Below are 55,952 nucleotides of genomic sequence, written 5' to 3' on the forward strand. Positions count from 1 at the left end.
CACATTGATCTGCGCGAGGGATTGCGAATGTTCGAACCTGACAAGGTCCTGGCCTTGAACAACGCCATCGGTCTGTTGGTGGTCGCCGCCATGACCCCCGAGCAGCCGAACATCGAAGCGCTGCTCAGTGATTTCCGACTCTGCCTCAACGATTACGAGGCCTGGGCGGAAAACTTCTGGACCGGTGGCGCGCTGAACGTCGAGCAAGTGTTCAAGGTCGGCAACGAAGTCCGGCTCAGCGCACCGAAGGACTCCACCGCGCCTGTCAGTTCGACACTCGCCGTGTGCCCGGCCAGCGGTCCGTTGACCCTGGTGCATATGTTTGAAGCCGCGCGTTTCGTGCCGATCGGCGATACGCCGGTGATGCTTGAGCCGGTTATCTCCCTGCGCAACGGTGAGCTGACGTTCAGTGAGCCCGTCCACGTAACCATCGGCCCCAGCGGCATTCTCGAAATCCCCGAATGCTGGCGCGGCCATCGCTATCGCATCACCTTCTTTCCCGATGTCACCACTGAACACGTCAAAGCGCTCTACGCCTCCTATCAGGGCGTGATCGGCGAGCTGGAAGGCTGGTTGCGCAACGAATGGAGGAGCGAATTCGAGCCTTTATGGGCAGATTTTTCCAAAGCAGGTTTCACCCAACGCTACGGCCTGCTGCAACAGGCTGACTGGCACAGTTTCGAGCGCTCGCTGCACGGTTTGTGGGATGACGTGAAGCAGGTCTACGCCCTGGTGGCGGACCTGCAAGGCAGCAGCGAAAAACTCCTTGAGTACCTGACACAAGGCGAGCTTGAGACGCTGCTGAACGCTTCGGCTGAAACCATTGCCAATGTGTTGCTGATGCTGAGCGATGAGCCGTTGATGTTCATCCATCTCGCAGCCTTCACCAGTTGGCTGAGGATGTTGCCGCCGCAGTACATCGCCGAAGTCGTGGCACAAGTTCGTACGGAAATATTGATCAGTTTCCTGCTGATGTGCCTCACCGGCCCTACGGGGCTGAATCTCGGCATGAGCGCCAGGGTCCTGGACAAAATCAAGTCCCCGCGGGCTCGACAATGGCTGGCGGCGGCCAGTTTGCGACTGGCCGAACTGACGGCCAAATCCGATCTGACGGCCCACGCTGGCGTCCTCAAACCGCTTGTGGTCAGCGCGCGCAATGCACCGCTGAGACCTGCGCCGACGGTTCCACTGCAGATCAGCGCCGGCAACTCACCGGTTGTGCACGTGAACAATCCGATCGCCATTGCCCGCGACAAGTCTGCCGCCAAAACCCGGCTGGGTCGTCACGAACCCCACGACGATGCACCGAATCAAGCGAAAAACCCCAATGGCGACAGCGCCGATTGCTCGGCACTGACCTGCACCAACGGCTGCCCTGTGTCGATGGTCAGCGGCGAAGAACTGCTGACCCTGACCGACGGTGCGCTGGACGGGCTGCTGCCGTTTGCCTTCACCCGGTTGTACCGCACCAGCGCGGTGGAAATCGATTGCGGGCTGGGCTGGGGCTGGAGCCATTCGCTGGCGCAGCGGTTGGAGCTGGGCGTTGAACAGGTCGTCTGGATCGACCATGAAAACCGTCGTACGACGTTCCCGTTGCCGAGCGTCGAGCGCCCGGCCATTCATAACAGCCTGTCGCGAGCAGCGATTTACCTCGGAGACGAGCCGGAGGAATTGATTCTCGCGCTGGCCGGCGAAACGAGCCGGTTCTACCACTTTCACAACGGTCGGCTGACCGCCATCAGTGATGCCTACAACAACCGCCTGCGCATCACCCGCGACCGTCAGGAACGCATCCAGCGCCTCGACAACGGTGCCGGTCGTTCGCTGCTGTTGTGCTACGAGCGCAGGCACCTCATCGCCGTCGAATACCAGTCGTTTCACCCCAGCGATGACTTGGGTGAAGCCTGGCGCACAGAGCAAACACTGGCTTTCTACCGCTATGACGCCCGCCAGCGCTTGATCGAAGCGATCAATGCTGCTGGGGAAAGCGAGCGTTACGACTACGACGACCACCATGTAATTTTGCAGCGACAACTGGCCGGTGGCGCGAGTTTCTTCTGGGAGTGGGAACGGTCTGGCAAGGCCGCACGCTGCGTGCGGCATTGGGCGTCGTTTGCGCAGATGGACACGCGCTATGTCTGGGATGATCAGGGCAGCGTCACGGTCCGGAACATCGACGGCAGTGAAGAGGTTTACGTCCACGACGACCGGGCGCGACTGGTGCGCCGGGTCGAACTGGATGGCGGTGAGCAGCTCAAAAGCTACGACGACAGCGGGCGGTTGATTGCTGAGCAGGATCCGTTGGGGGCCGTCACCGAATACCGTTACGACGACGTCGGACGGCTGGTGACACTGATTCCACCGCAGGACGAACCGACGGCCTACGAGTATCGCAACGGTTTCCTGCATGCGCGCTATCGCGGTCAGGCGGTGTGGAAATACCAGCGCAATGCCCAGGGCGATGTCACCGAGGCGACCGATCCCGACGGTCAGATCACCCATTACCACTACGACGAACAAGGCCGGCTACTGTCAATCCGCTACCCGGACACCAGTCGCCATGTGTTCGTCTGGAATGCCTTGGGGCAGTTGCTCGAAGAGACCTTGCCGGACGGTGGGCAGCGGCGGTTTTCCTACGATGCGCTGGGGCGGCAGATTACCCGTCAGGACGAACACGGTGCCGTTACCCAGTACCAATGGGATGCCGTCGGCCGACTGATCCAGACGACGCTGCCCACCGGGGCCGTGCGCGGGTTCAGCTACAACACCTACGGCAAGATCACCGCCGAACGCGATGAACTGGGCCGCGTCACCTGCTACGAATACGCCGACGATTTGCACCTGGTCAGCCGCCGGATCAACCCCGACGGCACCCAGCTTCAGTACCGCTACGACAATGCGCAGCTGCTGCTGACGGAAATCGAAAACGAATCCGGCGAACACTATCGGCTGGACTACACACCCAACGGCTTGATCCGACAGGAAACCGGTTTCGACGGCCGTCGTACCGCGTATGCCTACGATCTCAATGGTCATCTACAGGAGAAAACCGAGTTCGGTGATGACGGCTCGCAGCTGATCACCGCTTACGAGCGGGATTCTGCCGGGCGACTGCTGGTCAAAACCCTGCCCGACGGTATCCAGGTCGAATACCGCTACGACTCGTTGGGCCGGCTGACCAGCGTCGACGACGGCCACGATCATCCGCTGGAATTCGAGTACGACCAGCAGGACCGCCTGATCACCGAGCACCAGGGCTGGGGTACCTTGCGTTACGGCTACGACGCCTGCGGCCAGCTCAATCGCCTACGCCTGCCGGACGGCAGCAAACTCGACTACCACCACGCCAAGGGCGGTGCGCTGACGGCCATCGACCTCAATGGCACACGACTGACCTCACATACGTTCCTCGCCGGTCGCGAACAAAACCGCCAACAGGGTTTGCTGCTCAGTGAATATGCCTACGACGACCAGGGCCGTCTGAAGGCCCACGCTGTCGGCCAGCACCAACATCCGCTCTACCGCCGCGACTATGCCTACAGCCTCAATGGCAACCTCGACAGCATCGCCGACACCCGCCATGGCCAGCGCAGCTATCAGTACGACCCGCTCAATCGCCTGATCCGCGTGCGCCACTCCCGCGACCAACAGCCGGAAAGCTACACCCACGACCCAGCCGGCAACCTGCTGATGCAGGACCGCCCCGGCCCGACGACGATCAAAGGCAATCGCCTGTTGATGCAAGGCGACCGCCACTTCGACTACGACACCTTCGGCAACCTGATCCGCGAGCGCCGTGGCACCGGACAGAAACTGGTCACCGAATACCGTTATGACTGCCAGCACCGGCTGGTCGGCGTCTCCACTCCGGATGGCCGCTGCTCCAGTTATCGCTACGACGCTTTCGGCCGCCGCATCGCCAAAACCGTCGACGGCAAGACCACCGAGTTTTTCTGGCAGGGCGACAACCTTGTCGCCGAAAGCAGCAGCGAGCACCACCGCAGCTACATCTACGAACCCGGCAGCTTCCGCCCACTGGCCATGCTCGACGGCAAGGGCCCGCGCCATGCCTGTCCGTTCTACTACCAACTCGACCACCTCGGCACCCCGCAAGAACTCACCGACTACAGCGGCGACATCATCTGGGCCGCCCGATACACCGCCTATGGCCGCCTCACCCGCCTCAACCGCGACACCCACCAGGTCCTCGACCAGCCGCTACGCTTTCAAGGGCAATATTTCGACGCGGAAACCGGCCTGCATTACAACCGGCATCGCTACTACAATCCGGATGTCGGGCGGTATTTGACCCCGGATCCGAGCAAGCTGGCGGGTGGGTTAAACGGGTATCAGTACACGCGCAATCCGGCGGGTTGGGTTGATCCGTTGGGGTTGAGTGAGTGCCCTGGGGGGGATGGGTGTAGGCCGGCGGACGGGATTAAAGACCCGACGGTAGACGCCAGAGCTGCTCTGGGGGAGCCCGGTCTCCCTACCCCAAGAAATCGGTATTTGTACCGTGGAGACTCGCGGGAATCTTGGGAGATTTTTGAAGCTGGGTTTGAGCCCTTGGGTGATAGTACTGATCTCTACCTGCATGCTCTGGACAACAGAAGCCCTCCCAGCCTATTTGTCAGCACTACAACATCCGAAAAGGAAGCAATAAAGTTCGCTACAGGCTACGGATATGAAGCCGGATTTATTTACGTGATAAAGAATATTCGCGGAATAGATGTGAATAAGAAACTCGGCATGATGTCCCCTCATAGGGGTGAGGTTGAAATTGCTTTTCCGGGTGGAATTGACACCCGAGACATTATCGGCGTTACCCCCGTCAACGCCGATGGTAGCTATGTGGGCTACTCAACCCCCAACCCAAACAGGAAGTGACCATGAAAATAGTAGAAGTATCTATATACACTCAAGGTATCACTGAGAAAGTTTTGATCGAATGCGATCGGCAAAAATCGGCACTAACTTTCACAATGAAAAACGGCTTAAAAAAAACATACGTAGCCCCTGATCTTTACTTATGCCTTGGTCTGTTACGAGCCGACTTCCCAGAAACAAAATTTCTGTGTAAAGGCTCAAAACTTAACGTTCATCCCTCGCGCATGTCATCACAAATGTCTGGTGGAGTCGTAGCGTATGAACTTCACATGGGAAAACCAACCGAAACTGAAGACGTAGTCAACATCTTCGATTACGAAGAAAACGACATCACACATGACATTCAACAACAAAAGGATTTCTACAAACGTTGGCTCGAATCATTAGCATAATGAACCCGATACATACACATCTAGATTTCCGAGCTTTGAAGTTAGGCACTAGCATGGGGGCTGGGGGGGTCGTAAAAACCAACTCATATGAAAAGCCCATCTGGTTGCTGGGCTTCGATATCTACTCGACCTTAATCTAACCACCAGTTCTACCATCTTCCCCACTGTCAGAACTTTCCGAGCGTCCACTTTGCCCAGAACCACCTGATCCTCCAGACCCACTTCCAGAACCACTCCCCATCGAACTTCCACCACTCACCGACCCGCTGCCCTTCCCCGGGTCGATGCTACTCCCGTTGACATCACCACCACTCCCACCACCAATGGTGTCCGGTGGCAGCGCCTTCCCATCCGAGGTACCTGCATTCATTTCCGAGTAGGGCGGCATCCCACCCTTATCGACCGGTGCGTCGCGACCAGTAGATTGAGCAAACGCCGCCAATGAACTGATCGACAATAAGCCGACCATCGTAAGCGCCATCCATTTTGACCTGATCATGGTGCATCTCCTTTAAAGAGTGCTTTACCTGATCTCTGGTGGTGATCGCTTTTTAAAGGAGCCGCACAATCGACAATCGGCGATGCACCACCTCACAGGTTTCAGCTCGGTTCGCCCGAGGCGTCATCGCCGGCGATGTCCGGGTCTTCCGGGTCGGCTTCCACATTACCGCGCCTCACATCATCGGCGGGCACCTGTTCGACAGCGGTGTCGTCATCGTCGGGCGGGCGCTGGTCGCGGCGCAGCGAATTGGTGGGCGAAGGCAGCGGATATTCGGGGGTATCGTCGATATCGGAGTCTTTCGGATCAGCGTTCATAACGCACCTCTCAATGGACCCGAAAAGCAGATCCTTGCCTTTCGAGGCCAACACGACAGACGCGGTTCGATCAGAGGGATCAATCGGTCGGGCCGACTACAAAATCACTCGTCGTCTTCCTCGTCATACTCATCATTCTCCAGGTTGCCCACATCGCCTGCGTCAGCGGCATCGTTGAGCGGCACCGTGGCGTCGTCCATCAGAGACCCCGGATCTTCGTTGCCAGGATCGTTGATCGGGCCTTCTTCTTCCTTGTCTTCAGTTTCCGGAGTCATGGCATGTCTCACAACGTTCAGTGTGTATATTAAGTTCGAGGCGTCCTACGGCCAATCGTTCCGGAGTCCTATTGATAGAAACGAAAAACCCGGCACTCGGCCGGGTTTTTACTGTCACTCGATATCGAGTTAGTGATTCTTGTACTTATTTTTATGCTTGTGTTTGTAGTAGCCGCCACCGGAATGCGAACTGCCGCGGTCATCACCCATGCTGCTGCCCACCGCGCCACCGGCTGCGCCGCCCAGGCCTGCGCCAATGGCCGAACCAGTGGAGCCACCCAGGCTGTTGCCGATCACCGAACCACCCGCCGCGCCGAGACCACCGCCGACGGCCGCTTCTGTGCGACTGCCCTTGCGCGCACCGACCGCACTGCCTGCCGCACCGCCGACGCCAGCGCCCACCGCGGCCCCGGTGCTGCCGCCCAACTGCCCGCCGACTACGTTGCCTAAAACACCGCCAAGACCACCGCCGACTGCAGCGTCACCGTTGCCGCCCGCCATTGCGCCCTGAGCGACCAAAAGCCCCAAAAACACCGTGGACAATGTCAAACGCATGAAACGCATGATATGCACCTCTAATTTCCGCATTGGGGGAAGAAACGTGCCGCGGATAGGCATCAGCCTGCATCTGGGTCTGTTATACAGAGAACCAATACCGACTGTATGAGATTTGAGCCACATGATGCAGAAACGTTCCAAAACGAAAAAGCCCGGCATTGAGCCGGGCTTTTTCAGCTGACCTTCAGGATCAATGACGCTTTTTGGACAGGTTGCTGCCTACGCCGCCGCCCAATGCGCCACCCAGGCCTGCGCCGATGGTGGAGCCGTTCTTGCCGCCCAAGCTGTTACCGATTATCGAACCGCCCGCCGCGCCAACACCGCCGCCGATGGCCGCTTTGGTGCGGCTGCCTTTACGTGCGGCAACAGCGCTGCCGGCTGCACCCGCTACGCCAGCACCAATCGCTGCGCCAGTGCTGCCGCCCATTTTCTGGCCAACCACGTTACCCAACGCACCACCCAGACCACCACCGAGCGCGGCCGTGCCGTCGCCGGCAGCCATCGCACCTTGAGCAACCAAAAGGCCCAGAACCAGAGCAGGCAGTGTCAAACGCATAACAAGAACCTCAAAAAAGTGGAAACCGAAAGGCCGGAGATTGAATGCTTTAGCGGAGGGAAAGTCCAGACACAAAACCAGAACAACCTCGCCATTGGCGACGGTTGGACAGCGTTTATGCAAAAGGTTTTATGACAGGCAAAAAAAAGCCCGCTGGGGAGACGGGCCAGGGTACTGCTTTCTAACGGATGAGCTGAGCCTACGTAGGCCGGTGTGAAAAGTTTGTGAAAAAAACCGACGCTCACAAAGATGTAGGAAATTTCTCAGCACGGCTGTCGAGCCACGTTTCCTGCCCTTCAGAAACAAGAAACCCCGCTCGATGGCGGGGCTCGTGCTGTTTACGATTTACTTCCTGGAGGGCGCCCCCAGCTTGGGCATGAATTTCGATTTCGGCCCTCGGGTCCTAGGCACTGCAGATTTGATTTTGTTTATTTTGATACGGTCTTCACCGAAGCTCGGTACATAGTCCGTCTGACCACACTGCACACAGTCATTGATTGGAAACTCTGCCCCGTTGTCTTCGATATACGGCTCAGTCATATCTTCGCTCCTCTCAAAACGGGTCGATACCGGCAAGCCCTTTTTGCCTGAAAAATATCAACCACCCTGGTTTTTGAGACTAGCCGGTCATTCCCAGACTTGTGATTCAGATCGTTACATGCCCGACGAATGGCCAGTACCGAGCAACCTACCTCAGCTTGACCGCCGTCCCGGTCACAAACACAACCACCATCCCACCCTTGCCGGCAGGCATGCTGATCTCATAATCGAGCCCCACCACCGCATCCGCCTGAAGCGCCCGCGCCCGCTCCTTAATCTCGTCGGTCGCCTGAACCCGCGCCTCCTTCAATGCCCGCTCCAACGTCTGAGAACGCCCACCGAAAAAATCCCGCATCCCGGCGAACATGTCGCGAATCACGTTAACGCCCTGCACCGACTCGGCACTGACGATGTCCAGGTAGGCGGTGATTTGCCGACCTTCGATGGTGTGGGTTGTGGTGGTGATCATGAGATGTCCTTCTTCATAGAAGCGCGCATTATTCCTCGGTAGCCAGGTGATGAAAACAAAAAGCCCGGAACTGGATTACCCCCAGTAATGGTTGAGTAATACCAACTCGAATGCCGCTACAAGCACCATAAAGAACACGAACCGTCGTGAAAATACCCGCCTGGGGCGTGATGGCGTCCAATCGGATACCTGGCACAGCGCACTGATGAAATCGAGTAAATCGCTCATGAATCCCTTCATACACAAAACTCGCACCGAACGGATCGCGAGGCGAGGTGAATCAGCCTTTCACGGCATCGAAAGAATCAGGGGGTCAGAGCAGCTTGATCAACACCGCAGTGACAGTCGCCACCGTACCGATCAAGCCAGTCGCAACAGCTACCGGGTACCAAAAAGTTTCACGGGTCATCTTGCCCGCTTCGGCATTCAGCTTGCGCTGCTCAGCCATCAGCTTGACGATTTCCACGTGAACCTTCTCCAACTCCGCCTGCTTCATGGTGAATTCCTGCATAACCTGCGTGCGTCCGTTCCGGATAATGGGGCGCGTCGTGTGCACTGCCCTTTGGGTCATTTTGTACCTTAAAGGCGCAAAACGAATACCCCCTCCCGATGCGGCTCATGCGAGGTGCTAAAACCTATGAAAGCCCCCAAACCATATGGCTTTCCAGCATTGCTTCCCACACGCCTATCCATCGTCCTACATCAATTTCGGAAGCGCCTTCGCTGATACCGCCATGCATAAAATCCAGACGCCAGAAACCACAAAACCCCTGACTTCTCTCGAAATCAGGGGTTTTGTGTACATCGAATTTGGCGGTGAAGGAGAGATTCGAACTCTCGATACAGTTTCCTGTATACACACTTTCCAGGCGTGCTCCTTAAGCCACTCGGACACTTCACCGTATCTCGTCAAACTTATTCAGTCTGTCGAGGCGCGCTAATGTAGTCGAAAGCTTTTCTGATGGCAAATATTTTTTTCAGAATTTTCATGCGCTTAACGCGATTAACGCTTTGGGGGCGTTCAAGGGCATGGCAAACCTGCCAATCTCCGGCTTCACCTCCCCTTCTATATAGAGGCCAATGCGCGGTGGATGGGGCGGGCTGTGCCTGGCGGGCGGGAAAAGGGTGACTGGCGGGTCAGTCACGGCGCTTTACCTGGCCTACAGCGGTGGGTAACGTCTGCCCTACTTTATTAGAAGGATTGGCGTCATGAGTGAGTTGATTTCCTACCATCTCGAAGACGGTATCGCGACCCTGACCTTGAGCAATGGCAAGGTCAATGCCATCTCTCCAGACGTGATTGTCGCGTTTAACGCTGCGCTGGATCGGGCGGTAGCGGATCGGGCGGTGGTGATCATTACCGGTCAGCCGGGGATTTTGTCGGGTGGTTATGATTTGAAGGTGATGACGGCCGGCCCTAACGAGGCCATGGCGCTGGTGGCTGCGGGTTCGACCCTGGCTCGTCGCCTGTTGTCGCATCCGTTCCCGGTGGTCGTGGCGTGTCCTGGGCATGCGGTGGCCAAGGGTGCGTTTCTTCTGTTGTCGGCTGACTACCGCATCGGTGTCGATGGCCCGTTCAGCATTGGCCTGAACGAAGTGCAGATCGGCATGACCATGCACCATGCCGGTATCGAACTGGCCCGTGATCGTCTGCGCAAGTCGGCGTTCCATCGCGCGGTGATCAATGCCGAGATGTTCAACCCACAAAGCGCCGTGGATGCCGGCTTCCTCGATAAGGTGGTGTCGGCCGAAGAGCTGCAAGACGCGGCGCTGGCGGCGGCTCGTCAGTTGAAGAAGCTCAACATGATCGCCCACAAGAACACCAAGCTGAAAACGCGCAAGGCGCTGCTGGAGACGCTGGACAACGCGATCATCCTGGATCAGGAGCACATGGGCTAAGCCCGAACGCGTTGCACCGAAAAGCCCGACCGTCGTGTCGGGCTTTTTCTTGGGTGTCTGGTTTAAAACCTTACAACCGCTCTAGGCCGCATCTGACCCACAAGTCGGAAACATGCGCTCAAACATCGGCTATCTCCCTCTTCTATAGCGGCAATTGCCGAAAACAGTGCACATCCGTACACTGCGCCACCTTTTGTGCCGGTGGGCCCTTTAAATGCTGTTTGTGTTTCGTATGTTATTGATGGGCCTGCACTTTATTCTGGCCGGTGTGCTCGGAGTGATTCTCGGACTGTGCCGCCCGTTCAATCCGGACAACAGCCGTTTGTGCGCGCGTCTGTATGCGTGGCCCGCGATGTGTATTTTGCGTTTGCGGGTGAAGGCCGATGTCGGGCCGTTGATGGATAAACCCGACAGCTGCGTGATCATCGCCAACCACCAGTCCAACTACGACCTGTTTGTGTTCGGCAATGTGGTGCCCCGCCGCACCGTGTGCATCGGCAAGAAGAGCCTGAAGTGGGTGCCGCTGTTCGGGCAGCTGTTCTGGCTGGCCGGCAATGTGTTGATCGACCGTGGCAATGCGCATAAGGCACGCCAGTCGATGCTGACCACCACTCACACCTTGCAGAATGAAGACACCTCGATCTGGGTCTTCCCGGAGGGCACCCGCAACCTTGGCGAAGAACTGCTGCCGTTCAAGAAAGGCGCGTTCCAAATGGCGATTGCCGCCGGTGTGCCAATCGTACCGGTGTGTGTCAGCAGTTACGTCAAACACATGCGATTGAACCGCTGGCGCAGTGGGAAAATTCTGATCCGTTCGTTGCCGGCAATTCCTACGGCTGGATTGAGTCTGGATGACATGCCGATGTTGATCGCCCAGTGCCGCGAACAGATGCGTGAGTGCATCGACTCGATGGATCGGCAACTGCAAGCCGCCTGAATGAAACCCGCCCTGTGCGGGTTTTCTTTTGCCTGCGAACTCTCCCGATTTTGCTGACTCTCAAGCAGTAGACAAGGTTAAGCTGAAACCTGCCTGGCACCGCCAGTCTTTACCAATAGAAAGCGACCGATAAGAAGTGAATCATCATGGGTAGAGTCGTTGCTGCTGCGGTTTACAGCGCTGGTAAGAAAGTCACCAATATCACGCTTGACGAAGGTGCGGCCTGGGCTGCCAAGCCTGGCCACTTTGTGTGGATCGGCCTCGAAGAGCCCAATGCGCAGGAGCTGTTCAACCTGCAACGCCAGTTCAACCTGCACGAACTGGCCATCGAAGACGCCCTGGAAAAACACAGTCGACCGAAGCTGGAAACGTTCGGCGATGCGCTGTTCATCGTCACATATTCGCCGATCCGCCATGAAGGCAAATTGCAGTTCATCGAGACGCATATCTTCGCCGGCAAGGGTTACATCATTACCGCGCGCAATGGTCACTCGGCGTCCTACGCCCATGTCCGACAACGCTGTGAGGCACGTCCGCTGTTGCTGGAGCATGGGGAAGATTTCGTACTCTATGCCATCCTCGATTTCGTGATCGAAAACTACCAGCCGATGGGCGAAGCGATTCATGCCGAGATCGATGAGCTGGAAAGCAATGTCCTCTGCGGTTCGCTGAACGAGCGCGATATCCAGAAACTCCACGGCCTGCGTCGCGATGTATTGCGCTTGCGCCGGTTTGCGGCGCCGATGGTGGAGATCGGTGAGGAACTGCAAAAGCTGAGTTTTCCGTTTATCGACAAAAACATGCGCCCGTATTTTCGCGATGTGCAGATTCATGTCACGCGGCAGATGGAAGACCTGACGACCCTGGCGGACATTGCCAGCCAGACCATCGAGGTTGGGGTGTTGCTTGAGGCGTCGCGCCAGAGCGTGGTGCAGCGCAAATTTGCGGCGTGGGCGGCGATTCTGGCGTTTCCGACGGCGATAGCGGGGATTTACGGGATGAACTTCCAGGACATGCCAGAGTTGACTTGGCATTACGGGTATTTTGCGGTGTTGGGGTTTATTACCGTTGGATGCGTCGGTTTGTGGGCGAGTTTCAAGCGGTCAGGATGGTTGTAGAGCCGCGTGTTTTCAGTGAGAGCCGGTTGCCCCCATTCGCGAGCAAGCCCGCTCCCACAGGGATTCTCAGTGTGTCACCCATCGTGTGCACACCGAGGATCTACTGTGGGAGCGGGCTTGCTCGCGAAGCTTTTAGCTTTTAGCTTCAACCGGTCCAGCATCAGGCTTGTGCGCCACAAACCGCATCATCCACTCTGCGACGGTAGTGCCGTGATGCTCGTGTTCAAGACTCGCCATACCTTTCGAATAAATCTGCTCGCCCAGCGCTTCCTGACGAATATCCAGCAACGCCCGTGAGTAATCGTGAATGAACTCCGGATGCCCCTGGAAGCACAGCACCTGATCGTTAATATGGTAGGCGGCGAACGGGCAGAAATCGCTCGAGGCAATCACCGTAGCGTTTTCCGGCAGCGCGGTGACCTGATCCTGGTGACTGATCAGCAACGTCAGCTCTTCCCTCACCGGGCTCATCCACGGCGCCTTGGCCGCGAGTTTGTATTTGTGGGTGCCGACGCCCCAGCCCTGGGTCGCCCGCTCGCTCTTGCCGCCCAATAGCAGCGCCAACAGTTGGTGACCGAAGCACACGCCCAGCAGTTTGTCGCCACGCTCGTAGCGCTTCAGCAGATACGTCTTGAGGGTTTGAATCCATGGGTCGGTGCCGAAGGAATCGGCCTTGCTGCCGGTGACCAGATACGCATCGAAGGTCTGATCATCGCTTGGATATTCGCCCTGCATCACGTTGTACACGCTGAATTCGGCCGCGATGGGTTGCTGCGAAAACAGACGCTGGAACATCTGCCCGTAACCCTGATATTGATCGACCAGTTCCGGACGCAGGATGTCGGTTTCCAGAATGCAGATGCGTAACGACATAAAAAATACCTGACACATGGTGGGAATAATGCACGCCCCAGAGCCTGCCTTGAAACACGGTGGCAAGGCAAGCCCCGGAAGGCGTCATCGGTCCCTTAGAACGCCCCTTAGAACAACGCGTCCTTGGCGGCTTTCTCCAGCAACAGCGCAGGCGGCGTGAAGCGTTCGCCATATTGCTCGGCCAGGTACTGGGCGCGGGCAACAAAGTCTTTCACACCGTACTGGTTGATGAATTGCAGCGCACCGCCGGTCCAGGCCGCGAAGCCGATGCCGAAGATCGAGCCAACGTTGGCATCCGCCGTCGAGGTCAGCACGCCCTCCTCTACACAACGCACGGTTTCGATGGCCTGGATGAACAGCAGTCGATCACGCACATCCTTAGGCGAAATCTGCCCGTCAGCTTTCTCGAAGCGGGTTTTCAGCTCCGGCCACAAATGTTTCTGCCCGGCGGCCGGGTAATCGTAGAAACCACCTCCAGCAGCCTTGCCCGGACGCTTGAATTCCTTGAGCAGCAAGTCAATCACGGCGAACGCCGGGTGCTCAATCAGCGGTTTCCCTTCCGCTTGCAGGTCTTTGGCGGTTTGCTCGCGGATATGGCTCATGAGGCTGAGGGAAACTTCGTCGGAGATCGCCAGAGGCCCGACAGGCATGCCGGCCTTGCGCGCTTCGGTCTCGATCATCGGCGCACTCACCCCTTCACCCAGCATGGCGATGCCCTCGTTGGTAAAGGTGCCGAACACCCGCGATGTGAAGAAACCGCGACTGTCGTTGACCACAATCGGAGTTTTCTTGATTTGCAGGACGAAATCGAAACCGCGAGCCAGGGTTTCGTCGCTGGTATGGACGCCTTTGATGATTTCCACCAACGGCATTTTCTCCACGGGACTGAAGAAATGCAGGCCGATGAATTTGCTCTGGTCTGGCACGGCGGTGGCCAGGCCACTGATCGGCAACGTCGAGGTGTTGGAGGCGATCACCGCGTCCGGGCCGACGACGGTTTGCGCTGCCGATGAGACCCTGGCTTTAAGCTCGCGATCTTCAAACACCGCTTCGATGATCAAATCACAACCGGCCAGATCCGCATCGTCTTGAGTGGTATGGATTCGCGTCAGAATCGCCTCGCGCTGCTCCCGGCTCAACTGACCCCGAACAACCTTCTTGTCCAGCAGCGCCGCCGAGTGAGCCTTGCCCTTCTCTGCCGCGACGAGGTTGATGTCTTTGAGCACCACATCGATACCGGCCGAGGCGCTGACAAATGCGATGCCCGCGCCCATCATCCCGGCGCCGAGCACGCCGACTTTCTTCGTCACGTAAGGCGCTATGCCCTGAGGTCGCGAACCGCCGGCATTGATCTCATTGAGCTGGAACCAAAAGGTGCCGATGAGGTTTTTCGACACCTGGCCCGTAGTCAGTTCGGTGAAGTAGCGGGTTTCGATCAGATGCGCGGTGTCGAAATCCACCTGAGCGCCCTCCACTGCGGCGCAGAGGATTTTCTCCGGTGCGGGCAGGCAGCCCTGGGTTTTGCTGCGCAGGATCGATGGCGTGATGGCCAGCATCTGCATGACTTTCGGATCCGACGGCGTACCGCCAGGGATCTGATAACCCTTCACATCCCAGCGCTGCACAGCAACCGGATGAGCAGCAATCCACGCCCGCGCCTTGGCCATCAGCTCATCGTGATCGACAGCCAACTCGTCGATCAACCGCGCTTGCAGCGCCTGTTGCGGACGGATTTTCTTACCTTCCAGCAGATACGGCAGAGCTTTTTCGATGCCCAGCATGCGCACCATGCGCACCACCCCGCCACCGCCCGGCAACAGGCCGAGGGTGACTTCCGGCAGGCCAAGCAGCACCGACGGGTTGTCGAGCGCTACACGGTGATGGCACGCCAGGCAGATTTCCCAGCCGCCGCCGAGCGCCGCGCCGTTAATGGCGGCAACCACCGGTTTGCCAAGGGTTTCCAGGGTGCGCAACTGGCCCTTGAGGGTCAGCACCATGTCGTAAAAGGCTTGGGCTTCGGGCTTGCCGACCTTGATCAGTTCATTGAGGTCGCCACCGGCGAAGAAGGTTTTCTTGGCCGAGGTGATGATCACGCCGGCAATCGCATCCTTGTCGGCGACCAGGCGCTCGACACAGGTGGCCATGGCCTCGCGGTAGACCGCGTTCATGGTGTTGGCGCTCTGGCCCGGCATGTCGATGGTCAGGACGACGATCCGGTCCTGGCCCTTTTCGTAACGAATGGCTTGGGTCATGGCAATTTTCCTTGAGTCGGATTTTCTTAAAGGCAGGCTCAGAGGCGTTCGATGATGGTGGCAATGCCCATGCCGCCGCCGACACACAATGTCGCCAGGCCATAGCGCAGGCGCCGGGTTTCCAGTTCATCGAGCAGCGTGCCGAGAATCGCGCAACCGGTGGCGCCGAGCGGGTGGCCCATGGCGATGGAGCCGCCGTTGACGTTGACCTTGTCCGGGTCGATGGCCATGTCCTTGATGAACTTGAGCACCACCGAGGCGAACGCTTCATTGACTTCGAAAAGGTCGATGTCTTCGACTCGCAGCCCGGCCTTGGCCAGTGCCTTGCGGGTGGCCGGCGCCGGGCCGGTGAGCATGATGGTCGGGTCGGTGCTGGTGACCGCCGTGGCGACGACCCGCGCCCGTGGCTGCAAACCCAGTGCCCGGCCCTTCGCTTCGGAGCCGATCAGCATCAATGCCGCGCCATCAACGATCCCGGAACTGTTGCCCGGTGTGTGAACGTGGTTGATCCGCTCGACCTGGCTGTACACCCGCAATGCCGTGGCGTCGAAGCCCATTTGCCCGATCATTTCGAAACTCGGCTTGAGCCTGCCCAGGCCTTCCATCGTCGAATCGGCGCGAATGAACTCATCGTGATCGAGCAGGATAATGCCGTTCTGGTCCTGCACCGACACCAGCGACTTGTTGAACGATCCGTTCGCCCGAGCCCGCGCCGCTTTCTGCTGCGAGTGCAACGCGAAGGCATCGACGTCCTGACGACTGAAACCTTCGATTGTCGCGATCAGGTCGGCGCCCACGCCCTGGGGTGTGAAATGGCTGCGCAAGTTGGTTTCCGGGTCCAGCGCCCAGGCCCCGCCGTCGCTGCCCATGGCCACGCGGGACATCGACTCGACGCCACCGACCACCACCAGATCTTCGAAGCCGGAACGCACTTTCATCGCACCCAGGTTCACTGCTTCCAGCCCCGACGCGCAGAAGCGATTGAGTTGCACACCCGCCACGCTGACGTCCCAATCGGCCACTTGTGTGGCGGTCTTGGCAATGTCGGCGCCCTGATCACCGATAGGCGTCACGCAGCCAAGCACCACGTCGTCGACCTGACTGGTGTCCAGGGAGGTGCGCTGCTGCAACGCCGTCAGCAGCCCGGCCACCAGGTTCACTGGCTTGACGCTGTGCAAGGCGCCATTGGCCTTGCCTTTGCCACGGGGCGTGCGTAACGCGTCGAATATCAAAGCTTGGGTCATGGCGTTCTCGAACCTGAGGGTGATCTCTATACCCTCACCTTATGCCGAGCAGCCGTGGATTCAATGACCACAGCGCTCATAGGCGTTGACGGTCACGCTCAGACGAACGGTAGTCAGCTATCGGATTAATCGATTCGTGTCACCAAGCTGTCTAGCCAACGGGCGCCCAAGAAGCTGGCCATACGCCTCATGTCTTTTTGGCAGCGATCAGCGCTAATTCCATACGAAATGGATCTAAGCCAAGCGTGACGCGGGCCCTAATGTAAACCTGTACGAAGTTGTCGTCGGGTTTTGCCGAGGCTCTCGTCCTACAGGAAGTGCAGCGCTCTGCCGTCATGGAGATATGCAGGCAGGCAACCAGGAAATAACAAAAAAGGCGGTCAAGCCATGTTCAAACATTCGAAAGTACGTCAAGCCGGGCTCATTCTATTTGCTACTACGCTGTTGTTGATTTTGCCGAACCTGACCAAGGTGCTTGGCTGATCGAGCAGCGGGGGTTTTCATTACACCTGATAAAAATGTGACTGGCTCGCTATCCGGGCCTGCTTGGCTGTGCCAACCTTTACGGCACTTCCACGACATGGACGACGATCATTTGAAAGCGCTCATTCTGTTGGGGGCCTTGCTGCTCAGCACGCCTCTGTCCGCCGCACAGCTGAACCTTGAGCTGGGTGCAAGTTCTCGCACCTGGCAGACCGATGAATTGCTCAAGCATCCTCAGGTTCAGACCATCACGATCACTAACGACGTTTCCTACAAACGGGACATGAGCTATCGCGCCGTGCCGATGGCGGCGTTGTTGACGGGCACCAAGCCTGACGATCACCTGCAAGCGGTAGCTCTGGACGGTTTTGCCGCCGAACTGGCCGCCGCGCCGTTGCTCAATACTCAGGGTGCGCAGGCCTGGCTGGCGATTGAAGACCCGGCCAAGCCGTGGCCGCCGCTGTCCGAGGGCAAACATAGTGCAGGGCCGTTTTACCTGGTCTGGACCGATCCGCAGGCGGGCAATATCAGCCCCGAGCAATGGCCGTTCGAGGTCGCGAGTATCAAACGCATGGCCCCGGTGGCCGAACGCTTCCCTGCCCTGCTCCCCGATCCCGCGCTGAAGGCGGACCATCCGGTGAACAAAGGCTTTGCGCTGTTTCAGAAAAACTGCCTGGCCTGCCATCGACTCAATGGCGCGGGGGATGCGCAGTTCGGACCGGACCTGAATATTCCGTTCAACCCGACCGAGTATTTCGGCGCGAATTTCCTCAAGCGTTACATTCGTGACCCGCAGAGCTTGCGCCAGTGGCCGCAGGCGAAGATGCCCGGGTTCTCGCCGACGGTATTGCCGGAGAGGGATCTGGAGTTGTTGGTGGGGTATTTGAAGCACATGGCGGGACGCAAGGTGTCTACGGCCAAGTAAACATCCACCTGTGGCGAGGGAGCTCGCTCCCGCTGGGGCGCGAAGCGGCCCTCAAATCAGGCGACGCGATCCGTCAGGCAAACCGCATTCGCCGGGTTTGCGACTGCTGCGCCCGGTCGCGGATCGGCCGGCGGGAGCAAGCTCCCTCGCCACAATGAATGACTGCTACTGCTGTTGGACGGAGATCACCGGCGCAGGCGTCGGCGAGACCAACACCTTGGCATGCATCTGCTCATACCCACCGCCACGGCGCATGCCGCGCACCGGGCAGGCGTCGAGGTAGTCCAGGCCCACGGCCAGTTTCAAGTGACGTTCAGGCCGGGCCAGTTCGTTGGTTACATCGAAGCTATACCAGGCGTCATCCAGCCAGGCTTCCGCCCAGGCGTGACTGGCCAGGTGTTCACTGTTCTCGCTGTACAAATACCCCGACACATAACGCGAGGGGATGCCCAGGCTGCGGGCGCAGGCGAGAAACGCATGGGTATGGTCCTGGCAGACCCCGGAACGCCCGGCGAACGCTTGCGCGGCGCTGGTCTCCACTTCAGTGGAACCCGGCGTGTAGGTCATGTGCTGGTTCAAGCCATGCATCAAATCGATCAGCGCCGTGCGATCCCGCCGTTGCTTGCACGCCTTCTCGGCAAACGCGCGCAGGGCTTCGTCGGCTTCGGTCAGCCGGGTGAAACGCAGGAACGGCAGCGCCGACTGACTCTCGTGCTCGGCTTCGCGCAGCTCGTCGATATCGACCTGGCCACGGGCGCCGATGATGATCGCCTCATGCGGCTCGTCCAGGGTCAACACATGCAGGATGTTGCCGAACGGATCGAGTTGCGCGCGCACCGGGCGCGGCAGGTCGAGTTGCCAGCTCAGCACGTGCTGGCGCTCGCTGTCGTGGGGTGTCAGTCGCAGGTACTGGATGCTCGCCCGCACCTGATCTTCGTAGTGATAGGCGGTCTCGTGGCTAATGGAAAGTCTCATGCAGCCTCCAGATAGGAACTGTGTATGGCATTGCCCAACTGGCGCACCAGCGGGATGAACTCGGTCAGCCAGGTGTGCAGGCCTTCGTCGAGGATTTCGTTGATACCGGTGTAGCGCAGGCGCGCGTCCATTTCCGCCGCCAGGCGTTGTGCGGGACGGCCGTTGGCCCCCGGTAGTTGAGCGAGAATCTGATCGACCTCTTCGGTGCAGGCTCGCAGGGATCGCGGCACATCGGCGCGCAGCAACAACAGCTCGGCCACATGCCGGGCGCCGGGGGCGTCGCGGTAGATTTCGGTGTAGGCCTCAAACGATGACAAGGCCCGCAACAAGGCGCTCCATTGGTAATAGGCGTGGGCCGTACCGTCACTGACGGCTTCGGCTTGATCGCCGGCCATTTCGTAACGGGCATCAAGCAGGCGCAAGGTGTTGTCGGCCCTTTCGATAAAGGTGCCCAGACGAATGAAGCGGAACGCGTCGTTACGCATGATCGTGCCGTAGCAAGCGCCGCGGAACAGGTGGGAACGTTCCTTGATCCACTCACAGAAACGGCTCATGCCGTAGCGACTCAAGCCCTGCTCGGCGATCCCGCGAATTTCCAGCCAGGTGGCGTTGATGTTTTCCCACATGTCGGCGGTGATTCGCCCACGCACCGCATGGGCGCTGGCTCGTGCGGCACCGAGGCAGCTGTAGATGCTCGCCGGGTTGGCCGCGTCCAGGGCGAAAAAATGCAGCAGCCGTTCGGCATGCAGATCGCCGTGGCGCGCGAGGTAATCGTCCAGGGTGCCGGTGATCAGCAACGGCATGGCCAGTTCGTGCAAGCCGTCGCCACGACCGTCCTGGGGCATCAGCGACAGCGAATAACTGATGTCGAGCATCCGCGCGAGGTTTTCCGCCCGCTCCAGGTAACGCGACATCCAGTACAGATCCGAGGCAGTTCTACTTAACATGGCAAGCTTCCTTCAATCCTCGACCACCCAGGTGTCCTTGGTTCCGCCGCCCTGGGACGAGTTCACCACCAGGGAGCCTTCACGCAAGGCGACACGGGTCAAACCGCCGGGCACAACCCGGGTTTCGCGGCCAGACAATACAAACGGACGCAGGTCGATGTGGCGCGGTGCGATGCCGTTTTCGACAAAGGTCGGACAGGTCGACAACGACAACGTCGGTTGCGCGATGTATGCGTGGGGCTTGGCTTTGATCCGCTCGCGGAAAGATTCGATTTCCGCCGCCGTCGCCGCCGGCCCCACCAGCATTCCGTAACCGCCGGAGCCTTGGGTTTCCTTGACCACCAGCTCCGGAAGGTTGGCCAGCACGTGGGACAGTTCAGAAGGATTACGACACTGCCACGTCGGCACGTTCTTCAGGATCGGCTCTTCATCGAGGTAGAAACGAATCATGTCCGTGACGAAGGGATACACCGACTTGTCGTCCGCGACCCCGGTGCCGATGGCATTCGCCAGCACCACATTGCCGGAGCGGTAGGACGACAGCAGCCCTGGAACGCCAAGCATCGAATCGGGGTTGAACGCCAGCGGATCGAGGAACGCATCGTCGAGGCGACGGTAGATCACGTCGACCGCTTTCGGCCCGTCCGTGGTGCGCATGAACACCTTGTCGTCGCGCACGAAAAGGTCCGCGCCTTCCACCAGTTCAACGCCCATTTCCCGAGCGAGGAACGCATGCTCGAAAAACGCACTGTTGAAACGCCCCGGCGTCAGCACCACCACGCTCGGGTTGTCGATCGGGCTGGAGCTTTTCAGGGTGTCGAGCAACAGATTCGGGTAGTGGTCGATCGGTGCGATGCGCTGGGCCGCGAACAACTCGGGGAACAGGCGCATCATCATCTTGCGGTCTTCGAGCATGTAGCTCACGCCGCTGGGAGTACGCAGGTTATCTTCGAGCACGTAGTAGGTGCCGTCGCCATCGCGCACCAGGTCGACGCCGGAAATATGCGAATAGATATCGCGGTGCAGATCCAGCCCTTGCATCGCCAACTGGTATTGCTCGTTGGCCAGCACTTGCTCGGCCGGGATGATGCCGGCCTTGATGATGCGCTGCTCGTGATAGAGGTCGGCAAGGAACATGTTCAATGCCTTGACCCGCTGAATACAGCCGCGTTCGACGACCCGCCATTCACTGGCGGGGATGCTGCGGGGAATGGTGTCGAAGGGAATCAGGCGCTCTGTCCCCTGCTCATCACCATAGAGCGTGAAGGTAATCCCGGCACGATGAAATAACAGATCGGCCTCGCGTCGCCGTTGTGCCAAAAGCTCGTCAGGCGTTTCGGCCAGCCAACGGGCAAACTCCCGATAATGCGGACGGACCTGGCCGCCGGCATCGTACATCTCATCAAAATAGGTGCGGATCATGCCGTACTCCTTGTCACACGGACATCCAGGCCTTCGCAAGGCCCGTGCCATAGGCAGAAACGCTTTGATATCAATCAGTTGGATAATGTCGCCGCACGCACCGCACCAATCCTGTGCGGTAAATACCCCACCCTGATCGCCCCCGCTTCATGGCGAAGCAATGCTGTCGCCTATCAGCAGCATAGTCAGAGTTGATTTCACTGCTCGGGAGGGAGATGCGGATAATCCGTGCATTCGCTGGAAAACTGATCGCTCTTCCCTTTAGCCGCCTGTTCAGGTGGCTTTTTTTTGTCCGTTTGAAATGTGGCGAAATAAAAAGATTGAAACAAAAACGGCCAACCCAAAGGTCAGCCGTTACTAAGTGTCACTGTTCATAAGCTTATGCGAGTAGCCCTCGTATCTCCTGTTTGACGCCCCATCCCTCGATGATGCCGCCCAGAGGCTCGACCACTGCCTCGAAGTCCTGCTCGAAGTCGCCGATCCCGTCGTAGGTGGCGTACATCACTTTGCTCAGTTCCAGCGACCACGCGCCGTCGTCACGCGCGCTGATCTGGGCATTCAAGGATTCACCACAAAAATGACCTGCCGCCCTGCGTGCCCGCTCCTCGTCCGGGAAAATGGCGTAGAACTCGATGGGATGGAATCGTGAAAAATCGAAACCGCCTTCTTTCATGCGGCGCAGCACGCTGCTGCTGATGTCTTCTTGATAGGCTGTGCTCATGAAACGTCCCCCTCAGACTGATGGATAGACTTTCCGTATTCCCTGCACTTTCGATGCGGCAACAGAGGTTGCCGCCGGGAAACAAGCATGTAGCTGACAAGACCAGACCTTAGCGAGTCACTCGCTGATCTCGGTTGCAGAGTAGCCTCAAGACAGAGCCGCTGCCAAGGCCTGGTGGTGAATGTGACAGGAGGTGTATCAAATCGGAGTAATGCTGAGGATTTCAATGCTGTGCTGGGATTTCAGACTTTTGACGGTCGGATCATCGGTACGACCCTCCAGATCATTGAGGTCCAGTTTCGCAGCCACCGGCAGTCGCCGGTCGCGAATGAGTTGGGCGGCTTGCTCGTTGCTCGGGCACTCCTCGCACTCGAAGAGTTCGTCGACTGATTCACCGTGTTCATCCACGAAAGTGATTTTCCACTTTTGCATCGGTGCCTCCTCGGTAAAACCCATGGATGGGCTTACATCTATCTCGACTCGTGCATTGGCCGATCGTTCCAAGGGATCCTAAAAGCGAGACATGAAAAAAGGCCGTCACCCGCGTGTCTCACACACCGGCGACGGCCTTTCTTATCGACGAAGCTTCAGTCGTTGCTAGGTTTGTTCACCGCTTGCAGCACGTACTGCGGCAACGCGAAGGCACCAATATGGATTTCCGGGTTGTAGTAGCGGGTGATGATGCCGCTGCCGGCGAAGCGCTGTTGCAGGATTTCGCGGGACAATTTGCGATAAGCGGTATCGGTCGCGCCCCAGGCGAAGGTCATTGCGCCGCCGATGTAGGTCGGCACGGCCGCCTGATAGAAGTGCCAGTCCGGGAACAGGCTGCGCAGGCGACCCGCGGTGGTTTTGACTTCTTCGATTTGCATGAACGGGGTGCCGTTCTGGGTCACCAGAATGCCGCCTTCGTTCAGGCAGCGGTGGCAAGCCTGGTAGAAGTTTTCGGAGAACAGCACTTCGCCCGGACCGATCGGGTCGGTGGAGTCGGAAATGATCACGTCGAACTTTTCGGTGGTGGTGGCGACGAAACGCATGCCGTCGTCGATCACCAGGTTCAGGCGTGGATCATCGAACGCACCCTTGGAGTGGTTCGGCAGGAATTCCTTGCACATGTCGACCACGGTGCCGTCGATTTCGACCATGGTGATGTGCTCGACGCTGCGGTGCTTGGCCACTTCACGCAGCATGCCGCCGTCGCCACCACCGATGATCAGAACGCGCTTGGCGGTGCCATGGGCGAGGATCGGCACGTGGGTGAGCATTTCGTGGTAGATGAATTCGTCGGCTTCGGTGGTCTGGATTACGCCATCCAGCGCCATCACCCGGCCCATGCGCGGGTTTTCGAAGATCACCAGGTGCTGGTGTTCGGTGCGCACTTCGTGCAGCAGTTTTTCCATGCGAAAACGCTGGCCATAGCCTTCGTAGAGGGTTTCCAGGTACTCGCTGGTTGGGGTATTGCTCATGGGAAGTGCTCCGATGAATGCGGGTGGCAACGGACGGTTACCCGCCCATGATGGCCAATCGATCACCTCGATTGACCGGGAAAGGCGCGCATTCTACGTCGCGGAACATGACAGGTCGAACCTTCTGATGCACACGCCGGTAGGAGCGAGGCTTGCCCGCGAAGAACGATGACTCGGTCTATCAGGTACACCGCAGCGATCCTTTCGCGGGCAAGCCTCGCTCCTACCATGAAGATCGTCAGATCCGCACATCGCCTCTTGGCCCGGCGATGGCCCAGATGATCAGGCCCAGCACCGGCAGCAACAGGATCAACAGCACCCAGAGGACTTTCATCCCGACTTCGGCGCCACTTTTAAGCACGTTGATGATGGCCCAGATATCCAGGGCAAAAATAATCAGGCCGATCAGGGTGTTGAACGTGGAACCCATGGTGTCGCTCCAAAAAAATGGTAGGCACTCTTAGGATAGTCGGGCCTGGCGAGGGTTCCGTTTTATTACCGTTGTAGACGGTTTCAGACGTGGATGGCCACTTTCAGGGCTTCCAGGGAGGGCGCGGCGGCGATGCCGACTTCGGCGCACAACTCCAGCACCCGTGGCACGTCGTTGCCATAGACCAGCACCACTTGCAGTTCGTCGTCGAGCAACTGGCTGAAATTCATCAGGGTGTAGCCACCGTTTTCCTTGTTCAGGCTGCTCATCTGCACCTGAATGCGATTGAGTGCCGTGAGAGCTTCGGTTTTGGCCAGTTGCTTGGGCTTGATGTTGAACTCAACGCCGGGGCCGAACGAGGCGACGATCTGCGCGAACAGGTCCATGTAGGTGTCGGCCTGGAACAACACGGTTTCTGGCAGACTGCCGACGACAACCCACTCGCCCAACGGGATCGGAAAGGTGTCGTCGTAGTTGATGTCTGGATTGGCCGCCAGAAAAGCCTCGGGATCGGCGTAGGCCTGAGCCGCTTCGTCAGCGATTTTCAGGATTTCGTCCTCGCCCATGCACCCGGAGCTGATTTTGCTGATGAGTTCGACGAGTGCGGCTTTCATGAGGTGGATCCTGTAGCGAGGGAATTTTGAGGGCGCGAAGGATAACGCATTCGGAAACGGATTGCGGGACCTGGCAGGAACCTGTGGCGAGGGGGCTTGCTCCCACTCGGCTGCGAAGCAGTCGTAAAACCAGAGAACTGGGTTTGAATGAGATACCGAAGGGGGGCCGCTTCGCGGCCCAACGGGGGCAAGCCCCCTCGCCACAGAGCTCCCTCGCCACAAAAGCCCCGCGACACTACAGAGGTCAGGCCAGGAGTTTTTGCAGCTGAGCCGTGGTATCCGCCGCGCCCATGGTCTTGGCCGCGTCCAGCGCAGACACACCGTTGGCGTCCTTGGCCGCTGGATCGGCGCCTTTGCTGATCAGGTAGTCGATGATTTCGACGCGGTTGAACATCGCCGCCATCATCAACGCAGTGCGTCCGTCGAAGGACGAACCTTCCACTTCAGCGCCCCCCTCAACCAACGCCTTGACCACCGCCAGGTTGCCCTTGAATGCTGCACCGGCAATCGGACTCTGACCGTTGCCGTTGCGCAACTCGGGATCGGCCTTGTGCTTGAGCAGCACCTGCACCGCCTCTACATGCCCGTAGTAACTGGCGAGCATCAGCAAGGTATCGCCCTTGCTGTTACGCAGATTCACCGGCAATCCGGAGCTGATCAACCGGTCCAGCATCACCGCATCACCCTCGCGCGCTTTGTTGAACACCTGTTCGGCAAATTCAGCTGCCTCTTCGGGGGTCATCTGGCGGCTTTTGTCTGACATTGGGGACTCCACATTCGGTCAATCGGAAAGCCGATAGTTTCCCGAGCAGCCCGGAACCTGTCACTTGTTTTTTCTCATGGACGGTCATAGCGATATTCAATAGCGACCCTTTCAATAGCGATGCCTGCCTCCGTAAATATCCGCCAGCACCTGCTCGGTGACTCGCACGTAGGTTTCGGTGCCCGGCAGCCAGGCATAAATCGGGTCATCGCCGGTTTTGCTCGGATCGAAGGCTTCGTCCTTGAGCCGGGTCTTCTGGTACTTGAAGGTCCCGGTGGTTTCCATTTTCACTTTCACCCGCAGGAACAGTGGCACCGCATAGGCCGGCATTTGTTGCCTGGCGAACGCCAGCAACTCACTGAAATCCAGGGTCGCCAGGGATTCGGCCGGGGTGATGGCCGCCATCCCTGCCCGCCCATTGGTGTTGTGAATTTCCACGCCATAGGCCACGGCTTCGGCGATGTGCGGGTGTTGCAACAGGATGTTCTCGACCTCGGTAGTGGAGACGTTTTCGCCCTTCCAGCGGTAGGTGTCCCCCAAGCGATCGACAAACTGCGCGTGACCGAAACCGATGTTGCGCAGCAGGTCACCGGTATTGAAGTAACGGTCGCCCTTCACGAACACATCGTGGAGCACCACTTTTGCGGTCTTCTGCGGATCGGTGTAGCCGTCCAGAGGCGCCTTATCGTCGATCCTCGCCAACAACAGCCCCTGCTCGCCCTTGGCCACTTTGCGCATGAACCCCTTGGCATCCCGCGTGGGGGCGCCGCTGTCGTGGTCGTACGCCACCAGCTCCCAGGACATCAGGGAAAAGCCAATGGTGTTGTCGAAGTTGAGGATGTTGGTGAAGCCGATATTGCCATCGCTGGCGGCGTACAGCTCGCAGATGTGGTCGACGGCAAACCGCGTCTTGAACTCGCTCCACGCGCCGGGGCGCAGACCATTGCCGATCATCTTCGTCACGCTGTGCCGACTGTCGTCGACGCTACGCGGTTGATCCACCAGGTAGCGACACAATTCGCCGACGTACCCGAGGGTGGTCGCCCGGTATTTGCGCACGTCGCTCCAGAACTGGCTGGCGCTGAATTTTCGGCGGATGGCAAACCCCGACGCCCCGCTGATCGCCGAGCCCCAGCACACGCAGAGCCCGGTGGCGTGGTACAGCGGCAAGGTGCAATAGACGACGTCCTGCGGCTGCATGTCCAGGGCGATCAGCCCGAAGCTGGCGGAGCTGCGCATCCAGCGGCCGTGCTTGAACACCCCGGCCTTGGGCAACCCGGTGGTGCCCGAGGTATAGATATAGAAGCAAGGGTCGTCGAAAAAAACCTGCCGGCTGGCAGGATTGTCGCTGGACGCGTCGCAACTGGCCGTCATCAGATTAATGAAGCCATCGGGTGTTTTGCCCGGATCGTGGTAAGTGTCTTGATCGGCGACAAACCAGGTGCGCGCCGCATCGATGACCACCCGCTCGCGGACCGCATTGAAGGCCGGAACCAGCTCTTCTCCAACTACGATCGCTACAGGCGCCACCAGATTCAGGCTATGAACCAGGGTATCGCGGGTCTGGGAGGTATTCAGCAAGGCGCTGATCGCACCGACCTTGGCCACCGCCAATATCGTCACCAACAGTTCCACACGGTTCTCGATAAACACCGCGACCACATCGCCCTTGCCGGTGCCTTGGGCAATCAGGTGATGGGCGATGCGGTTGGCCCACTGATTGACCTGTGCATAAGTGAGTATCACGTCGCCCTGCAGCAATGCCGGGCCATCGGGATTGCGCAACGTCGCCTGCTCGAAGCTCCAGCCGAGACCACACGGTTGGGTCGGATCCTTGACGTTGGCGACTTTCATGCCCTTCACCACGCGGGGGATGGCTTTGGCAATGGAAGGCAGCTTGCGGAGCATCATGCCCCAGGTAATCGTGTCGTGCAGCGTACGGCTCATGGTTGCTCCCGTTCGATCTTTTTATTGTCGGGTGGCGTTGATTGAGGCCGAAAATACGTCAGGGCTTCTTGAGCTGTACACGCGGTTTTTGCAATGTTTTGTATCCACGGCCGAAGCCTTCGCAAAGCGGAACTCCGCCGTTGCGATTGGTTCCGTCCGGTTGTCGACGATCTCGCAAAATGCAGGATGCACGATGGCCATTCATGCAAATTGCACGAAAGCCAAAAAATCATAAAAATATAACTTACTGATTTATATGAAATTTTAAAAATATAGGTGCTGGCACAATCACTGCAACTACCCCTCCATGTTGCCCTTCAAGCACAAAATGGAGCTGATAGACATGAGCCTGATCCAGGAAAAATTTTCGTCGCTGTTCTCCAACTTCGAAGTGACCACCCAGCCCCGGCCGGATGGCGGCATTCTGCTGACCCTGCGCAGCCACGACGGTAAAGTCTTCAAACGTTCGATTTCCTACCAGCAATTGCATGCCGGCGATCAGCTGTCATGGGTCATCAGCGCGATTCGCCGTGACGTCGCCGAACAGGCCAGCGAACTGCCGCAGATTTCCATGCTGCAAAGCCAGCAACGGTTCGCACTGCCGACCTATCACTCGGCATAACCCGTCACAGCGCTATAAACGATCAGGCCGTGAGAGCTTTCGCTTCACGGCCTGAGTTGTTTCTACGGCTGATGTTTAAAAGGCAGACGGACTGATCCGCGCAAAACTGTCCACCGTCACATGCCCTGCCAATTCCCCGCCCTCACGAGCCAGGCCACAGGTTGCCATGCCGGCCGTGCGCGCCGCGTCCAGTTCCTGAACGATGTCGGACAGAAACAGAATCTGCGAAGCCTCGACGCCAATCGCCTGGGTGATGCGCTGGTAGGACTGTGCTTCGCGCTTGGGCCCTGAAGTGGTGTCGAAATAGCCGCTGAACAGTGGCGACAGATCCCCCGCCTCCGAACAACCGAAAATCAGTTTTTGCGCCTGAATCGAACCCGAGGAATAAACAAACAGTTGATAGCCTTCCTGATGCCAGCGCTTCAGCGCTTCAACGGCGTCCGGGTAAACATGGCCTTTCAACTGCCCGGCCTGATACCCCTGCTCCCAGACCATGCCTTGCAACGCTTTGAGCGGCGTGGCTTTGCGGTCTTCGGCGATCCAGCCCAAGAGGATTTCGATAACCCGCTCAACGTCTGCTTGCGGTTCACCGCTGTCACGCCGCACAGCCGCGAGCTGTTCGGCGACGTCAGCACGTTCGGCATTTTCGCGAACGAAGTCCGGCAGGTGTTTGGCCGCGTACGGAAACAACACGTCGAACACAAAACTCACCGCGCTGGTGGTGCCTTCGATGTCGGTGAGAATCGCTTTGATCGGCATCGGTTCAGTCCTCAAGACACGGAAAGTGGCTGGCGATGTCATCGCCGGTGAAGTTGGCCACCCAGCCTTCGGGGTTGTTGAACAGGCGGATTGCGACGAAATGCGGGTTTTCACCCATGTCGAACCAGTGCTTTGTGCCGGCTGGCACCGAGATCAGGTCGTTCTTCTCGCAGAGCACGGCGTACACGTAATCGTCGATGTGCAGGGTGAACAAGCCACGGCCGGCGACGAAAAATCGCACTTCGTCTTCGCCATGGCGGTGTTCATCGAGGAACTTGGCACGCAACTCGGCTTTTTGCGGGTGATCGCTGTTCAGGCTGACCACGTCGACGGTGATGTAACCGCGCTCGGTCATCAGCTTGTCGATTTGCTCCTGGTACGCGGCGATCACTTCTTCCTGACTGGCGCCGGGCTGGATTTTCGCTGCGGCTTGCCAACGGTCGAAACGCACGCCCTGCTCGGCCAGGGTCGAGGCGATGTCTTCAAAGTGGGTCAGCACCTTGTTCGGAATGTCAGGGCTTGAGACGTGGTAAACGGACAGGCTGCTCATCAGGGCAACTCCTTAACAGTTCATGCATTACGGTTAAAGAGCGAGCGCGTCTTCAACTCGCACTCGAACAAAAATTCAAAAGCCTCGATCTGCCGCAGTGCGTCGCTCATGCGCGCGCCCCACGTGTAGAGGCCATGACCGCGAATCAGGTAGCCGACGCAATCAGGGTGGGCGTCGAGCCAAGGCTGCACCTTGGCGGCCAACCGCGCAATGTCCTGGTCGTTGTCGAAAATCGGCACGCGCACCCGGGACTCGTGGGTCGACACGCCGCTGAAGGCCTTTTGCAGTTCGTAGTCTTCGAACTCGATGAAATCTTCCGGCGTCAGGCGCGACAGCACCGTGGCGTTCACCGAATGGGTGTGCAGCACCGCGCCGATCTCCGGACGCCAGCTATAGAGCTGGGTGTGCAACAGGGTTTCGGCGGACGGCTTCTTGCCTGGCTCCAGGCTGTTGCCTGACAAGTCGGTAGCCAGCACATCGTCCGGGCCCAGTTGGCCCTTGTGCTTGCCGGACACGGTCAGCAAGGCTTCGGTCGGCGACAGGCGGGTCGAGTAATTGCTGCTGGTGGCCGGCGACCAGCCGCGGCCATACAGAAAACGCCCGGCGTCGATGATTTCCTGGGCGAGGTGTTCACGGGTAAGGCTCATGGCCTGTCCTCTTGCATACGTGTGGCAATGATAACGGCAGCGGCAAAGGCTGCGAGGCTGGCAATACTAAAGGTCAATGTGGCGCCGAGGGCATTCCAGCTGTAGCCGGAATACAACGCCCCCAGTGCGCCGCCGGTGCCGGCCAGCGCGGCATACAGCGCCTGACCCTGGCCTTGCTGGCGCGCGCCGAAGCTACGTTGCACGAACTGGATGGCAGCGGCGTGAAAGCTGCCGAAGGTGGCGGCGTGCAGCACCTGGGCGAACAACAACACCCAAAGGAACTCGGCAAACGAGCCGAGCAACAACCAACGCAAAGCCGCCAGCAGGAAGCTCGCCAGCAGCACCCGACGCACCGAGAAGCGCGCGAGAATCTTGCTCATGAACAGAAACATCAAGACTTCGGCGACCACGCCGACCGCCCAGAGCATGCCGATCAGCCCGCGACTGTAACCGAGTCGCTCAAGGTGCAAGGTCAGAAAGGTGTAATACGGCCCGTGGCTCATCTGCATCAACGCCACACACGCGTAAAACGCCAACACCCCGGGGCTGCGCAATTGCTGGAGGAATCCGTCCCCCGTCAACCGTTCACCCTGAACCGGTTGTGCGTTGGGCACCCACAAGCTGCTGACGACGATCCCGGCCATGATCAGCACCAGCGCCACCGGGTAAATGTCGAGGCTGAGCCATTCGAACAATCGGCCCAGCGCCACCACGGTGATGATGAAACCGATGGAACCCCACAGGCGGATCTGACTGTAGCGCGAGGTCTGCCCCCGCAAATGAGCCAGGGTGATGACCTCGAACTGCGGCAACACCGCGTGCCAGAAAAACGCGTGCAAGGCCATGACCATCGCCAGCCAGGCGTAGCTTTTGCTGACGAAAATCAGTGAGAAGGTCAGCAAGGTGCAGGCGGCGCCGAAACGCACGATGGCCAGCCGCCGCCCGGTGTAGTCACCGAGCCAGCCCCAGATATTCGGCGCCACGCAGCGCATCAGCATCGGGATCGCCACCAGTTCGCCAATGCGCGCGGCGCTGAAGCCCAGATGATCGAAGTACAGCGCCAGAAACGGCGCTGTCGAACCGAGCAAGGCGAAATAGAACAGGTAGAAGCTGGAAAGCCGCCAGTACGGGAGCGCCGCCACCGTCATCAGACTGCAGCGGTTTTCAGATCAGCCATTAAAGCTGCCCCAACACCGGAGTGCTCACGCGCACATCGGCGTTCTGCCCGCGGTGACGCAGCAAGTGGTCCATCAGCACGATGGCCATCATCGCTTCGGCGATTGGCGTGGCGCGGATGCCAACGCACGGGTCGTGACGACCCTTGGTGACGACCTCCACCGGGTTGCCATGGATGTCGATGGAGCGGCCCGGCGTGGTGATGCTCGATGTAGGCTTGAGCGCCAGGTGCGCAACAATCGGCTGGCCCGACGAAATGCCACCGAGAATGCCGCCGGCGTTGTTGCTGAGGAAACCTTCCGGGGTCATTTCATCGCGGTGTTCAGTGCCGCGCTGGGCGATGCTGGCAAAACCGGCGCCGATTTCCACGCCCTTGACCGCGTTGATGCTCATCAGCGCATGGGCCAGTTCGGCGTCGAGGCGGTCGAAGATCGGCTCGCCGAGGCCCGGCATCACGCCTTCGGCGACCACGGTGATCTTCGCGCCGACCGAATCCTGGTCGCGACGCAACTGGTCCATATAGGCTTCCAGCTCCGGCACTTTGTCCGGGTCGGGGCTGAAGAAAGCGTTCTCTTCCACCGAATCCCAGGTCTTGAACGGGATTTCGATCGGGCCGAGCTGGCTCATGTAGCCACGAATGACGATGCCCTGGGTGGCCAGGTATTTCTTGGCAATCGCGCCGGCGGCTACGCGCATGGCGGTTTCACGGGCCGAGCTGCGACCGCCGCCGCGGTAATCGCGCTCACCGTATTTGTGATGGTAGGTGTAGTCGGCGTGGGCCGGACGGAACAGATCCTTGATCGCCGAGTAGTCCTTGGACTTCTGGTCGGTGTTGCGGATCAACAGGCCGATGGCGCAACCGGTGGTGCGGCCTTCGAACACACCGGAGAGGATTTCGACTTCGTCGGCTTCCTGGCGCTGGGTGGTGTGTCGGCTGGTGCCGGGCTTGCGGCGGTCCAGGTCGCGCTGCAGGTCCTCAAGGGAGATCTCCAGGCCCGGCGGGCAGCCATCGACAATGGCGACCAACGCCGGACCATGGCTTTCGCCCGCGGTGGTGACAGTGAACAGCTTGCCGTAGGTATTGCCGGACATGCAGGACGCTCCGTGAAATCGAACCTAAAATACGTAATGCGCGCCAGTATACGCAGGCTACCCAAGTAGTTCATCCTCGAACCTTATGGGTGCCTGCGAGTCCAACCGGCACCTTGTTGATGATGGCGTGATGATGCTGCGAGTTCTAGCCTTGAGCCTTACCCTGTTTACCGGTTTTGTACAGGCCTCCGTCCTGCAACGCCCGATCACCCTGGATACCGGCAATGGCGAGCTTTTCGGCTCACTGTTGCTACCCAAGTCCGACACGCCGGTACCGGTTGTCCTGATCATTTCCGGCTCCGGTCCTACGGATCGTGACGGAAACAACCCCGACGGCGGGCGCAACGACAGCCTCAAACGGCTGGCCTGGGTGCTGGCCAAACACAACATCGCCAGCGTGCGTTACGACAAACGCGGCGTGGCGGCGAGCCTTGCGGCAACGCCGGATGAACGCAATCTGTCGGTGGAAGCCTATGTGGCCGATGCCGTGGCCTGGGGGCAGAAGCTCAAGGCCGACCCGCGTCTGGGCAAACTGATTTTGCTGGGCCACAGCGAAGGTGCGTTGATTGCCAGCCTGGCGGCGCCAAGTGTCGACGCTGCGGCGGTGATTTCCCTGTCCGGCAGCGCGCGGCCGATCGATCAAGTGCTGCGCCAGCAGTTGAGCAATCGCCTGCCGCCAGCCTTGATGCTGCGCAGCAATGAACTGCTCGACAGCCTCAAGGCCGGCCACACTGACGACAACGTGCCGCCGCAGTTGCAGGTGATTTTCCGCCCCAGCGTGCAGCCGTACCTGATTTCACTGTTCCGCCAGGACCCGGCGGCAGCCTTCGCCAAACTGAAGATGCCGGCACTGATCATTCAGGGCAGCAACGACATCCAGGTCGGCGTGGGTGACGCCAGGGCGCTCAAAGCCGCCAAACCGGACGCCGAACTGGCACTGATCGAAGGCATGAACCACGTCATGCGCATCGTGCCCAACGACGTGAAGCGGCAATTGGCCTCCTATAAAGATCCGCAATTGCCCCTGGCGGCGGAACTCGGCGCACGAATCCTCGGATTTATTGACGGACTTCGCCCCAGTTAAGCGCTGTTTGTCCTCCAGTCCTGAAAAAAACGGCCGATAAGCCTTTGTCGCCAGCGCTATGACTGGCGGCAACAGAGCTTGGACAGGATCTCGCCGTTATGACTGATACCCAGACTTCACCCGACTCCACCGCTGAAAAAGACACACCGCCAGCGGTCGAGCTGCCGTGGGCGGACGTCCACGTCGAGCACCACAAAATGCTCCGCCTGGCGCCGTTGCAAACCGACCGTAACACCGGCGGCCGACCGCTGCGCTTTGTCGAATTCGGTTACGCCGAACGCAACAGCAAGGAGCACAGCCTGCTGCGCATGGCCATCAAGCTGCCAGGCCAACGGGTACGCAAAGAACAGAATCATCTGGATGTGTGGGTCGATCACGCCGCCAAACGCGTGCATTTCGCTCCGGAAAGCGGCTTGCAGATAGAGCCGATGAACCGTGGCATCGGGCGCTATATGGCGGCTCAAGGCATCACTTGGGCGAAGAAACGATGGCCCGCCTACACCGTCGACGGCACCGACCTGAACAACAAGGATGCGTTGAACGAAGACACGCGCCTGCGCCGCGACCACTTTCTGCGGGTGCACGGTTTTGACGTGGCCTACGCCGATGCCCAGCATTTGAAGGGCAGCGTCAAAGAGGTGCAGATCGGTGATTTGCTGGGCGACTGGAACAGCGAAAAGCTGCAACAGGTGGAAATCCTCGAAGCCGCGCAGATGCTCCAGCAAGCCGAGCAGAACCTGGCGGAACAGGAAGTCAAACTCAAGAAGCACGAAGAAAAGGTCAGCAAGTACAAGCGTGAAGACGCTGGACTGCGTTTTACCATTACCTGTCTGGTGGCGTTTGCGGTGTTTCAGGCGGGGTTGTTGATCTGGATTGCCACGCATCGGTAACCGACATCAAACCCAATTGTGGTGAGGGAGCTTGCTCCCTCACCACAATATTCGGGGTCAGACGCGAGAAGCGAACAGCGCCTGATGATCGCGGCACTGCTCGGCTGTCAGCATGAACACCCCATGCCCGCCGCGCTCGAATTCCAGCCAGGCGAAATCGACTTCCGGGTACAACGCCTCGACGTGAACCTGGCTGTTACCCACCTCGACGATCAACAAACCTTTCTCGGTCAGATGATCCGCCGCTTCGGCGAGCATGCGTCGTACCAGGTTCAAACCGTCGTCGCCACAGGCCAGGCCCAGCTCGGGTTCGTGTTGATATTCGTCCGGCATGTCGGCGAAATCTTCCGCATCGACGTAAGGCGGGTTCGACACGATCAGGTCGAAACGTTGCCCTGGCAAACCATCGAAACCATCGCCCTGAACGGTGAACACGCGCTCGTCGACACCGTGGCGCTCGATGTTCTGGTTAGCCACTTCCAGTGCTTCGAACGACAGGTCGGCCAAAACCACTTCGGCGTTCTGGAACTCATAGGCACAGGCGATACCGATGCAACCGGAACCGGTGCACAAGTCGAGAATGCGCTCAGGTTCGGCACCCAGCCACGGCTCGAAACGTTTTTCGATCAGCTCACCAATCGGCGAACGCGGGATCAGCACGCGTTCGTCGACAATGAACGACAAGCCGCAGAACCAGGCTTCGCCCAGCAGGTAAGCGGTCGGAATGCGTTCTTCGATGCGGCGCTTGAGCAAGCGTTGCAGATTGACCAGCTCATCGTCCTCCAGACGGCAGTCCAGATAGCTGTCGGCGATTTCCCACGGCAAGTGGAGCGCACCCAATACCAGTTGACGGGCTTCGTCCCAGGCGTTGTCGGTCCCATGGCCGAAAAACAGATCCTCCCCATGGAAGCGGCTGACGGCCCAACGGATATGGTCACGCAGGGTACGAAGTCGGGAAGTGATCACGGGGTAAACTCCAGAAAAAACGACTGACGATTCTAACAGCCAAAAGGCGCCGCGACGACGCAGGAAAAACACCGGATCAGATGTAGGACTCTTCTATTTTTCCAGCCAGCTATTGAACAGAACGAGTATCTTGACAAGGCTGCGAGCCAGCAACGGCGGTGCCTGCGATGGAAGCGATTCACAGAAGCGCTCAGCCAGAGGACAATGCCGCAAAAGCCCCACCCGAAGGAGCCCCAGAATGTCCGTTCCAAAAACGATGTTTCAACTCAGCGGCCGTGGTTATGCAGCGGCCAATCTGGGTCATGCGACCCTAGTCATCATCGATGCCCAGAAAGAATACCTCAGTGGTCCGCTGGCCCTGAGCGGCATGGATGCTGCCGTCGCGAACATCAAACACCTGCTGGCCGCTGCCCGTGCAGCCGGTCGGCCAATCGTGCATGTGCGTCACCTCGGCACCGTCGGTGGGCTGTTCGATCCCCAGGGCGAACGCGGTGAGTTCATCCCGGGCCTGGAGCCACAGGGCGACGAAACCGTCATCGGCAAATTGCTGCCAAGCGCGTTTCACGGCACCGAACTTTACGATCGCCTGCAACAACTGGGCTCGCTCGACCTGATCGTTTGCGGTTTCATGAGTCACTCCAGCGTCAGCACCACCGTGCGTGCGGCGAAGAACCTGGGCTTTCGCTGCACCCTGGTGGAAGACGCCTGCGCGACGCGGGATTTGCCTTGCAAGGGCGGGATCCTCAGCGCCGAACACGTTCAGCAGACCGAAATGGCGATCATGGCGGACAACTTCGCCACCCTCGCCCTGACCCGCGATCTGATCTGATCGACCGTCGATGAGCGGCCCATACCGCCGCTCATCCGCAAAAGCCTCTCATTTGCCGTAATTGCCCTAGCCTCAGGAACATCCCGGTCAACTCCCGGTCGAAGGGCCGATACCCATTGAGGAAGGTCGGAATGAAGTTATCCGATGGTTTTGATGCACGCCGCTTGCGGCCCAAGGGCCAACGCAATTGGCGATTTCGCTTCGGCGCAGCGTTCGCTGCCCTGCTGGCGATGTGCGGTGTATTGCTGGCGATGGCCGGCGCGGCCAGCCTGCTGGGGCGGCCACCGGCGTTGGGCGAGTTGAATGCCAGCCCGCTGGGCTCGTCGATCATTCTGGCGGTGGGCGTGTTCGTGCTGTACCTCGGCGTGTTGCTATGGCGCCGCTGCCGTCGCCGTTCGCGCCAGTCGCGAGAGCTGAACATAGCCCCGCACCTGATGAAAAAACACGACTGAATCAAAGGCCCGGCGTTTTGACGGGCCTCAATTGTTATGGATAGCGCTCCGACTTGGGTAAACTGCCCCCCTTCGCGGAGGCTGACATGCAAGACGACGATTTTTCCCTGTTCAAAAGCGCGATCCAAGGCGTCAAGCCGATCAAGCACGATCGCGCCGAAACCGGCAAACCCAAGGCCGACCGCGCGCAAATCGCCAAGCTGCGCCAGGCCGCCACTGTGCGCACCGATGCGACCACCGTTGACGGGCTGTCCGATCAGTTTGTGATTGATGTCGGCCCGGAAGACGAGCTGATGTGGGCACGTGACGGTGTTCAGGAAAGCCAGATGCGCAAGCTCAAGATCGGACAGATTCCGTTCGAAGGCAGCCTCGACCTGCATGGCATGAACGTGGAAAAGGCCCGTGAAACCCTCTGGGCGTTTCTGGCCGAAGCAACTAAATTCGAAATCCGCTGCGTGCGCGTCACCCACGGCAAAGCCGTGCGCCTGGACGGCAAGCGGCCGATGATCAAGAGTCACGTCAACACCTGGCTACGTCAGCATCCACAGGTGCTCGGCTTCACCTCGTGCCAGCCGAAACACGGCGGCGCTGGAGCGGTTTACGTGATGCTTAAACGAACCATGATGGAAGGTCGCGACGAGTAAAGCTGTCGCTTCACGCTTGCAGCGCCGTGTTTGCCACCGTACCCTTGCCCTTTGCGTAAAATCCCACAGGTAGTTTCATGTCCCTGGAACAGAATTACACCGCGATTCTCGGCCAATTGGGCGAGGACGTGTCCCGCGAGGGCCTGCTCGACACGCCAAAACGTGCCGCCAAAGCCATGCAGTACCTCTGCCGCGGTTATGAACAGACGCTGGAAGAGGTCACCAACGGTGCCTTGTTCAGCTCCGACAACAGCGAGATGGTGCTGGTCAAGGACATCGAGCTCTACTCGTTGTGCGAGCATCACCTGCTGCCGTTCATCGGCAAGGCGCACGTTGCCTATATTCCGAGCGGCAAGGTACTGGGACTGTCGAAAGTCGCGCGGATCGTCGATATGTACGCCCGCCGCCTGCAGATCCAGGAAAACCTCAGCCGCCAGATCGCCGACGCGGTCCAGCAAGTCACCGGCGCCCTGGGCGTGGCAGTGGTGATCGAGGCCAAGCACATGTGCATGATGATGCGCGGTGTGGAGAAACAGAATTCGACGATGATCACCTCGGTGATGCTCGGTGAGTTCCGCGAAAACGCCGCCACCCGCAGCGAGTTTCTCAGCCTGATCAAGTAACGCGCAGCAAGAAGAAAACCGGCACTGATCGCCGGTTTTTTTTCGCCTGCGAAAAATCAGGTAAGCTGCGCGCCTTCTGTTTGCCCTGAGAGACTTATACCGTGTTCGTCAAAGCGCTTCGTGTCGGCCTCGGCCAACTGATCATCTTCATCGATTTCATCACCCGCCCTGGCAAGAAGCAGCGCCCCGCCGCCGCTCAGGCTCAGGTCGAAGCGGCCGCCAAGGACCTGACGCTGTATCAGTTCCACGCCTGCCCGTTCTGCGTGAAAACCCGTCGCACCCTGCGTCGCCTGAACGTTCCGGTGGCCTTGCGCGATGCCAAGAACAGCGAACAGGATCGCCAGGCCTTGCTGGAGCAAGGCGGCAAGATCAAGGTGCCGTGCCTGCGCATCGAAGAGAATGGCCAGACCACCTGGATGTATGAGTCCAAGGTGATCATTGATTATCTGGATAAGCGGTTTGCTGCGGTCTGACGCTTCTGTGGTGCCGGTATAAACACCGCAAAACCCGAACAAAAATAAACCGGCCAATTGGCCGGTTTATTCGTTTCTACACCCTCCCCCACCAACAGCCTCAGGCTGCTTGCGCCGCCTGGGCCTGACGCACCACCGCTGCCAATCGCTTGAGCCCTTCGTCCAGCCGTGCCGGGTCAATGTGGCTGAAGTTCAGCCGCAGATGGCCGGGGTTGTTATCCGACTCAGGGAAAAACGGTTCGCCCGGCATGAACGCCACCTCTGCTGCCAGCGCCGCTTTGAGCAGCGTGCGGGTATCCAGCGGCAGCTTGAGCGTCAGCCAGAAAAACAGCCCCCCCTGCGGCACGTTCCAATCCGCCAGATCGGAAAAATGCCTTTCAAGTGCCGACTGGAACGCATCCCGACGAACCCGGTAGAAGTCCCGCAACTCGCCCAAGTGCTGCTGGTATTTTTCAGTACCGATCCATTGCAGCGCTTGCCACTGCCCGATGCGGTTGGTGTGCAGATCGGCCGATTGCTTGAGCCGCAGCAAATGCGGGAACAGGTCCGGACTGGCAATCAAATAACCAACCCGCAGGCCAGGCAGCAGGGTTTTCGACACGGTGCCGGTGTAGATCCAGCTGGCCTTGGTCAAGCGGCTGACGATCGGTGTGGCGCTGCCGCCATCGAAGGTCAGTTCGCGATAGGGTTCGTCTTCGATCAGGGTCACGCCGAATTCGTCGAGCAACGCTGCCACCGCATCGCGCTTGGCTTCGCTGTAGCGCACCGCCGACGGATTCTGAAACGTCGGAATCAGGTAGATGAACGCTGGCTTGTGTTGTTCCAGACGGCTGCGCAGTTGCGCCAGGTTCGGGCCATCGGCTTCCAGTGGGACAGTGATGCAATCGGCGCCAAACAGCTGAAAAATCTGCAACGCCGCCAGGTAGGTCGGCGCTTCAAGCAAGATTTCGGTGCCTTTGTCGATGTGAAGCTTGGCCGCCAGATCGAGGGTTTGTTGCGAACCGCTGACCACCAACACCTGACTCGCCTCACACGGCACGCCCAACGCCCGGGCTTCGGCCGCCAACGCTTCACGCAGCGCCGGCTCGCCTTCGCTCATCCCGTATTGGCCCATGGACAGCGGCATCTGCGCCCACTCGACTTTCGGCAGCATGGCTTCGGCCGGCAAGCCGCCAGCGAACGACATCACTTCCGGGCGCTGGGCGGCGGCGAGGATTTCACGGATCAAAGAACTTTTAAGGCGCGAGACACGTTCGGAAAAAGCCATGGGGGTCACCGGTAGCGAGGCCTGAGGAAAATGAGTCAAACTGATTGACCGAAATTACGACAGACCGAGCGGATACGTCAACATGCTTGACCTTAAAAACCCCACCACCCAGCAACAAGCCATGGAAGCGTTCTTCTTCGGCTATCAGGCCTTCACCGCCAAGGCTGATGAAATGCTCGAGCGTCGCGGCTTGAGCCGGGTGCATCAGCGCATTGTGTTTTTCATCGCGCGCTACCCGAACCTGAGCGTCAAGGAGTTGCTGGCGTTGCTCGGCGTGACCAAGCAGGCGCTGAACATTCCGCTGCGGCAGTTGGTGGAAATGCATTTGGTGAACAGCGTCGCGTCCCAGACCGACAAGCGTAAGCGGCTGCTGGAACTGACCGTGGAAGGCGCGCGGTTCGAGCAGTCGTTACGGCGCGAGCAGGTGAAATTGCTCGAGCGGGTGTTTGCCGAAGCTGGGGAGACGGCGGTGAATGGGTGGTTGGCGGTGAATCTGGCATTGGGGGAAGTAACCAGAGTTGATCGGGACGACACCTGACTGTGGCGAGGGAGCTTGCTCCCGTTCGGCTGCGCAGCAGTCGCAAAGAACGATAACGCCGGTATGCCTGAAAAATTGCCACCGCCTGAGTCGGGCCGCTGCGCGCCCCAGCGGGAGCAAGCTCCCTCGCCACAAACAGCTCGCTACACATCACATTTCATATCTATATACCCCGCCTGCCATTTTTTTCGTCTACAAAATCAAAAACATTATTTGCTTTATTTGTATACAAAAGCATAATTCGCTTCGTGCGAGTTCCTGACCATCAGGTCAACAAATTCGCAAGTACCTCAAAGGGTCGCTGCCACCCTCATGGGTCCGGCCCTGGAAATAACAATAAAACTCTTGAGGAGTACTCGCTGTGGAAAGCCGCAAATCCGAAGCCTCGACGCTGGAACTCTCGCCGCCGTTACGCAATGGCTGGCTGGAGCGCATCTTCAAACTCAGCTTGCACGGCACCACGGTGAAGACCGAGCTGATCGCCGGTCTGACAACCTTCATCACCATGGCCTACATCATCTTCGTCAACCCCAACATCATGGCCGATGCCGGGATCGATCACGGTGCCGCGTTCGTGGCCACCTGCATCGCCGCCGCGCTGGGTTGCCTGTTGATGGGCCTGTACGCCAACTGGCCGGTGGGCCTGGCGCCGGGCATGGGCCTGAACGCGTTCTTCACCTACACCGTGGTCGGCACTATGGGCTACAACTGGGAAACCGCTCTCGGCGCGGTGTTCGTGTCCGGCGTGTTGTTCATGTTCCTGACCTTTTCCCGGATTCGTGAATGGCTTCTCAATAGCATTCCGGTGAGCCTGCGCTTTGCCATGGGCGCGGGTGTGGGCCTGTTTCTGGGGCTGATCGGCCTGAAAACCTCGGGCATCGTCGTCGATAGCCCGGCCACTCTGATCAAGCTCGGCTCCCTGCGCGAGCCCGGCCCGCTGCTGGCTGCCATCTGCTTCCTGATGATCGCCGTACTCAGCTACCACAAAGTGTTCGGCGCGATCCTCATCAGCATCATCACCGTGACCCTGGCCGGTTGGGGTCTGGGTCTGGTGCACTACGAGGGCATCATGTCTGCCCCGCCGAGCCTGGCACCGACCTGGATGGCCATGAACATCGCCGGCGTGTTCAACGTCAGCATGATCAGTGTGGTGCTGGCCTTCCTCTTTGTGCACATGTTCGATACCGCCGGCACCTTGATGGGCGTCGCCCAGCGCGCCAACCTGGTGAACGCTGACGGCCGGATCGAAAACCTGTCCCGCGCCATGAAAGCTGACAGTGCCTCCAGCGTTTTCGGGGCCGTGGTGGGTGTTCCACCGGTCACCAGTTATGTGGAAAGTGCCGCTGGCGTAGCGGCGGGTGGTCGGACTGGTCTTACCGCCGTGACCGTAGGTGTGCTATTTATTGCCGCAATGTTTTTCGCCCCGCTGGCTGGCATGATCCCCGCTTATGCAACCGCCGGTGCGCTGATTTATGTAGCGATGCTGATGATGGGCGGCATGGCGCACATCGAATGGGACGAAGCGACCGACAGCATTCCGGCGATCGTCACCGCGATCATGATGCCGCTGACCTTCTCGGTCGCCGACGGCATCGCGCTGGGCTTCATCACCTACGTGGCGCTGAAGGCCGGCACCGGTAAGTACAAGGAAATTTCGGTGAGCCTGTGGGTGCTCTGCGCGATCTTCATCGCCAAGTTCATCTTCTTGTAAGCGTCACGCGGTACGCGTTTCAAACCAGCCTCACCCCGTCGGGTGGGGCTTTTGTGCATAGGGAGGAAAGTGATGAGTCTGGAAACCTGGCTGCTGTTCAGCGGCGCTGCGCTGGTGGTGATCCTGATACCGGGGCCACTGTCTTTGCTGATGATCAGCAACAGTCTGAATTACGGTTTGCGCCGTTCTTATCCGGCGTTTCTCGGAGGCGTGTTTGCCTCGATCTGCCTGCTCAGCGCTTCGGCGCTCGGCTTGGGTGCATTGCTGCTGGCGTCGGAACAGCTGTTCAGCGCCCTGAAAATCGTCGGCGCGCTGTATCTGTTCTACCTCGCCTGGCAGAGCTGGCAGCAATCACGCCAACCCTCCCAGGGCGCCGAAGTGCCCCAGGCTGCGCCGGTGCCACGCTTTCGTGCACTGTTCGGGCGCGCGTTCATGCTCGGCGCCAGCAACCCGAAAGACATTTTGTTCTTTGCCGCGTTCCTGCCGCAGTTTTTGAGTGCCGAACAACCGTTCCTGCCGCAGTTGCTGGTGATGATTGCCACCTGGACCGTGCTGGACCTGCTGTGCAAGCTGGCTTATGGGCTGGGGGCTCATGGCGCGGCGCGGTATCTGCGTAGCGGCAAGGGGCAAAGCTGGTTTAACCGGGTCAGTGCCGGGTTGTTCAGCGGTGCGGGCGCGGCCTCATTGTTGAGCCGCTAAGGGCAAAAGATCGCAGCCTCGTTGCACTCGACAGCTCCTACAGGGGGAATGCGTTTCCATGTAGGTGCTGCCGAAGGCTGCGATTTTTTGACTTTCCACCAGGCGAAAAAAAGCCCGCAGTGTGAGCGGGCTAAAGACCAAAGAAGCTATATGCGCAGTCGCTTCCAGGTTGAGGCAGCTGCTTGGGGGATCAGCTGCCGCGATACGTGGAATAGCTGTATGGCGAAATCAGCAAAGGCACATGGTAGTGATCCTGTTCGGCAGAGATGCCGAACCGCAGCACCACCACGTCGAGGAACGCAGGCTCAGGCAGCTGAACGCCCCGGGCGCGGTAGTAATCGCCCGCATGAAATTGCAGCTGATAGACCCCGGTACGGTAGTCATCGCCTTGCAGCAACGGCGCATCGACCCGGCCGTCGCTGTTGGTGAGCGCCGTGGCGACCAGTTCCAGCTGCGAGCCTTCGACGCGGTACAGCTCGACCTTGATCGAACTGCCCGGGCAACCGTGTGCAGCGTCCAAAACGTGTGTAGTCAAACGTCCCATTGATTCTGCGCGCCTGCCTGCGTGGAGCAGTCAGACCTCGCGCCTCCCGAAGTCAGTTGAAAAGGAGACCGCACCGTTCCGGAGCACGAAACGTTGCGGCGAGCGACTGATTAAGACATTTTTCAAAAAAATTGTACACAATAAAAACGACATTTTTACTGCCACCAACGGCATTCAGGGTTTGCAGGCGAATCTTGCGCCAAACCATAAGATCAGTGGACCTTCTATCAATTAGCTGACCAGTCAGGCAGGTTTCTTGCAGTACCCTCCAATGAGAGCAGTCAGTGAAAAATGCAAAAAATCAGGCTTACAAAGTGAATATAAAGTTGTATACAATCACTCCATCGCTGTGACGCCAGCCTGCCCTCTCATCGCCAGGCCGCCACACACACCCTGACTTTGAACAAGTCGACACGAACAAGAAGGAAGACTGCAGTGAGCGCTGACTACCCACGCGACCTGATCGGTTACGGCAGTAACCCTCCTCACCCACACTGGCCGGGCAATGCCCGCATCGCCCTGTCCTTCGTGCTCAACTACGAGGAAGGTGGCGAGCGCAATATCCTTCACGGCGATAAAGAGTCCGAAGCCTTCCTCTCGGAAATGGTCTCGGCGCAGCCGCTGCAAGGCGAGCGCAACATGAGCATGGAATCCCTTTACGAGTATGGCAGCCGTGCCGGCGTCTGGCGGATTCTGAAACTGTTCAAGGAATTCGACATCCCGCTGACCATCTTCGCCGTGGCCATGGCCGCCCAGCGTCACCCGGACGTGATCCGCGCGATGGTCGAGGCCGGCCACGAAATCTGCAGCCACGGCTATCGCTGGATCGACTACCAGTACATGGACGAAGCGCAAGAACGCGAGCACATGCTCGAAGCGATCCGCATCCTCACCGAAATCACCGGCGAGCGCCCGCTGGGCTGGTACACCGGCCGCACCGGCCCGAACACCCGTCGGCTGGTGATGGAAGAAGGCGGTTTCCTCTATGACTGCGACACCTACGACGACGACCTGCCCTACTGGGAACCGAACAACCCGACCGGCAAGCCACACCTGGTGATTCCATACACCCTGGACACCAACGACATGCGCTTCACCCAGGTCCAGGGCTTCAACAAGGGCGACGACTTCTTCGAATACCTGAAGGACGCGTTTGACGTTCTTTATGCCGAAGGCGCCGAGGCACCGAAGATGTTGTCGATCGGCCTGCACTGCCGGCTGATCGGCCGCCCGGCGCGCCTGGCCTCGCTCAAGCGCTTTATCGAATACGCTAAAAGTCATGAACAGGTGTGGTTCAGCCGCCGTGTCGACATCGCTCGCCACTGGCAGCAAACCCACCCGTACCAAGGGGCTGCCAAATGAGCACCTTTCAAACGCTGAAACCCTCGACCCTGAGCCGCGACGCATTTGTCGCCGCCTTCGCCGACATCTACGAACACTCGCCATGGGTAGCCGAGAAGGCCTTCGACCTGGGCCAGGACGCTTCGATCGACCAGATCGAAACCCTGCACCAGCGCATGAGCGACATCCTGTTGAGCGCCGATCACGCCAGCCAACTGGCCCTGATCAACGCTCACCCGGACCTGGCCGGCAAAGCCGCCGTCCAGGGCCAACTGACCGAAGCCAGCACCCATGAACAGGCCGGCGCCGGTATCCACCAATGCTCGAGCGATGAGTTCCAGCGCTTCACCGAGCTGAACGACGCCTACAAGGCCAAGTTCAAGTTTCCCTTCATCATGGCGGTAAAAGGCAGCAACCGGCATCAGATCCTCGCGGCGTTCGAAACGCGCATTCACAACTCGGTCGACACCGAATTCAAATGCGCGCTGGCGGAGATCAACAAAATCGCGTTGTTCCGATTACTGACCCTATAGCGACCTTGGCCCGAGCGAGTTCCCGAACGCAGAACGAGCCCAGGGCCCTGCAAGCATCCCAAGCCAACTTATTAAAGGCAGACAAGAAGAATGAAAGCTTACGCCGTACCTTTCGAGAAGTTCGTCAACCTGGCCGACGCCCGCCTGGGCACCAAAATCATCTCGGTCACCGATGACTGGTTCGCAGACGCCAACCGTCTGTTCCAGCCGACCCCGGCCGTGTGGAAGGAGGGCGTGTTCGATGACAACGGCAAGTGGATGGACGGCTGGGAGTCGCGCCGCAAGCGCTTCGAAGGCTACGACAGCGCGGTGATCCGCCTGGGCGTACCGGGTTCGATCAAAGGCGTGGACATCGACACTTCATTCTTCACCGGCAACTACCCGCCATCGGCGTCCCTGGAAGCCTGCTTCCTGGCCTCGGGCGAGCCGGACGAAAACACCCAGTGGACTGAAGTGCTGTCGGCCGTCGAGCTGCAGGGCAACAGCCACCACTACCACGAAATCAATAACGACCAGGCGTTCAGCCACCTGCGCTTCAACATCTATCCGGATGGTGGCGTGGCCCGTCTGCGCGTGTACGGCATTCCGTTCCGCGACTGGTCGGCCGTTGGCGACAACGAACAAGTCGACCTGGCTGCCGCCCTGAACGGCGGTCGCGCCCTCGCCTGCTCCGACGAACACTTCGGCCGCATGAGCAACATCCTCAACCCGGGCCGTGGCATCAACATGGGCGATGGCTGGGAAACCGCACGTCGTCGTACCCCGGGCAATGACTGGGTGATCGTCGCGCTGGGCCATGCCGGTGAAGTCGAGAAAGTCATCGTCGACACCCTGCACTTCAAGGGCAACTACCCGGACAGCTGCTCGATCCAGGGCGCATTCGTGAAGGGCGGCACCGACAGCCAGATCGAAACCCAATCGCTGTTCTGGCGCGAACTGCTGCCAAGCCAGAAGCTGGAAATGCACGCCGAACACACCTTCGCCGAGCAGATCAAGGCGCTGGGCCCGATCACCCACATCCGCCTGAACGTGTTCCCGGATGGTGGTGTGAGCCGCCTGCGCGTTCTCGGCAAGGTCGCGAAGTAATGCTGAGCCTGTAGGAGCCGGCTTGCTGGCGATAGCGCCCTCACTGACGCCATCGCCAGCAAGCCGGCTCCTACAAAAGCAGTACCCCAACACACTCGAGATTAAGAAGACCAGCATGCGCACATTGACGATTGAACCGCTGACCAAAGAAGCCTTCGCCCCTTTCGGTGACGTGATCGAAACCGACGGCAGCGATCACTTCATGATCAACAACGGTTCGACCATGCGCTTCCACAAACTGGCGACGGTGGAAACCGCCACGCCAGAGGACAAGGCGATCATCAGCATCTTCCGCGCCGACGCGCAGGACATGCCGTTGACCGTGCGCATGCTGGAGCGCCATCCGCTGGGCAGTCAGGCGTTCATTCCGCTGCTCGGCAACCCCTTTCTGATCGTGGTCGCGCCACTTGGCGATGCACCTGTATCAGGCTTGGTCCGCGCCTTCGTCACCAACGGCAGGCAGGGCATTAATTACCATCGCGGCGTCTGGCACCACCCGGTGCTGACGATCGAAAAGCGGGATGACTTCCTGGTGGTTGATCGCAGTGGCACAGGCAATAACTGCGATGAGCATTTTTTCCAAGAGGATGAGTGTTTGATCCTCGCCCCCCACCAATAAGAGAAGGTCTGATCACTCGACAACAAGGGTGACAGGCGAGAGGTAAAGACTGTGGAAGCACATCTGTTGGAATGGCTGAACCTGAGCGTGCGCTGGGTTCACATGATCACTGGCGTGGCCTGGATCGGCGCGTCGTTCTATTTCGTCTGGCTGGAAAACAACCTCAATCGGGTCAACCCGAAAAACGGGCTGGCGGGCGATTTGTGGGCGATCCATGGCGGCGGTATCTACCACCTGGAAAAATACAAACTGGCTCCACCGACCATGCCGGACAACCTGCACTGGTTCAAGTGGGAAGCCTATTTCACTTGGCTGTCGGGGATCGCGCTGCTGTGCGTGGTGTTCTACTCCAACCCGACGCTGTACCTGCTGGCTCCGGGCAGCACCCTGAGCGGCCCTGAAGGCGTGGCCATCGGCCTCGGCTCGTTGTTCATCGGCTGGTTCATCTACTCCTTCCTCTGCGACTCGGCCCTGGGCAAACGCCCTGCCCTGCTCGGCTTTATTCTGTTCGTGCTGATCATCGGCGCCGCCTACGGCTTCAGCAAAGTGTTCAGCGGTCGTGGTGCGTACCTGCACGTCGGCGCGATCATCGGCACTATCATGGTCGGCAACGTGTTCCGCATCATCATGCCGGCCCAGCGCGCCCTGGTGGCGGCGATCGCCGAAAACCGCACGCCCGATCCGGCGCTGCCGGCCAAAGGTTTGCTGCGTTCGCGGCACAACAACTACTTCACCTTGCCGGTGCTGTTCATCATGATCAGCAACCACTTCCCGAGCACGTACGGCAGCCAGTACAACTGGCTGATCCTGGCCGGGATCGCGGTGCTGGCGGTGTTGGTGCGTCACTACTTCAACACCCGTCACGACAGCCACAAATTCGCCTGGACCCTGCCCGTTGCGGCGGTCGGCATGATTTGCCTGGCCTACGTGACCGGCCCGACGCCGATGTCCAGCGCACCTGAAGTGGCCAAGGCTCCTGGGACCATCGAGTACCAGCCGCTGCCGGAAACCGCCCTGGGAGGTGGTGCAAAACCTGAAGCGGCGAAACCTGATGCGCCTGCCGCTGCACCAGCCCAGGCCTCGAATCAGGGCCCGACGTTCGACAAGGTTCACAGCGTGATTCAGGAACGTTGCGCGGTCTGTCACTCGGCCAAGCCCACCAGCCCGCTGTTCAGTGCCGCACCGGCCGGCGTGATGTTCGATACGCCAGAACAGATCCGCCAGAACGCTGCCCGCATCCAGGCTCAAGCGGTCACCAGCCAGATCATGCCACTGGGCAACATCACCCAGATGACCCAGCAGGAACGTGACCTGATCGGCGCGTGGATTGTTCAGGGAGCTCCTACCAAGTAAGTAATAAGCCATTGTGGAGATAGGGTTTGTGTGGCGAGGGGGCTTGCCCCCGTTCGACCGCGAAGCGGTCGTAAAACCGGCGGATGCGGTCCTCTAGATAGAACGCGATTGCTGGGATTGGGGCTGCTTTGCAGCCCAACGGGGGCAAGCCCCCTCGCCACAGCAAGCTCCCTCGCCACAGGTCCCCCTGATACAAAAATCACAAGAATAAAAAAGATCCGAGGTGTTGCATGTCCGAGCTATCCGAAGCGCGCATCCCCGACGCACCCGCCATTCAACGTTTACCCCTTGTGCAACTGATTCTGGTCGGTCTGCAACACGTTCTGCTGATGTACGGCGGCGCCATTGCAGTGCCGCTGATCATCGGGCAGGCCGCCGGCCTGAACCGTGAAGAAATCGCCTTCCTGATCAACGCCGACCTGCTGGTGGCCGGCATCGCCACCATCGTCCAGTCGCTGGGCATCGGCCCGATGGGCATTCGCATGCCGGTGATGATGGGCGCCAGTTTCGCCGCGGTCGGCAGCATGGTGGCCATGGCCGGGATGCCCGGTATCGGCCTGCAAGGGATTTTCGGCGCGACCATCGCCGCCGGCTTCTTCGGCATGCTCATCGCGCCCTTCATGTCCAAAGTCGTACGCTTCTTCCCGCCGCTGGTGACCGGCACCGTCATCACCTCAATCGGTTTGTCGCTGTTCCCCGTCGCCGTGAACTGGGCCGGTGGCGGTGCTGGCGCGGCTCAATTCGGTTCGCCTGTCTACCTGGCCGTTGCCGCACTGGTGTTGGCCACCATTCTGTTGGTCCATCGCTTCATGGCCGGATTCTGGGTCAACATTTCGGTGCTGATCGGCATGTGCCTGGGTTACGCGATTTGCGGCGTGATCGGCATGGTCGACCTCAGCGGCATGGACCAGGCGCCGTGGCTGCAAATCGTCACCCCGTTGCATTTCGGCATGCCGAAATTCGAGCTCGCACCGATTCTGTCCATGTGCCTGGTGGTGGTAATCATCTTCGTCGAGTCCACCGGGATGTTCCTGGCGCTGGGCAAGATCACCGGCCAGGACGTCACGCCGCGGATGCTGCGTCGCGGCTTGCTGTGCGATGCCGGTGCTTCGTTTTTCGCCGGCTTCTTCAACACCTTCACCCACTCCTCATTCGCTCAGAACATCGGCCTGGTACAAATGACCGGAGTACGTTGCCGCTCAGTGACCATCGTCGCCGGTGGCTTACTGATCGTGCTGAGCCTGCTGCCAAAAGCCGCATTCCTGGTGGCGTCGATTCCGCCGGCGGTCTTGGGCGGTGCGGCAATCGCGATGTTCGGCATGGTCGCCGCCACTGGGATCAAGATTCTTCAGGAAGCCGACATCGGTGACCGGCGCAACCAGTTGCTGGTGGCGGTGAGCATCGGCATGGGGCTGATCCCGGTGGTGCGTCCGGAATTCTTCGCGCATCTGCCGATGTGGATGAGCCCGATCACCCACAGCGGCATCGCCATGGCCACGCTTAGCGCCCTGGCATTGAACCTGTTGTTCAACATTCTCGGCGGTCACGAACGCGCAGCCGTCAACGACTGCCACGCCCACACGCACTGACCCAGTACAAAGCACACACCCTGTGGCGAGTTCCCACAGGGGCGGCTGCCTGCACCTCAAACAATAAAAACAAGAGGGAGCAACAGATGATTCGTACCCAGACAAGTCTGTCGTTCAGCAATGCCCCACATCTGTCGCCGGTGCTCTGTTGCGGGGCACTTGAGACCTGGCCAAGGAGTCAGTATTCTCCGCGGCCGCCCGAATCCGGTCTAAAAAAAAGCCCGGATTTAATTCCTGACCAGAACGCCAACTTATCCCGGCCCTGGGCAGTATCAAGGCATTCAAAAATGACGCTCGATCGACTGTTTTCGAACAGCCGAACGGGCGTTCTTTGGCTTTTTGAAAGCCTTGGCTCAGCTCTTGCTAACAGCACCAAAGCTGACCGCATGGATGATTTTTTACAGCAGCAAGAAAAGGCGCCACACCAGAGCGCCGACCTTAGAAAAATAACGTGGAACCACCTACTTTTTGGGAGCAACCGAATGAAACGTACGTGCACCAGCCTGATGCTCGCGGGATCCTTGCTGGCCGGGGGCCAGGCCATGGCCGGCGACTTGCTGCAATGGCAGAACAACAGCCTGACCTACCTCTATGGCAAGGACTTCCAGGTCAACCCGCGCATTCAGCAAACCGTCACTTTCGAGCACGCCGATGCATGGAAATACGGCGACAACTTCGTGTTCGTCGACAAGATTTTCTACAACGGCAAGGACGACCCCGGCGTCGGTTCGAACACCTACTACGGCGAAATCAGCCCACGCTTGTCGTTTGGCAAGATCTTCGACCAGAAACTGGAGTTCGGTCCGGTCAAGGACGTGCTGCTGGCCATGACGTACGAGTTCGGTGAAGGCGATACCGAGTCTTACCTGATCGGTCCTGGTTTCGACCTGGCGATTCCTGGCTTCGACTACTTCCAGCTGAACTTCTACCAGCGTCACACCGAAGGCAGCCGCCCGGGTGACAACGTCTGGCAGATCACCCCGGTCTGGTCCTACACCATTCCGGTGGGCGATTCGAACATCCTGATCGATGGTTTCATGGACTGGGTGGTCGACAACGACAAGAACAGCAAAGGCACCTACCACGCCAACCTGCACTTCAACCCGCAGATCAAATACGACTTGGGCAAAGCGCTGAACATTGGCGAGAAGCAGTTGTATGTGGGTGTCGAGTACGACTACTGGTCGGACAAGTACGGGATCAGGGACAGCCAGTACTTCAAGACCGATCAGAGCAACACGAGCTTCCTGGTGAAGTTCCACTTCTGATCGTAAAAGCTTCGCGGGCAAGGCTTGCCCGCGATTGCCACACCACAAACCTCAAGCCGGAACCGCAGGCTCCACCAACCCCAGAAACCGGCACAGCTCATCGCGCTTGGCCAACGCATCGCGCCGCCCCAGGTCAATCAATTCGCTGCAATACCCCGCCTCGAACAGCAGATAACTCAGCACCCCCGCCCCGCTGGTCTTGGTCGCCCCCGGCCCGCGTAAAAACAGGCGCAAGGCTGCCGGCAGTTCCTGGCGATGCCGCGCGGCAATTTCATCGATCGGCTGACTCGGTGAAATCACCAACACATCCACTGGCGCCGCTCCCAATGCACGACTCGAGATGCCGTCGGGCAGCAGATGGCTGAACTGGTTCAGACGCTGCAACAACTCGATGTCGCTTTCCAGGCTGTCAATGAACGTACTGTTGAGCAGGTGCCCACCGACTTGCGCCAGGGTCGGCTGCTGACCGGTGTAGGCACGTTGCAGCGGCTGTTGCGGATCGATCCCGCGCGGGTTGCCGCTGACGCCCACCACCAGCACGCGACTGGCGCCCAGGTGCAGGGCCGGGCTGATCGGTGCCGATTGACGCACCGCGCCATCGCCGAAATATTCTTCGCCGATTTTTACCGGTGCGAACAGCAATGGAATCGCGGAACTGGCGAGCAGATGGTCGACAGTCAGTTGGGTCGGCACGCCAACTCGCCGATGGCGCAACCAGGATTCGATGGTGCCGCCGCCCTGATAAAACGTGACGGCCTGGCCGGACTCGTAGCCGAACGCTGTAACCGCTACGGCCCGCAATTGCTTCTGCGCAATCGCTTCGGCGATCCCGGGCATGTGCAGTTTGTGATTGAGCAAGCGGCGCAGCGGCGAACTGTTAAGCAGGGCCACCGGCACCGGCGAGCCAATGCCCATCAGGTTGTGACTGACAAAACGGGTGGCCTGATGAATCACCCCCGGCCAATCGCTGCGTAATACCAGATGGCTGCGAAAACCTTGCCAGAAGGCTGTCAGACGCTCAATCGCGCCACGAAAATCCATCGCCCCACTGGCCAGGCTGACCGCATTGATCGCACCGGCCGAGGTGCCGACGATCACCGGAAACGGATTCGCCGCCCCCATCGGCAGCAGCTCGGCAATCGCTGCCAGCACGCCTACTTGATAGGCCGCACGAGCCCCACCGCCGGAAAGAATCAACCCTGTAACCGGTTCAGCAGGACTCATTGCAACACTCCATGGTGCTTAAAGGGATCGGTGACTCAACCGCGTTTGGCGTACAGTTTCGGCTCGCCCGGTGGGCGGCTCTTGAAGCGGCGATGCGCCCAGAGATATTGCTCCGGACATTCGCGCAACGCACCTTCCACCCATTGGTTGATCCGAATGCAATCGGCCTCTTCCGTCTCGCCAGGAAAGCCTTCGAGCGGGGCATGAATCACCAGTCGATAACCGCTGCCGTCAGCCAGGCGCTCCTGGGTGAACGGCACCACCAGCGCCTTGCCCAAACGTGCGAATTTGCTGGTGGCGGTGACAGTTGCCGCCTGAATCCCGAACAGCGGCACGAAGATACTTTGCTTGGCGCCGTAGTCCTGATCCGGTGCGTACCAGATCGCTCTCCCTGCCCGCAGCAGTTTGAGCATGCCACGCACGTCGTCGCGCTCCACCGCCAGCGAGTCGAGGTTGTGCCGCTCGCGACCTTGGCGCTGGATGAAGTCGAACAGCGGATTCTTGTGTTCGCGGTACATGCCATCGATGGTGTGTTGCTGACCGAGCAACGCCGCGCCGATCTCCAGCGTGGTGAAGTGCACGGCCATCAGAATCACGCCCTTGCCTTGCGCCTGAGCCTGTTTCAAATGCTCCAGGCCTTCGACATGGGCCAGTTTCGCCAGACGCTTGCGCGACCACCACCAGCTCATGGCCATCTCGAAGAAGGCGATGCCGGTGGACGCGAAGTTTTCCTTGAGCAGGCGTTTGCGCTCGGCAGCGGATTTTTCAGGGAAACACAGCTCAAGATTGCGCTTGGCAATGCGCCGTCGGTCGCCGGCCACCCGGTACATCAATGCGCCCAGGGCGCGACCGATCGCCAGTAACGCCGGATACGGCAACTGCACAATCAGCCACAACAGCCCCAGGCCACACCACAGCGGCCAGAAACGCGGAGAAAGAAATGCTGTTCGAAATCGCGGGCGTTCCATTAAAGGTTCCGGAAAGTTAATGGCCGCGCATTCTACATCGTTCGACCCGGCTTGCGGCCTGCGGGCGTTCTCGTTATAAGTCTCGGCACTTTTAGTGACAAGCCGTTGTATGCCGACCATGAGCCAAACCGAACCGCTAGACCAAGATCCCGTGTTCCAGTTGAAGGGCAGCATGCTGGCCATTACGGTGCTGGAACTGGCCCGTAACGACCTCGAGAACCTTGATCGGCAACTGGCCGCCAAGGTCGCCCAGGCGCCCAACTTCTTCAGTAATGCGCCACTGGTACTGGCCCTGGACAAACTCCCGGCCAGCGAAGGCTCGGTCGACCTGCCGGGATTGATGCGCATCTGCCGCCAGCATGGCCTGCGCACCCTGGCGATCCGCGCCAGCCGCATCGAAGACATCGCAGCGGCCATTGCGGTCGATCTGCCAGTGCTGCCGCCGTCCGGCGCACGGGAACGCCCGCTCGACCCGCTCGAAGGCGTCGTAGCGAAAAAACCGGAAAAACCACCGGAGCCGACCATCAAACCGACAAAAATCATCACGTCGCCAGTACGTGGTGGCCAGCAGATTTATGCCCAGGGCAGCGATCTGGTGGTGATTTCGTCGGTCAGCCCGGGGGCGGAACTTCTCGCCGACGGCAACATCCATGTATACGGCGCGATGCGCGGTCGTGTGTTGGCCGGCGTCAAAGGTGATACGAAAGCCAGGATTTTCTGTCAGCAAATGACCGCTGAACTGGTCTCCATCGCCGGTCACTACAAGGTTTCCGAGGACCTGCGCCGCGATCCATTGTGGGGCGCCGGAGTACAAGTCAGCCTGTCGGGTGACGTGTTGAACATCATTCGGCTTTAACGGATACTGCCGCATTTTCCAAGCATCTCTAAAACGTAGCGAAAACGGCTCAAACGAAGTAGGAAAAAGGCTAAAAGCAGTGTTTACCGGGGGTAGATACCGCTCAAAGCCGGATTCCAGCCAAGGCTGTCCGACTGCAGTAGTTTTTCAAGAGATGTTTTTCAGGGGCTAAACGTCCTTTTTCCTTAGGGGTAAAACACCTTGGCCAAGATTCTCGTGGTTACATCCGGCAAGGGTGGTGTGGGTAAGACCACCACCAGCGCCGCTATCGGTACCGGCCTCGCTCTGCGTGGTCACAAAACAGTTATCGTCGACTTCGACGTCGGCTTGCGTAACCTCGACCTGATCATGGGTTGCGAGCGCCGCGTGGTGTATGACTTCGTCAACGTGGTGAACGGCGAAGCCAACCTGCAACAGGCCCTGATCAAAGACAAGCGCCTGGAAAACCTCTACGTGCTGGCCGCCAGTCAGACTCGCGACAAAGACGCGCTGACCCAGGAAGGCGTAGAAAAAGTCCTGATGCAGTTGAAAGAAGACTTCGAATTCGTGGTCTGCGACTCCCCGGCCGGCATCGAGAAAGGTGCCCACCTGGCCATGTACTTCGCTGACGAAGCGATCGTCGTGACCAACCCGGAAGTCTCCTCCGTACGTGACTCGGACCGCATGCTGGGCCTGTTGGCCAGCAAGTCCCGTCGCGCCGAAAACGGCGAAGACCCGATCAAGGAACACCTGTTGCTGACCCGCTACAACCCTACGCGCGTCGTCAACGGCGAAATGCTCGGCGTCGAAGACGTCAAGGAAATCCTCGCGGTGACCCTGCTGGGCGTGATTCCAGAATCGCAAGCCGTCCTCAAGGCCTCCAACCAGGGCGTGCCGGTGATTCTCGACGACCAGAGCGACGCCGGCCAGGCGTACAGCGATGCTGTCGATCGTCTGTTGGGCAAGACCGTGGACCATCGTTTCCTCGATGTCGAGAAGAAGGGATTCTTCGAGCGACTTTTTGGAGGTAGGTAATGAACCTTTTTGACTTCTTTCGTGCCAACAAAAAGCCCAGTACCGCCTCGGTAGCGAAAGAGCGTCTACAGATCATCGTGGCGCATGAACGCGGCCAACGCAGTACGCCGGACTACTTGCCAGCCTTGCAGAAGGAACTGGTGGAAGTGATCCGCAAGTACGTCAATATCGGGTCCGATGACGTGCACGTCGCTCTGGAAAACCAGGGCAGCTGCTCGATTCTGGAACTCAATATCACCCTGCCCGATCGCTGAGTCGATCCGGCGGGAGCCACGGCGGCTCAGGCCCCTTCCATGACTGGAGGGGGCCTGAGTCGCCGTTGGCGTTTGTTACGAGGCTGTTTTAATGCCGTTGTCCAACATCCGCATCATCTATCAGGACGCCGCCGTACTGGTGGTGGATAAACCGACCCTGTTGCTCTCCGTCCCCGGACGGGCCGATGACAACAAGGACTGCCTGATTACGCGCCTGCAAGAAAACGGCTACCCGGAAGCGCGAATTGTCCATCGGCTGGACTGGGAAACCTCCGGCATCATTCTGCTGGCCCGTGACCCGGACACTCATCGCGAGCTGTCTCGGCAATTTCACGACCGCGAAACCGAAAAGGCCTACACCGCCCTGTGCTGGGGACAACCGGAACTGGACAGTGGCAGCATCGACTTGCCCCTGCGCTACGATCCGCCGACCAAGCCACGGCATGTGGTGGACCACGAATTCGGCAAGCACGCCCTGACTTTCTGGCGTGTACTGGAGCGTTGTGGCGACTGGTGCCGCGTCGAGCTGACGCCAATCACCGGCCGTTCTCACCAGTTGCGCGTGCACATGCTTTCCATCGGCCACCCGCTGCTGGGTGACGGGCTCTACGCCCATCCGCAAGCCCTGGCTGCCTGGCCACGCCTGTGCCTGCACGCGAGCATGCTGAGCTTCACTCATCCGCAAAGCGGCGAACGCCTGCGCTTCGAGTGCCCGGCACCGTTCTAACGGCGGTGCCCAGGCTTCAGTGTCGAGGGAGCTGTTGTGGCGAGGGAG

At 59.2% G+C, this 55,952-nt stretch carries 58 protein-coding genes and 1 tRNA gene; 28 read left to right on the top strand and 31 right to left on the bottom strand.

Going from position 1 to position 55,952, the window contains the following annotated elements:
* Window positions 1-27: 27 nt before the first annotated feature.
* Together JUI81_RS21945 and JUI81_RS21950 are read left to right on the top strand one after the other, a co-directional pair.
* The gene (locus tag JUI81_RS21945; protein WP_204125023.1) at window positions 28-4,887 is read left to right on the top strand and encodes an RHS repeat-associated core domain-containing protein; all 4,860 of its coding nucleotides are present in this window, start codon (window positions 28-30) and stop codon (window positions 4,885-4,887) included.
* Between the two features lie 2 nt (window positions 4,888-4,889).
* Entirely contained in the window at window positions 4,890-5,279 is a 390-nt protein-coding gene (locus JUI81_RS21950) for a hypothetical protein (protein WP_204125024.1), read from the top strand.
* A 600-nt stretch (window positions 5,280-5,879) separates the two neighbouring features.
* Here JUI81_RS21950 and JUI81_RS21955 read toward each other — a convergent pair.
* The 8 genes from JUI81_RS21955 to JUI81_RS21985 all read right to left on the bottom strand — a co-directional run bounded on the left by JUI81_RS21955 (window position 5,880) and on the right by JUI81_RS21985 (window position 9,394).
* Window positions 5,880-6,095: a hypothetical protein gene (locus tag JUI81_RS21955; RefSeq protein ID WP_018925239.1), complete on the bottom strand. Its 216-nt coding sequence runs from the start codon at window positions 6,093-6,095 to the stop codon at window positions 5,880-5,882.
* A gap of 104 nt (window positions 6,096-6,199) precedes the next feature.
* Window positions 6,200-6,370: a hypothetical protein gene (locus JUI81_RS21960; RefSeq protein ID WP_204125025.1), complete on the bottom strand. Its 171-nt coding sequence runs from the start codon at window positions 6,368-6,370 to the stop codon at window positions 6,200-6,202.
* A 129-nt stretch (window positions 6,371-6,499) separates the two neighbouring features.
* Window positions 6,500-6,925, bottom strand: a complete 426-nt coding sequence (locus tag JUI81_RS21965; protein ID WP_026331740.1) for a glycine zipper domain-containing protein — start codon at window positions 6,923-6,925, stop codon at window positions 6,500-6,502.
* Window positions 6,926-7,118: 193 nt separating this feature from the next.
* Window positions 7,119-7,484, bottom strand: coding sequence for a glycine zipper domain-containing protein (locus JUI81_RS21970; protein WP_019648242.1), 366 nt, complete (start codon window positions 7,482-7,484; stop codon window positions 7,119-7,121).
* Window positions 7,485-7,829: 345 nt separating this feature from the next.
* Window positions 7,830-8,024, bottom strand: a complete 195-nt coding sequence (locus tag JUI81_RS31860) for a hypothetical protein (protein ID WP_239077721.1) — start codon at window positions 8,022-8,024, stop codon at window positions 7,830-7,832.
* Window positions 8,025-8,172: 148 nt separating this feature from the next.
* Complete coding sequence (locus JUI81_RS21975; protein ID WP_204125026.1) at window positions 8,173-8,493, bottom strand: YbjQ family protein; 321 nt, start codon at window positions 8,491-8,493, stop codon at window positions 8,173-8,175.
* 313 nt (window positions 8,494-8,806) lie between these two features.
* Window positions 8,807-8,989: a hypothetical protein gene (locus tag JUI81_RS21980; protein ID WP_007940783.1), complete on the bottom strand. Its 183-nt coding sequence runs from the start codon at window positions 8,987-8,989 to the stop codon at window positions 8,807-8,809.
* A 315-nt stretch (window positions 8,990-9,304) separates the two neighbouring features.
* Window positions 9,305-9,394, bottom strand: a tRNA-Ser gene (locus JUI81_RS21985).
* Between the two features lie 308 nt (window positions 9,395-9,702).
* Here JUI81_RS21985 and JUI81_RS21990 point away from each other — a divergent pair.
* The 3 genes from JUI81_RS21990 to JUI81_RS22000 all read left to right on the top strand — a co-directional run bounded on the left by JUI81_RS21990 (window position 9,703) and on the right by JUI81_RS22000 (window position 12,447).
* Window positions 9,703-10,392: a crotonase/enoyl-CoA hydratase family protein gene (locus JUI81_RS21990; RefSeq protein ID WP_019648239.1), complete on the top strand. Its 690-nt coding sequence runs from the start codon at window positions 9,703-9,705 to the stop codon at window positions 10,390-10,392.
* A 214-nt stretch (window positions 10,393-10,606) separates the two neighbouring features.
* Complete coding sequence (locus tag JUI81_RS21995; RefSeq protein WP_018925219.1) at window positions 10,607-11,329, top strand: 1-acylglycerol-3-phosphate O-acyltransferase; 723 nt, start codon at window positions 10,607-10,609, stop codon at window positions 11,327-11,329.
* A gap of 146 nt (window positions 11,330-11,475) precedes the next feature.
* Window positions 11,476-12,447 (top strand): magnesium and cobalt transport protein CorA, encoded by a 972-nt coding sequence (locus JUI81_RS22000; protein ID WP_028941069.1) that lies wholly within the window; start codon window positions 11,476-11,478, stop codon window positions 12,445-12,447.
* A gap of 132 nt (window positions 12,448-12,579) precedes the next feature.
* On the opposite strand, the gene JUI81_RS22005 is transcribed toward JUI81_RS22000, so the two are convergent.
* The 3 genes from JUI81_RS22005 to JUI81_RS22015 all read right to left on the bottom strand — a co-directional run bounded on the left by JUI81_RS22005 (window position 12,580) and on the right by JUI81_RS22015 (window position 16,816).
* Entirely contained in the window at window positions 12,580-13,320 is a 741-nt protein-coding gene (locus tag JUI81_RS22005) for an amidotransferase (RefSeq protein WP_028941068.1), read from the bottom strand.
* Window positions 13,321-13,427: 107 nt separating this feature from the next.
* Window positions 13,428-15,572, bottom strand: a complete 2,145-nt coding sequence (locus JUI81_RS22010; protein ID WP_096479803.1) for a 3-hydroxyacyl-CoA dehydrogenase NAD-binding domain-containing protein — start codon at window positions 15,570-15,572, stop codon at window positions 13,428-13,430.
* Between the two features lie 38 nt (window positions 15,573-15,610).
* Window positions 15,611-16,816, bottom strand: coding sequence for an acetyl-CoA C-acetyltransferase (locus tag JUI81_RS22015; protein ID WP_204125027.1), 1,206 nt, complete (start codon window positions 16,814-16,816; stop codon window positions 15,611-15,613).
* Window positions 16,817-17,396: 580 nt separating this feature from the next.
* Here JUI81_RS22015 and JUI81_RS22020 point away from each other — a divergent pair.
* Entirely contained in the window at window positions 17,397-18,224 is an 828-nt protein-coding gene (locus JUI81_RS22020; protein WP_019579719.1) for a cytochrome c, read from the top strand.
* Between the two features lie 165 nt (window positions 18,225-18,389).
* Here the strand turns inward: JUI81_RS22020 and JUI81_RS22025 are convergent, their stop codons facing one another.
* From JUI81_RS22025 to JUI81_RS22070, 10 genes are all read right to left on the bottom strand, one after another.
* Entirely contained in the window at window positions 18,390-19,199 is an 810-nt protein-coding gene (locus JUI81_RS22025) for a transglutaminase family protein (protein WP_019579718.1), read from the bottom strand.
* Window positions 19,196-20,146, bottom strand: a complete 951-nt coding sequence (locus tag JUI81_RS22030) for an alpha-E domain-containing protein (RefSeq protein ID WP_026286340.1) — start codon at window positions 20,144-20,146, stop codon at window positions 19,196-19,198. Before JUI81_RS22030 ends, JUI81_RS22025 begins: the two co-directional genes overlap by 4 nt.
* 12 nt (window positions 20,147-20,158) lie before the next feature.
* Window positions 20,159-21,568, bottom strand: a complete 1,410-nt coding sequence (locus JUI81_RS22035) for a circularly permuted type 2 ATP-grasp protein (protein WP_007902187.1) — start codon at window positions 21,566-21,568, stop codon at window positions 20,159-20,161.
* A 379-nt stretch (window positions 21,569-21,947) separates the two neighbouring features.
* Entirely contained in the window at window positions 21,948-22,289 is a 342-nt protein-coding gene (locus JUI81_RS22040; protein ID WP_018925210.1) for a ribonuclease E inhibitor RraB, read from the bottom strand.
* Window positions 22,290-22,487: 198 nt separating this feature from the next.
* Window positions 22,488-22,721, bottom strand: coding sequence for a hypothetical protein (locus JUI81_RS22045; RefSeq protein ID WP_018925209.1), 234 nt, complete (start codon window positions 22,719-22,721; stop codon window positions 22,488-22,490).
* A gap of 155 nt (window positions 22,722-22,876) precedes the next feature.
* Window positions 22,877-23,752 carry a polyamine aminopropyltransferase gene (gene speE / locus JUI81_RS22050; RefSeq protein WP_019579716.1) on the bottom strand — a complete coding sequence of 292 codons (876 nt, stop codon included), beginning with the start codon at window positions 23,750-23,752 and terminating at the stop codon, window positions 22,877-22,879.
* Between the two features lie 238 nt (window positions 23,753-23,990).
* On the bottom strand, window positions 23,991-24,182 hold the full coding sequence (locus tag JUI81_RS22055) for a PLDc N-terminal domain-containing protein (protein WP_019579715.1): 192 nt from the start codon (window positions 24,180-24,182) through the stop codon (window positions 23,991-23,993).
* 83 nt (window positions 24,183-24,265) lie between these two features.
* Entirely contained in the window at window positions 24,266-24,796 is a 531-nt protein-coding gene (locus JUI81_RS22060) for a hypothetical protein (RefSeq protein ID WP_007940803.1), read from the bottom strand.
* A gap of 244 nt (window positions 24,797-25,040) precedes the next feature.
* Window positions 25,041-25,559, bottom strand: coding sequence for an ankyrin repeat domain-containing protein (locus tag JUI81_RS22065; RefSeq protein WP_204125028.1), 519 nt, complete (start codon window positions 25,557-25,559; stop codon window positions 25,041-25,043).
* Window positions 25,560-25,670: 111 nt separating this feature from the next.
* The gene (locus tag JUI81_RS22070) at window positions 25,671-27,506 is read right to left on the bottom strand and encodes a long-chain-acyl-CoA synthetase (protein ID WP_204125029.1); all 1,836 of its coding nucleotides are present in this window, start codon (window positions 27,504-27,506) and stop codon (window positions 25,671-25,673) included.
* Window positions 27,507-27,849: 343 nt separating this feature from the next.
* On the opposite strand from JUI81_RS22070, the gene JUI81_RS22075 reads away from it, so the two are divergent.
* Window positions 27,850-28,128 carry a DUF3509 domain-containing protein gene (locus tag JUI81_RS22075; protein ID WP_018925205.1) on the top strand — a complete coding sequence of 93 codons (279 nt, stop codon included), beginning with the start codon at window positions 27,850-27,852 and terminating at the stop codon, window positions 28,126-28,128.
* A 75-nt stretch (window positions 28,129-28,203) separates the two neighbouring features.
* Here JUI81_RS22075 and mtnC read toward each other — a convergent pair whose 3' ends face one another.
* From mtnC to aroC, 5 genes are read right to left on the bottom strand one after another with little or no spacing between them, the layout of a single operon-like run.
* Window positions 28,204-28,887 (bottom strand): acireductone synthase, encoded by a 684-nt coding sequence (mtnC, locus tag JUI81_RS22080; RefSeq protein ID WP_028941061.1) that lies wholly within the window; start codon window positions 28,885-28,887, stop codon window positions 28,204-28,206.
* 4 nt (window positions 28,888-28,891) lie between these two features.
* Window positions 28,892-29,437: an acireductone dioxygenase gene (locus JUI81_RS22085; protein ID WP_018925203.1), complete on the bottom strand. Its 546-nt coding sequence runs from the start codon at window positions 29,435-29,437 to the stop codon at window positions 28,892-28,894.
* A gap of 20 nt (window positions 29,438-29,457) precedes the next feature.
* A complete protein-coding gene (locus JUI81_RS22090; protein WP_019579710.1) occupies window positions 29,458-30,084 on the bottom strand; it encodes a methylthioribulose 1-phosphate dehydratase in 627 nt (208 codons plus the stop codon).
* A complete protein-coding gene (locus JUI81_RS22095) occupies window positions 30,081-31,232 on the bottom strand; it encodes an MFS transporter (RefSeq protein WP_019579709.1) in 1,152 nt (383 codons plus the stop codon). Before JUI81_RS22095 ends, JUI81_RS22090 begins: the two co-directional genes overlap by 4 nt.
* A gap of 28 nt (window positions 31,233-31,260) precedes the next feature.
* A complete protein-coding gene (aroC, locus tag JUI81_RS22100; RefSeq protein WP_007940813.1) occupies window positions 31,261-32,352 on the bottom strand; it encodes a chorismate synthase in 1,092 nt (363 codons plus the stop codon).
* Window positions 32,353-32,437: 85 nt separating this feature from the next.
* On the opposite strand from aroC, the gene JUI81_RS22105 reads away from it, so the two are divergent.
* The gene (locus JUI81_RS22105) at window positions 32,438-33,436 is read left to right on the top strand and encodes an alpha/beta hydrolase (protein ID WP_204125030.1); all 999 of its coding nucleotides are present in this window, start codon (window positions 32,438-32,440) and stop codon (window positions 33,434-33,436) included.
* A 98-nt stretch (window positions 33,437-33,534) separates the two neighbouring features.
* Window positions 33,535-34,326: a hypothetical protein gene (locus JUI81_RS22110; RefSeq protein WP_019579706.1), complete on the top strand. Its 792-nt coding sequence runs from the start codon at window positions 33,535-33,537 to the stop codon at window positions 34,324-34,326.
* Window positions 34,327-34,383: 57 nt separating this feature from the next.
* Here JUI81_RS22110 and prmB read toward each other — a convergent pair whose 3' ends face one another.
* Complete coding sequence (prmB, locus tag JUI81_RS22115; RefSeq protein WP_019579705.1) at window positions 34,384-35,292, bottom strand: 50S ribosomal protein L3 N(5)-glutamine methyltransferase; 909 nt, start codon at window positions 35,290-35,292, stop codon at window positions 34,384-34,386.
* 238 nt (window positions 35,293-35,530) lie between these two features.
* Between prmB and JUI81_RS22120 the strand changes: the two genes are divergently transcribed.
* The 5 genes from JUI81_RS22120 (at window position 35,531) to JUI81_RS22140 (ending at window position 38,313) form a co-directional block, all read left to right on the top strand.
* The gene (locus JUI81_RS22120) at window positions 35,531-36,121 is read left to right on the top strand and encodes a cysteine hydrolase family protein (protein ID WP_007940817.1); all 591 of its coding nucleotides are present in this window, start codon (window positions 35,531-35,533) and stop codon (window positions 36,119-36,121) included.
* 131 nt (window positions 36,122-36,252) lie between these two features.
* Complete coding sequence (locus JUI81_RS22125) at window positions 36,253-36,573, top strand: hypothetical protein (protein WP_019579704.1); 321 nt, start codon at window positions 36,253-36,255, stop codon at window positions 36,571-36,573.
* A gap of 86 nt (window positions 36,574-36,659) precedes the next feature.
* Window positions 36,660-37,217: a Smr/MutS family protein gene (locus tag JUI81_RS22130; RefSeq protein ID WP_008005647.1), complete on the top strand. Its 558-nt coding sequence runs from the start codon at window positions 36,660-36,662 to the stop codon at window positions 37,215-37,217.
* 77 nt (window positions 37,218-37,294) lie between these two features.
* The gene (gene folE / locus JUI81_RS22135) at window positions 37,295-37,840 is read left to right on the top strand and encodes a GTP cyclohydrolase I FolE (RefSeq protein WP_007988130.1); all 546 of its coding nucleotides are present in this window, start codon (window positions 37,295-37,297) and stop codon (window positions 37,838-37,840) included.
* Between the two features lie 101 nt (window positions 37,841-37,941).
* The gene (locus JUI81_RS22140; RefSeq protein ID WP_105339707.1) at window positions 37,942-38,313 is read left to right on the top strand and encodes a glutathione S-transferase N-terminal domain-containing protein; all 372 of its coding nucleotides are present in this window, start codon (window positions 37,942-37,944) and stop codon (window positions 38,311-38,313) included.
* A gap of 100 nt (window positions 38,314-38,413) precedes the next feature.
* Here JUI81_RS22140 and JUI81_RS22145 read toward each other — a convergent pair whose 3' ends face one another.
* On the bottom strand, window positions 38,414-39,580 hold the full coding sequence (locus tag JUI81_RS22145) for a PLP-dependent aminotransferase family protein (protein ID WP_204125031.1): 1,167 nt from the start codon (window positions 39,578-39,580) through the stop codon (window positions 38,414-38,416).
* An 82-nt stretch (window positions 39,581-39,662) separates the two neighbouring features.
* Between JUI81_RS22145 and JUI81_RS22150 the strand changes: the two genes are divergently transcribed.
* The 3 genes from JUI81_RS22150 (at window position 39,663) to JUI81_RS22160 (ending at window position 42,528) form a co-directional block, all read left to right on the top strand.
* Window positions 39,663-40,118, top strand: a complete 456-nt coding sequence (locus JUI81_RS22150) for a MarR family winged helix-turn-helix transcriptional regulator (protein ID WP_019648217.1) — start codon at window positions 39,663-39,665, stop codon at window positions 40,116-40,118.
* A 361-nt stretch (window positions 40,119-40,479) separates the two neighbouring features.
* Window positions 40,480-41,829, top strand: coding sequence for an NCS2 family permease (locus JUI81_RS22155; RefSeq protein ID WP_204125032.1), 1,350 nt, complete (start codon window positions 40,480-40,482; stop codon window positions 41,827-41,829).
* Between the two features lie 72 nt (window positions 41,830-41,901).
* The gene (locus JUI81_RS22160) at window positions 41,902-42,528 is read left to right on the top strand and encodes a LysE family translocator (RefSeq protein WP_019579700.1); all 627 of its coding nucleotides are present in this window, start codon (window positions 41,902-41,904) and stop codon (window positions 42,526-42,528) included.
* A gap of 190 nt (window positions 42,529-42,718) precedes the next feature.
* Here the strand turns inward: JUI81_RS22160 and uraH are convergent, their stop codons facing one another.
* Window positions 42,719-43,072: a hydroxyisourate hydrolase gene (gene uraH, locus JUI81_RS22165; RefSeq protein WP_007940831.1), complete on the bottom strand. Its 354-nt coding sequence runs from the start codon at window positions 43,070-43,072 to the stop codon at window positions 42,719-42,721.
* A gap of 435 nt (window positions 43,073-43,507) precedes the next feature.
* Between uraH and puuE the strand changes: the two genes are divergently transcribed.
* The 7 genes from puuE (at window position 43,508) to JUI81_RS22200 (ending at window position 50,861) form a co-directional block, all read left to right on the top strand.
* Window positions 43,508-44,434 carry an allantoinase PuuE gene (gene puuE, locus JUI81_RS22170; protein WP_007940832.1) on the top strand — a complete coding sequence of 309 codons (927 nt, stop codon included), beginning with the start codon at window positions 43,508-43,510 and terminating at the stop codon, window positions 44,432-44,434.
* Window positions 44,431-44,946, top strand: a complete 516-nt coding sequence (uraD, locus tag JUI81_RS22175) for a 2-oxo-4-hydroxy-4-carboxy-5-ureidoimidazoline decarboxylase (RefSeq protein WP_204125033.1) — start codon at window positions 44,431-44,433, stop codon at window positions 44,944-44,946. The genes puuE and uraD overlap by 4 nt, the downstream gene beginning before the upstream one ends.
* Before the next feature lie 90 nt (window positions 44,947-45,036).
* Window positions 45,037-46,032, top strand: coding sequence for an allantoicase (gene alc / locus JUI81_RS22180; protein ID WP_007940834.1), 996 nt, complete (start codon window positions 45,037-45,039; stop codon window positions 46,030-46,032).
* A 115-nt stretch (window positions 46,033-46,147) separates the two neighbouring features.
* Window positions 46,148-46,651, top strand: coding sequence for an ureidoglycolate lyase (locus tag JUI81_RS22185; RefSeq protein ID WP_018925187.1), 504 nt, complete (start codon window positions 46,148-46,150; stop codon window positions 46,649-46,651).
* 51 nt (window positions 46,652-46,702) lie between these two features.
* A complete protein-coding gene (locus tag JUI81_RS22190) occupies window positions 46,703-48,004 on the top strand; it encodes a urate hydroxylase PuuD (RefSeq protein WP_019579697.1) in 1,302 nt (433 codons plus the stop codon).
* A 230-nt stretch (window positions 48,005-48,234) separates the two neighbouring features.
* Complete coding sequence (locus JUI81_RS22195) at window positions 48,235-49,593, top strand: nucleobase:cation symporter-2 family protein (protein ID WP_204125034.1); 1,359 nt, start codon at window positions 48,235-48,237, stop codon at window positions 49,591-49,593.
* A 482-nt stretch (window positions 49,594-50,075) separates the two neighbouring features.
* Window positions 50,076-50,861, top strand: a complete 786-nt coding sequence (locus tag JUI81_RS22200) for an outer membrane protein OmpK (protein ID WP_028941051.1) — start codon at window positions 50,076-50,078, stop codon at window positions 50,859-50,861.
* A gap of 51 nt (window positions 50,862-50,912) precedes the next feature.
* On the opposite strand, the gene JUI81_RS22205 is transcribed toward JUI81_RS22200, so the two are convergent.
* A complete protein-coding gene (locus JUI81_RS22205; RefSeq protein WP_204125035.1) occupies window positions 50,913-52,085 on the bottom strand; it encodes a patatin-like phospholipase family protein in 1,173 nt (390 codons plus the stop codon).
* Window positions 52,086-52,120: 35 nt separating this feature from the next.
* The gene (locus JUI81_RS22210; protein WP_204125036.1) at window positions 52,121-53,053 is read right to left on the bottom strand and encodes a lipid A biosynthesis lauroyl acyltransferase; all 933 of its coding nucleotides are present in this window, start codon (window positions 53,051-53,053) and stop codon (window positions 52,121-52,123) included.
* A 118-nt stretch (window positions 53,054-53,171) separates the two neighbouring features.
* Here JUI81_RS22210 and minC point away from each other — a divergent pair, with 118 nt between their 5' ends.
* The 4 genes from minC (at window position 53,172) to JUI81_RS22230 (ending at window position 55,904) form a co-directional block, all read left to right on the top strand.
* Window positions 53,172-53,909 carry a septum site-determining protein MinC gene (gene minC, locus JUI81_RS22215; RefSeq protein WP_026331736.1) on the top strand — a complete coding sequence of 246 codons (738 nt, stop codon included), beginning with the start codon at window positions 53,172-53,174 and terminating at the stop codon, window positions 53,907-53,909.
* A gap of 201 nt (window positions 53,910-54,110) precedes the next feature.
* Window positions 54,111-54,923, top strand: a complete 813-nt coding sequence (minD, locus tag JUI81_RS22220) for a septum site-determining protein MinD (protein ID WP_007940844.1) — start codon at window positions 54,111-54,113, stop codon at window positions 54,921-54,923.
* Window positions 54,923-55,177 (top strand): cell division topological specificity factor MinE, encoded by a 255-nt coding sequence (minE, locus tag JUI81_RS22225; RefSeq protein ID WP_007940845.1) that lies wholly within the window; start codon window positions 54,923-54,925, stop codon window positions 55,175-55,177. The genes minD and minE overlap by 1 nt, the downstream gene beginning before the upstream one ends.
* Before the next feature lie 91 nt (window positions 55,178-55,268).
* Window positions 55,269-55,904, top strand: a complete 636-nt coding sequence (locus JUI81_RS22230) for an RluA family pseudouridine synthase (RefSeq protein WP_018925180.1) — start codon at window positions 55,269-55,271, stop codon at window positions 55,902-55,904.
* The last annotated feature ends 48 nt before the right edge of the window (window positions 55,905-55,952 follow it).

Source organism: Pseudomonas sp. 008, from assembly GCF_016861935.1.
In the GTDB taxonomy this organism is placed as follows: Bacteria; Pseudomonadota; Gammaproteobacteria; order Pseudomonadales; family Pseudomonadaceae; genus Aquipseudomonas.

Excerpts from the sequence above, each read along its gene's own strand:
- JUI81_RS22075 (WP_018925205.1), top strand. The coding sequence starts at position 27,850 with ATGAGCCTGATCCAGGAAAAATTTTCGTCGCTGTTCTCCAACTTCGAA.
- JUI81_RS22045 (WP_018925209.1), bottom strand. The coding sequence starts at position 22,721 with ATGCAAAAGTGGAAAATCACTTTCGTGGATGAACACGGTGAATCAGTC.
- JUI81_RS22105 (WP_204125030.1), top strand. The coding sequence starts at position 32,438 with ATGGGTGCCTGCGAGTCCAACCGGCACCTTGTTGATGATGGCGTGATG.
- JUI81_RS22090 (WP_019579710.1), bottom strand. The coding sequence starts at position 30,084 with ATGAGCCTTACCCGTGAACACCTCGCCCAGGAAATCATCGACGCCGGG.
- folE (WP_007988130.1), top strand. The coding sequence starts at position 37,295 with ATGTCCCTGGAACAGAATTACACCGCGATTCTCGGCCAATTGGGCGAG.
- JUI81_RS22000 (WP_028941069.1), top strand. The coding sequence starts at position 11,476 with ATGGGTAGAGTCGTTGCTGCTGCGGTTTACAGCGCTGGTAAGAAAGTC.
- JUI81_RS21945 (WP_204125023.1), top strand. The coding sequence starts at position 28 with ATGTTCGAACCTGACAAGGTCCTGGCCTTGAACAACGCCATCGGTCTG.
- JUI81_RS22055 (WP_019579715.1), bottom strand. The coding sequence starts at position 24,182 with ATGGGTTCCACGTTCAACACCCTGATCGGCCTGATTATTTTTGCCCTG.
- JUI81_RS22160 (WP_019579700.1), top strand. The coding sequence starts at position 41,902 with ATGAGTCTGGAAACCTGGCTGCTGTTCAGCGGCGCTGCGCTGGTGGTG.
- JUI81_RS22020 (WP_019579719.1), top strand. The coding sequence starts at position 17,397 with ATGGACGACGATCATTTGAAAGCGCTCATTCTGTTGGGGGCCTTGCTG.
- JUI81_RS22015 (WP_204125027.1), bottom strand. The coding sequence starts at position 16,816 with ATGACCCAAGCTTTGATATTCGACGCGTTACGCACGCCCCGTGGCAAA.
- minE (WP_007940845.1), top strand. The coding sequence starts at position 54,923 with ATGAACCTTTTTGACTTCTTTCGTGCCAACAAAAAGCCCAGTACCGCC.
- JUI81_RS22230 (WP_018925180.1), top strand. The coding sequence starts at position 55,269 with ATGCCGTTGTCCAACATCCGCATCATCTATCAGGACGCCGCCGTACTG.
- JUI81_RS22070 (WP_204125029.1), bottom strand. The coding sequence starts at position 27,506 with ATGAGCCGTACGCTGCACGACACGATTACCTGGGGCATGATGCTCCGC.
- JUI81_RS22150 (WP_019648217.1), top strand. The coding sequence starts at position 39,663 with ATGCTTGACCTTAAAAACCCCACCACCCAGCAACAAGCCATGGAAGCG.
- JUI81_RS22125 (WP_019579704.1), top strand. The coding sequence starts at position 36,253 with ATGAAGTTATCCGATGGTTTTGATGCACGCCGCTTGCGGCCCAAGGGC.
- JUI81_RS22095 (WP_019579709.1), bottom strand. The coding sequence starts at position 31,232 with ATGACGGTGGCGGCGCTCCCGTACTGGCGGCTTTCCAGCTTCTACCTG.
- JUI81_RS21955 (WP_018925239.1), bottom strand. The coding sequence starts at position 6,095 with ATGAACGCTGATCCGAAAGACTCCGATATCGACGATACCCCCGAATAT.
- JUI81_RS22040 (WP_018925210.1), bottom strand. The coding sequence starts at position 22,289 with ATGAGCACAGCCTATCAAGAAGACATCAGCAGCAGCGTGCTGCGCCGC.
- JUI81_RS22030 (WP_026286340.1), bottom strand. The coding sequence starts at position 20,146 with ATGTTAAGTAGAACTGCCTCGGATCTGTACTGGATGTCGCGTTACCTG.
- JUI81_RS21975 (WP_204125026.1), bottom strand. The coding sequence starts at position 8,493 with ATGATCACCACCACAACCCACACCATCGAAGGTCGGCAAATCACCGCC.
- speE (WP_019579716.1), bottom strand. The coding sequence starts at position 23,752 with ATGAGCAATACCCCAACCAGCGAGTACCTGGAAACCCTCTACGAAGGC.
- JUI81_RS22195 (WP_204125034.1), top strand. The coding sequence starts at position 48,235 with ATGTCCGAGCTATCCGAAGCGCGCATCCCCGACGCACCCGCCATTCAA.
- JUI81_RS21965 (WP_026331740.1), bottom strand. The coding sequence starts at position 6,925 with ATGCGTTTGACATTGTCCACGGTGTTTTTGGGGCTTTTGGTCGCTCAG.
- JUI81_RS22185 (WP_018925187.1), top strand. The coding sequence starts at position 46,148 with ATGCGCACATTGACGATTGAACCGCTGACCAAAGAAGCCTTCGCCCCT.
- JUI81_RS22035 (WP_007902187.1), bottom strand. The coding sequence starts at position 21,568 with ATGATCCGCACCTATTTTGATGAGATGTACGATGCCGGCGGCCAGGTC.
- alc (WP_007940834.1), top strand. The coding sequence starts at position 45,037 with ATGAAAGCTTACGCCGTACCTTTCGAGAAGTTCGTCAACCTGGCCGAC.
- JUI81_RS22065 (WP_204125028.1), bottom strand. The coding sequence starts at position 25,559 with ATGTCAGACAAAAGCCGCCAGATGACCCCCGAAGAGGCAGCTGAATTT.
- JUI81_RS22200 (WP_028941051.1), top strand. The coding sequence starts at position 50,076 with ATGAAACGTACGTGCACCAGCCTGATGCTCGCGGGATCCTTGCTGGCC.
- JUI81_RS22205 (WP_204125035.1), bottom strand. The coding sequence starts at position 52,085 with ATGAGTCCTGCTGAACCGGTTACAGGGTTGATTCTTTCCGGCGGTGGG.
- JUI81_RS22010 (WP_096479803.1), bottom strand. The coding sequence starts at position 15,572 with ATGACCCAAGCCATTCGTTACGAAAAGGGCCAGGACCGGATCGTCGTC.
- JUI81_RS21970 (WP_019648242.1), bottom strand. The coding sequence starts at position 7,484 with ATGCGTTTGACACTGCCTGCTCTGGTTCTGGGCCTTTTGGTTGCTCAA.
- JUI81_RS22120 (WP_007940817.1), top strand. The coding sequence starts at position 35,531 with ATGTCCGTTCCAAAAACGATGTTTCAACTCAGCGGCCGTGGTTATGCA.
- minC (WP_026331736.1), top strand. The coding sequence starts at position 53,172 with ATGAGCCAAACCGAACCGCTAGACCAAGATCCCGTGTTCCAGTTGAAG.
- JUI81_RS22025 (WP_019579718.1), bottom strand. The coding sequence starts at position 19,199 with ATGAGACTTTCCATTAGCCACGAGACCGCCTATCACTACGAAGATCAG.
- uraD (WP_204125033.1), top strand. The coding sequence starts at position 44,431 with ATGAGCACCTTTCAAACGCTGAAACCCTCGACCCTGAGCCGCGACGCA.
- aroC (WP_007940813.1), bottom strand. The coding sequence starts at position 32,352 with ATGTCCGGCAATACCTACGGCAAGCTGTTCACTGTCACCACCGCGGGC.
- JUI81_RS22110 (WP_019579706.1), top strand. The coding sequence starts at position 33,535 with ATGACTGATACCCAGACTTCACCCGACTCCACCGCTGAAAAAGACACA.
- JUI81_RS22130 (WP_008005647.1), top strand. The coding sequence starts at position 36,660 with ATGCAAGACGACGATTTTTCCCTGTTCAAAAGCGCGATCCAAGGCGTC.
- JUI81_RS31860 (WP_239077721.1), bottom strand. The coding sequence starts at position 8,024 with ATGACTGAGCCGTATATCGAAGACAACGGGGCAGAGTTTCCAATCAAT.
- JUI81_RS21995 (WP_018925219.1), top strand. The coding sequence starts at position 10,607 with ATGCTGTTTGTGTTTCGTATGTTATTGATGGGCCTGCACTTTATTCTG.
- JUI81_RS21990 (WP_019648239.1), top strand. The coding sequence starts at position 9,703 with ATGAGTGAGTTGATTTCCTACCATCTCGAAGACGGTATCGCGACCCTG.
- uraH (WP_007940831.1), bottom strand. The coding sequence starts at position 43,072 with ATGGGACGTTTGACTACACACGTTTTGGACGCTGCACACGGTTGCCCG.
- JUI81_RS22145 (WP_204125031.1), bottom strand. The coding sequence starts at position 39,580 with ATGGCTTTTTCCGAACGTGTCTCGCGCCTTAAAAGTTCTTTGATCCGT.
- JUI81_RS21980 (WP_007940783.1), bottom strand. The coding sequence starts at position 8,989 with ATGAAGCAGGCGGAGTTGGAGAAGGTTCACGTGGAAATCGTCAAGCTG.
- JUI81_RS22005 (WP_028941068.1), bottom strand. The coding sequence starts at position 13,320 with ATGTCGTTACGCATCTGCATTCTGGAAACCGACATCCTGCGTCCGGAA.
- JUI81_RS22060 (WP_007940803.1), bottom strand. The coding sequence starts at position 24,796 with ATGAAAGCCGCACTCGTCGAACTCATCAGCAAAATCAGCTCCGGGTGC.
- mtnC (WP_028941061.1), bottom strand. The coding sequence starts at position 28,887 with ATGCCGATCAAAGCGATTCTCACCGACATCGAAGGCACCACCAGCGCG.
- JUI81_RS21950 (WP_204125024.1), top strand. The coding sequence starts at position 4,890 with ATGAAAATAGTAGAAGTATCTATATACACTCAAGGTATCACTGAGAAA.
- JUI81_RS21960 (WP_204125025.1), bottom strand. The coding sequence starts at position 6,370 with ATGACTCCGGAAACTGAAGACAAGGAAGAAGAAGGCCCGATCAACGAT.
- JUI81_RS22210 (WP_204125036.1), bottom strand. The coding sequence starts at position 53,053 with ATGGAACGCCCGCGATTTCGAACAGCATTTCTTTCTCCGCGTTTCTGG.
- JUI81_RS22085 (WP_018925203.1), bottom strand. The coding sequence starts at position 29,437 with ATGAGCAGCCTGTCCGTTTACCACGTCTCAAGCCCTGACATTCCGAAC.